Below are 55782 nucleotides of genomic sequence, written 5' to 3' on the forward strand. Positions count from 1 at the left end.
CTTGAGACCACGGTCCGCCAGTTGCGCGATCAGGAATTCCAGCAGCGTGGTCTTGCCGCTGCCCGACGTGCCGATCACGCCCAGCACCTGGCGCAGCTGTGCGGAACTTGCTTGATGCATGAATTACTCTCCCCGCAACGTCATTGCTATTGCCGCACATTATACGCAGCAACATTCAACGCGGCAGGTACCGTAAGACCTATTGCTCTTCGTCCAGATGGCGGAAGCGGTCGTTGTGCGAGCGGCCATTCGCCAGCAGGATCAGCAGCAGGCACACCAGCGCCGTGATGTAGGTGCTCGGTTCGCTGTCGATGGCGGTGTACACCGTGTGGACCGCCGCATGGGCACGCGGCATGGTCATGGCGGCAGCGATCAGGAAAGGCAGCAGCGTCAGGTATTTCATGGTCACCCCCTGCAATGTTTGCAATGGGGATCAAGTTATCACCGCACCGTGACGCTTTGATGACAATTTAGAATCTATTCCGGTAGGGAGGAGGCGCTGCTTGCGCGCCTCATTCCCTGCCGGGATAGATTCTTCAATACGGGACGCGGTACCTGTAGCCCTTGTAATTGAACACGGCTTCTTTCGGGTTCAGCTTTTCCAGCAACAGGCCCGGCGCCACTTCCTCGCCCTCGCGGCGCAGGATCTTGTCCACCAGCAGCAGCCGGTCGGCGGCATTCCTGGAGTATATGTAGCCGCCCACCGTCACCGGAGGAATCGCGCGCTGTATCGGTTCCGGCAGTTCTCGCAGATTGAGCACCGGCTCCTCCCCCCTGGCGGCGGTTGCTGGCGCAGGCATGGCAGCCGGCGCCGGGGATGCCATCGATGCAGCCGCCGGCGTCGATGGCCGCGCCAGCGGGGTTGACTGTTGCGCCAGCGCGGTCGCCGATTTTTCCGGCGACGTCGACGGTTGCGCGAGCGGCGTCGTCACCGTGGCGACCGGTGGCGGCAGCGCGGTAACTGGCTCCGGCAGCGCCGCTGGCAGTTGTGGCGCTGGCACCGGTTGCTGCGGCGTGGAGGCAACAGCGTCCACAGAACCAGCCGGCATAGCCGGTGCAGCCGGTGCGCTGGAGACAGCAGGCGCTACCAGCGAAGCCGGCCGTAGCATCAAGACCAGCAGCACCACGATGACAACCGCCATCGCCACCAGCGCCAGCATTACCGGCCTCTTGAGGCGGCCGGAGGCAGCGGTATGCGCGCCGGCCTGCAAGGTGGGCGCGTGGATGGTGGGAGAGCTGCCGAGTTGACGTTCGGCTTGCGCTTTTTTCAGCGCTTCCAGGATGTAAGACATATTATTTCCCCGCTCCGGCCGCAGACTGCGCCAGCAGGCGCGGCTCTTGCACGCGGCCCAGTTGGTACAGCCGGATAAATGTTTTCGGACCGGCCACGCCGTCCGCCTTGAGCTGCTGCGCGGCCTGGAACTGGCGCAGGCGCTGGACCAGCGCAGTGTCGAGCGGCTGGTTTTCCCTGGGCGCGGCCAGTTCGTACAGTTGCGCCAGGCGCTGGGCCAGCCAATCGACGTCGGGGCCGCGATCGCCCGCCACCACCTGGTCGCGCCAGTTGACAGGCGCGCGCCAGTAGGTCGTGAACTCGCCGTCGAGCCGGGCGGCCAGCGCGGCCACGGTCACGCGCTCGGGCTGGCCGCCGGGCGCAGTGATGGTGGCGTTCTTCGCATCGAGCGAAGTCAGCAGCACGTAGCCGGGAATCACCGGGTTGTCGCGCAGGGTCAGCACGGCAGGCCGGTCAAGCTGGCGCAATTCATCGATGCCGCCGCGGGTTTGCAGGCAGCGCAGGTTCAGGCGCGCTGCGGCGCTGCACGGATCGCTGTCGGTCAGCGTGAGTCCCCACAGGCCGGCCAGTTGACGTAAGGCGGCAGCCTTGTCGGTCGCTACACCGGACTCGGCAGGAGAAGTCGCCGTCGCGGACCCAGCCGCAGACAAGGATGCCGACGCCGGCGCGCTCGTGGCGCCGCCACCGGTTGTCGCCGCCCGCGCGGCGCCCGCCCCGGTTTCCTGCCCATTATCGCTGGCCTTGCCGCGACCGGCTGCTGGCTTGCTCGGCGCCGCCACGGCCGCCACCTCGGCCGGCACGCTGGTTTTCTGCCGCTCGGCAAACTGCAATAACAACACGCTGAGCACGACACCACCGGCCACGCCGGCAGCCACCAGCGGCCAGCGCGCACCGGACGCGAACGCGCCACCCTGCCCGCCCGACCCGGCACTGTCGGCACCCGCGAACACTTCTGCCGCCGCGCGCCGCAAGATGATGCGCGACACTTGCGGCTGGTTTTCCACGTAGGCACCGAGCAACGCGCGGTCGCACAGCAAGTTGATGCGGCGCGGCACGCCCTTGGTCAGGCTATGCACCAGGCCCATCAAGCGGCGCGGAAACGGCGCAATGGCCGCCGCGCCGGCCACTGCCAGGCGGTGCTCGATATAGGCAGAGGTCTCCGCCTCCGATAGCGAACCCAGGTGGTAACGCGCGATCACGCGTTGCGCCAGTTGCTCCAGCTCGGGCCGGGCCAGCATGGTGCGCAGCTCGGGCTGGCCGATCAGGATGATTTGCAGCAGCTTGCGTTCGCTGGTTTCCAGGTTGGTCAGCAGGCGCAGTTGCTCGAGCACCTCGGCTGACAGGTTTTGCGCCTCGTCGATGATCAGCACATTGTTCTTGGCCTGCGCGTGGCTGGCCAGCAAATAGGCGTTGATGGCATCGACATAGCCCTTGACGCTGACCGCACCAGCACCCTGCGGCGGCAAATCGATGCCGAACTCGTCGCAGATGGTCAGTAGCAGTTCCTCGACCGTGAGCTTGGGGTTGAAGATATAGCCCAGCTTGCAATTCTCGGGAATCTGCTCCATGAAACAGCGGCAGACCGTGGTCTTGCCGGCGCCGATTTCCCCGGTAAGCAGCACGAAACCGCCGCCGCTACCGATGCCATACAGCAGATGCGCCAGCGCTTCGCGATGGCGTTCGCTCATGAACAGGTAGCGCGGGTCGGGCGCGATGGAGAACGGCGATTGTTTCAGGTTGAAGTATTGCGTGTACATGAAAACCTTGAGAGTGCGCGTGCCGGTATTCTAGCCCCTAAGCTTTGTTTCATGGGGGCCGTCAAAAACCGTAGCGAGCGGCTCGATATCGCCTTGAGTAGCGCAAGCGTACGGATGTACGCTGAGCAGCGGAGAGGCGATAGCGCGCCGCGCAGTAGGTTTTTGGCGGCCCTCACTGATTAGCGCGAGCGCACTGGGGGAGGCTGCACCGGGGGTAACGGCTTGTATTTGGCGCAGTAGATCTTCGACTTGGTATCGAAATAAACGATGCGGCTGGCCGGCTTGGCCTCGCGCACCGGGTAGGCGGACGTGTCGATGCGGATATGGTGCACGCCTACCTGGGTGATGATGGCTTGCTGCAGTTCCTCGGGCGTGGCCTCGGCCACCGCGCCCACGAAAATATAGGTGCTGGTATCGTCGCTGACCATCACTTCGGAAATCTCGCGGCCCCACAGGCTGGCGCCGTCGGTGCGGAACCAGAAGGCGCCGCCCTCGTGCTTGTAGGCCGGGCCGAAATGCTTGACCAGGTAATCGTAGTAATAAAAATTGGCGGTTTGGTCACGGCACAGCAAACCGTTGCCGATGATGGTGCCGAACGTGGTGGGAACGTTTTGGGCCAGCGCCGAACCGCCGGCCAGGCTCAGTGTTGCAACGAACGCCAGCGCGCCGCGCCGCAGCAGGAAGGATGGAACTATCACCGGCTCAAGTCTTCGACAGCCAGGCACGGTTGGCGCTGATGCGGGCCTTGGCCGTGGCCGGCAAGGCATCGTAGCAACCGGGATACTGCTTGAGCGCGGCTTCGCGGATTTCTTTTTGCAAGCCGTTAATCAGGAAAATATACAGCACCCCGCCGTCCTTGGTATTTTTGGTTCCCAGGTATTTGATCATCTGTGGTCCTCCGTCCTTGGCCCATGGCTATGCGGTTTCATTATGACATTATCGGCGCCGCGCACGAGAAATTGAATCGCTTACCGTTCAAACCCGGCCAAACACCTTTTGACAGCGCGCTTTGCCACACTCTATAGTGCCGCATGATCGAATTTCTCATCGGCGTGGACGGCGGCGGCAGCGGCACCCGCGCCTGCCTGGCCCATTCCCCCCACCAAGCTTCCGGCATACCGGTCCACCTCGGCGCCGGCACGGCCGGCCCTTCCGGCCTGTCGCTCGGCATTGCCAACGCCTGGACCGCCGTCGAACAGGCTATCGCTGCCGCCTTTGCAAGCGCTGGCCTGCCAGTGGCGCCGCGCACGGCGATCGGGCTGGGCCTGGGGCTGGCCGGCGTGCATAACCGGCAATGGGCGGCGCAGTTCACCGCCGCCAATCCCGGCTACGCCAGCCTGGCGCTGGCATCGGACGGCCACACCACCGTGCTGGGCGCGCATGACGGCGCGGCCGGCGCCATCATCGCGCTGGGCACGGGCAGCGTGGGCGAAGTCAGGCTGGCCGATGGCCGTCACCTGGAAGTAGGCGGCTGGGGTTTCCCGTCCGGCGACGAAGCGGGCGGCGCCTGGATCGGGCTGCACGCCATCAATCACATGCAGCAAAGTTTCGACGGCCGGCGGCCAGCAGACGCGTTTGCCGACGCCGTGGCGCAAGCGTGCGGCGTGGCGCCAGGCGGGCCCCGCGATCCGGCCGCACGGGAAATCCTCCAGCAATGGCTGGCCGCCGCCTCGCAAACCAGGTATGCGCAACTGGCGCCGGTGGTGCTGCAACATGCCGCCTCGAACGACGCCGCCCGCGCCATCCTGCAGGCAGCGGGAACCCAGGTGGCGCGCCTGGCCCACGCCATGGATGCCGACGGCACGCTGCCGATCGCCCTGTGCGGCGGGCTGGCCGCGCCGCTGCGCCCGTATTTGCCGCCGGCGCTGCTGGCGCGCGTGGTGCCCGCGCGCGGCGATTCGGCCGCTGGCGCGCTGCGCTTGATCCACCAGCATCTGAACCAATAACCGGAGTGCCTCCCATGCGTGCTGCAATCACAGGCAATATCCTCACTCCCCAGGGCTGGGTCTACGGGGACATCGGTTTCGATACGCATATCGCCGTCGTCAAAGGCGGCGCGGTCGATCCGGCGTCGAACACCGACGACTATATCCTGCCCGGTTTCATCGACCTGCACGTGCACGGCGGCGGCGGCAAGGACGTGATGGAAGCCGGCGACGCCGTGCGCACCATCGCCGCCCTGCACGCCGGCCACGGCACCACCAGCCTGCTGGCCACCACCATGACCGCCCCGCCCGACGACATCGAGCAGGCGCTGGGCGCCATCGGCCGTGCCGCTGCCCGGCGCGGCGCCGGCGAGGCGCGGGTACTGGGCGCCCACCTGGAAGGGCCGTACATCAACCCCGGCAAGCTCGGTGCGCAGCCCGACTACGCGCGCGCGGCCACGCTGGACGATGTACGCGCACTGGCAGCGCTGGCGCCGTTGAAACTGATCACGGTAGCGCCCGAAATCCCCGGCCACCTGGACCTGGTCAAAGCGCTGGCGAACGCCGGCATGCGGGTACAGCTCGGCCACACCGCAGGATCGTACGAAGACGGCAAGGCGGCGCTGGAACACGGCGCCCACGGCTTCACCCACCTGTTCAACGCCATGACCGGCCTGCACCACCGTGAGCCCGGCATGGTGGGGGCGGCGCTGGCCCACGCGCAGTACGCGGAACTGATCCCCGATCTGCTGCACGTGCACCCGGGCGCGATCCGCACCGCACTGCGCTGCATCCCGAAGCTCTATTGCGTGACCGATTCCACCGCCGCCACCGGCATGCCCGACGGCGAATACATGCTGGGCCGGCAGGTGGTCATGAAATGCCTGGGCGGCGTGCGCCTGCCCGACGGCACGCTGGCCGGCAGCGCGCTCACCATGGACCAGGCGCTGCGCAACCTGGTCAAGATCGGGCTCGACCTGGCGGACGCCTCGGCGCGCGTGTCCACCTACGCCGCCGACTACCTCGACCTGCCCGACCGGGGCCGCCTGGCCACCGGCGCCTGGGCCGACCTGGTGGTGCTGGACCGCGACCTGCAACTCAAAGCCGTGTACATAGAAGGCGAACGACTGTGACCGATAAAAACGATTTAAACCCGAACGATGTACGCCAACTGGCCGGCCAGCTGATCATGATCCGCTTCCCCGGCACCGAGCTCGATGCCGCCACCGCCGGCTTCATCAAGGCCAACGGCATCCGCGCCGTGTGCCTGTTTCGCGGCAATATGACCGACGCCACCCAGTTGTCCAAACTGACGGCCGACCTGCGCGCCGTGATGGGGCCGGAGTCGCTGATCGCCATCGACCAGGAAGGCGGCGCCGTGGTGCGCGCCACCTGGGTGCCGGCGCCGCCGTCGGCCATGGGCCTGGGCGCGGCCGACGATGCCGGCCTGGCGCAGCGCACCGGGGCGGCAGTGGCGCGCGCCATCAAATCGCTCGGTTTCAACTGGAACTTCGCGCCGGTACTGGACCTCAACAACAACCCGTACAACCCGGTGATCGCCGAGCGCTCGTTTGGGGCCGATCCACAGCGCGCCGCCGAACTGGCGCTGGCCTGGATGGCCGGCAGCCATGCAGAAGGCGTGGCCTGCTGCGTCAAGCACTTCCCCGGCCATGGCGACACCAACGTCGATTCGCACCGCGACCTGCCCACGGTGGACAAGCCGGTGCTTGAGCTGGAGCGGATGGAACTGGCGCCGTTCCGCACCGCCGCTGCACATGCGCCGGCCATGATGACCGCGCATATCGTCTATCCCACGCTCGACGCCGACAACCCCGCCACCATGTCGCGCGCCATCCTGCACGACCTGCTGCGCGACCAGTGGCAGTATCGCGGCATCATCATCACCGACGGCATGGACATGCATGCGATTGCGCACCGCTACGGCGTGGGCAACGCGGCCGTGCGCGCGCTCACGGCCGGCGCCGACATGGTGATGGCGCTGGGCACACCGCAAACGCAGGAAGAAACCCTGGCGGCGATTGCCGCCGCCATCGCCTCGGGCGAACTGCCGATCGATGAAGTACAGCAGCGGCTCGCGCGGCTGGCGGCGCTGGCGCGCGACTACCCGTGCAGCCAGCCGCCTTACCTGATTGATGCCGCCGACCGCGTGGTAATGGCCGAAGGCTGGCGCCGCGCACTCACCGCGCATGGCGATCCGCAGCGCCCCGCTCCGGGCGCCAAGCTGCGCCTGGTGGTACGCCAGGACGTGGTCAGCGACGGCGTATCGGAAGCGGGCGTGCCGGCAGCACGGGTGGCCGACTCGCTGCGCCGCCTGTACGACGTCGAACTGCTGACGTATGCCGATGCCGACGCCTTCGACTGGACCGCGCTGCCGCAGGACGGCCGTTTTACCATCCTGGCGTCCACCTCGCGCCTGCGCTACGGCGAACATGCGCGCCGCACCTGGCGTCCCGATTTGCACCTGGCGCTGTGGAACCCGTACCAGGCGCTCGACATCGCCGCGCCGGCCCTGCTCACCTACGGCTTCGCGGCGCCCGCGCTCGACGCCGTCAACGACTGGTTCGCGGGCGAACTGCCAGCGTCCGGCCGCACACCGGTGCCGGGCTTCGGCGCGCCCCCGCCGACGCACACTTGAATTCGGCGCGGAAGGCGTTTTTTATGTAACAATACGCGCGTTTGGCCGCTGTGCCTGCGCCAGCGCCCCTGAGAAAACCAAAGTCTATGATCGAAGGATTACACATGTCCCACATTCGTCTTGCTCGTATCAGCCTGATCCTGGCCGCCATCGGCCTCAACGCCGCTCCCGCCATGCTGGGCATGAACATGGTCCACGCCCAGGACAAGGAAAAGGCCGCTGCACCAGCGCAGGCCGACACCGTCCGTCCCGAGATCTTCAAACTGATCGAAACCAAGCAGATCAAGGAATTGCTGGACGCCAAGAACTACGCCGAAGTCAAAACCCGCATCGATACCGCGGCGGCAGCGCCCAACCTGACACCGTACGAATCGTTCGTGCTCAACCAGTTGCGCGCGCAGCTGGGCCAGACCAGCGGCGACCAGCAAATGACCGTGCAAGGTCTCGAAGGCATGATCGACTCCGGTCGCCTGACGCCGGAGCAAAAGCTCAAATTCATCGATGCCGTGGGCAGCATTTACTACAGCAATATCAAGGACTACGACAAGGCCATCGTCTGGTTCAACCGCTATGGCGCCGAGTCGGGCGACACTGCCAAGCAGCGCCAGTTCATCATCCGCTCGTACTTCCTCAAGGACGATTTCGCCAGCGCCAAGACCGAAGTGCAGAAGGACATCGCTGCCGCCAAGCAGGCCGGTACCGCGCCGTCGAAAGACACGCTGAACCTGCTCGGCAACATCGGCATCAAGACCAAGGACACGCCGCTGTACCTGACCGCCGTGGAAGAGCTGGTGCGCTACTACCCGAGCGAAGACTACTGGTTCGACCTGCTGAACCGCACGCGCGGCAAGAAGACCTACGCCCAGCGCCTGGACCTGGACATGGCCCGCCTGAAAGCGGTAGCCGCCCCGTCGAAAATGGAAACCGAAGACTACCTGGAGCAAGCCGAGCTGGCCTCGCTGGGCGGCTTTTTCACCGAAGCGAAAATCGCCATCGACAAGGCCTACCCGAACGGCACCATCCCGGCCGGCAAGGACAAGGCAGCGATCACCAAGATCCGCGACACCGCCACCCGTGGCGCCGCCGACGATGCCAAGAACATCGATGCAGGCATCGCTTCCGCTCAAAAATCGAAAGAAGGCGTCGGCCTGGTCAACCTCGGCTACAACTACATCACCCTGGGCCAGTTCGACAAGGGTATCGACCTGATGAAGCAGGGTATCGCCAAGGGCGTGTCGAAAAATCCTGACGACGCCAAGCTGCGCCTGGGCTACGCCCTGGCCATGGCCGGCAAGAAGGACGAATCGATCAAGCTGCTCGAAACCATCCAGGGCGATGACGGCCGCGCCGACCTGGCCCGCTTCTGGATCATGTACCAGAACAAGCCAGCCGCTGCACCAGCTGCCAAGTAAGCAGCCGCAACAAAAAAAGCCGGCTAACCGCCGGCTTTTTTACGCCAGTTACTTCGGGGTCAGCGTTACTTCGGGGTCAGTGCCGACATTTAGACACGAGCTCAACAGCCGCAAGGCTTAGTTCGTGTCCGAATGTCGGCACTGACCCCGAAGTTAGGCGGCTTGGGCGCCGAAGATGGTGAGGCGGTGGGCAGCGACGCCGGCCATGGCGCCGTCGGCCACCGCCATGGCGACATTGCCGGCGGCGCGGGCGGAGTCGCCGCAGGCGAAGACGCCCGCCACGCTGGTGGCCTTGGTCGCGTCGGTGCGCACGAACAGGCCGGTCGGGCCCTCTTCCATCTCGCAGCCCAGTTGTTCTGCCAGCGGGCTGCCGCTGTGGGTGCGGCTCACCACGAACAGGCCCGCCATGTCGATTGCCCGGCCGTCTGCCAGTTCCACCGTGGCGTGGCCCGCGATACGCCGCACCGCCGTGCGCTCGATGGTCACGCCGCGCCTGGCCATCGACGCCAGTTGTTCTACGTCTGGCTCGAACGTCTCGTTGAGGAACAGCGTGACCTGGCCCCAGTCGGGCAGCATCAGCGCGTGGTGCATCGACAGCGGACCGACCGCCATCACGCCGATGCGTCCCTCCATCAATTCGTAGCCGTGGCAGTAAGGACAGTGAAACACGCTCATGCCCCAGCGCTCGGCCAGGCCGGGCAGCGCCGGCAGTTCATCGACCACGCCGGTGGCCAGCACCAGCGCCTGCGCGTCGAAGCCACGGCCATCGGTTAGGGTGATACGAAAGCCCCGGGCCAGCCGCGTGGCCTGGGCGGCGGCGCCCTCCAGCCACTGCACCGTCGGATACTTCAAAAGCTGCGCCCTGCCCTCGGCGGCAATCGCGGCCGCCTCGCGGCCGTCCTGGCCGAGGAAGCCGTGCGAGTGCTGCGCGTAGCGGTTGCGGCGCTGGCCGGCGTCGATCACCAGCACGCGGCGGCGCGCACGGGCCAGCTGGGTGGCGGCCGACAGGCCGGCATAGCTGCCGCCGACGACGATGACGTCGAACTCAGTCGACATTTTTTGGGTGGTCATGGAGTGCTCCCTGGTGATGGGCATATTCGCGATTGAAGCGGGCCGACAGGTCGGCCAGCGTGACATCCTTGAAACGCTCGATCAGCAATGCTTCCGCCTCATCGAAGGCGCTGGCCAGGGCGTCGTTGATGGCCCGCTCGACCAGGCATCCCGGTTCCTCGGTGCGGTTGCCCATGGCGAACACGGTGGGTGAACCCACGGCTTCGTAGATGTCGCGCAGGGTCACCGTCCCGAGGTCGCAAGTGATGACCCAGCCGCCGCCATGGCCCTTGCCGGAACTGACATAGCCACGCTCGCGCAGGCCGGCCAGCACGCGCCGCACCAGCACCGGGTTGGTATCGAGGAAGCCGGACAGCTCCTCGGAAGTGAACGGGCGGTTGGCCTGCGCCATGTGCAGCAGCACGTGCAGGATGGAAGATAGCTTGCTGTCTCGTCTCATGTAACTAATGATAGTACATAAAACCAGATCGCGCACGCCAACCGCTAAAAACGCTTTAAATGACGCTATCCCATGGCGCGGACAGCCGCATGGCGCAGTTGATCAGCCCCACCATCGAATACGTCTGCGGGAAATTGCCCCACATTTCGCCGGTGACCGGGTGCGTGTCTTCCGACAGCAAACCGAGGTGGTTGCGGGCCTTGAGCATGGTCTCGAAAATTTCGCGCGCTTCTTCCTTGCGGCCGATGCGCGCCAGTGCATCGATGCGCCAGAAGGTGCAGATGTTGAACGCGGTTTCCGGCTTGCCGAAATCGTCGGGCGCTTCGTAGCGGCGCATGTACGGGCCGTCGCACAGGGTTTTTTCCAGCGCTTCCACGGTCTTGATGAAGCGCGGGTCCATCGGGTCGATGAAGTTCACTTCGGCCATCAACAGCACGCTGGCATCGAGATCGCGGCCGCCCAGGCTTTCGACGAATGCCTGGCGTTCCTCGCTCCATGAGTCGCGCAGCAGCGGTTCGCGGATCTGGTCGGCGCGGCCCTGCCAGTAGGCGGCGCGGTCCGGCAGTTCCAGCACGTGAGCGATTTTCGACAGGCGGTCGCACGCGGCCCAGCTCATCAACATCGACGACGTGTGCACGCGCGCACGGGTACGCAGCTCCCACATGCCGGCGTCGGGCTGGTCGTGCACTCGGAAGGCCTGCTCGCCCACCGCTTCGAGCAGCGCGAATTCGGCCACGCCGGCGCGATTGAGCAAGCGGTGGTCGAGGAAGGCTTGCGCCGCGCCGAGCACCACGTTGCCGTACACGTCGTGCTGGAAGTGTTCCTGCGCCTGGTTACCCACGCGCACGGGCTTGTGGCCGCGATAGCCGGGCAGATGGTCGAGCGTCGATTCGGGCAGGTGTTCTTCCAGGCCGATGCCGTACAGGGGCTGGATATGGCCGCCCTTGGAACTGGCGACGATATTGGAGAGCCAGCGCAGGTACTCTTCCATCGTGCCCACTTCGGACAGGCTGTTCAACGCCCGCACCACGAAGAACGCGTCGCGCAGCCAGCAGAAGCGGTAATCCCAGTTACGCTCGCTGCCCGGCGCCTCGGGTATGCTGGTGGTCATGGCGGCGATGATGGCGCCAGTGTCTTCGTACAGCGACATCTTGAGCGTGATCGCTGCACGGATCACCACGTCCTGGTACTCGTACGGCAGGGCCAGGCGGCGGCTCCAGTTGCGCCAGTAGTTGACGGTCTCTTTCTCGAAACGGCGGCAGATATCCTCGATGCCTTCGTTGAGCGTCTCGTCCGGGCCCAGCGTGAAGTTCAGCGATTTATTCACCAGGAACCACGATTCGGACAGCAGGTGGCTCAGCGACGCGTCGGTGTTGAGGCGCAGCGTCTGTTCCGGTCCCACATAGCGGATATGGTGGCTGCCGCGCGTGATCTGCGGCGTCACGCGGCCCCAGTCGAAGCGCGGGCGCACGCGCACGCGGATGCGCACCGCGCTGTTGAGGATACGGATGCGGCGGATCAGCATCAGCGGCCGGAACATGCGGTCGCGGCTCAGAAAGCGCGGCGCGAAGTCGGTGATCTCGATGCCGTGGTTGTCGGCGTCAGTCAGGCGCGTGCGCAGTACGGCGGTGTTGGGATCGTAGAACTGCTCGGTCTTGACGCAGTTTTCCAGCTCGATGCTCCACACGCTGCCATTGTCGGAGTTGTCGAGCAAGGCGTTGAACACCGGATCGCCGTCAAAGCGCGGCAGGCAGCACCAGACGATGTTGCCGCTTTTATCGACCATGGCGTTGTACGAGCAGTTGCCGATCACGCCGCAGTTGAGCGATGCTTCGGGGGTGACTGGAGCGTTGACGGGACCGAGCGCGGTCGGTGCGACGGGGATGCCGGGTGTGCCGGTCGTACCGTGTATTGAAGTCATGGCGTGTCTCCTGGGCTGATGCTACTGGTAGATGGGGCTGCCTGCGCAGCATGGACCAGCTGCGCGTGCAGCGCCTGGGGCGAGTCCAGGCGGCAGCGGGCCGCACTCGGTCCCGCGCCGACTTTCACGCCGATGCCGCCCAATTGCTGGGCGTAGGCGATACCTGCTTCGTCGGTGGTATCGTCGCCGACGAACACCGGCAGGCAATCCTTGAACGGCTCTTCCTGCAAAAATTCGGCCACGGCACTGCCCTTGTTGACAGTGGCCGGCTTCAGCTCGAGCACCATTTTGCCATGCAAAAGCACGGTGCCGGGCGATGCGATCAGCGCCGCTTCCATGGCCTGCTCGCACTGCACGCGCAGGCCAGGCGCCAGGCGATAGTGCAGCGCCAGCGCGCCGCGCTTTTCTTCGAGCAGCAGGCCGTCGTGCGCGAGCACGAGCGCGCGCAGGATCAGTTGCGCGGCATCGAGCGACGGCGCCTTGGCGACGTGCAACTGGCCGTTGTAGTCGCGGCGTTCGGCGCCATGGACGCCGGCCACCGGCAGCTTCAACGGCGCCAGCATGGCGTCGATCTGCGCGATGGGCCGGCCGCTGACAATCGCCAGCCGGCCTTGCAGCCGTTCCGCCAGCGATGCAAGTACCTGCACCAGCCCCGGCGCCACCACCACCGTATCGGGCGTTTCCGCCAGGTCCACCAGAGTGCCGTCGAAGTCGAGGAATACCGCGCCATCGAGCCATTCTGCGAGGGCAAATTTTTCCACTTCAGTAGCCATCATCAGCCCACCCGGCGCAGGTTGGTGCGGCTATGCGCGCGGATCTTCTGCATCACTTTTTCGCGCTTGCGCAGGCGTGCCGCGTCAAGCAGCATGTGGCCCGCCCAGCGGTACACATTGAAGCGGCGCACGCGGTCGCGCATGCTGCGCATCCGCTCGACCTGCTCCACCGACGGCATGGTCAGGCCGCGATACAGCGCTTCGGCACCCTGTTCGATATGGTACGGGTTGATGATCAGCGCCTCGTGCAGCTCGCGCGCGGCGCCAGTGAACTGCGACAGCACCAGCGCGCCGTGTTCGTCGTCGCGGGCGGCGATGAATTCTTTCGCCACCAGGTTCATGCCGTCGTGCAGGCTGGTCACCATGCATACTTCGCTGGCGCGGAAGTAGCGCTGCAATTCGTTCTGGTCGTGGTGCTCGATTTTCAGGATGATCGGCAGGTAGCCGTCCTTGCCATAGCGGTCGTTGATCTTGTCGGCCAGCTTGCGCACGCGCTGCTCGAAGTTCATGTATTCCTCGAGGTCGGAGCGGCTTGGCGCGGCGATCTGCACGAAGCTGAATTTGCCCACCATGGCCGGATGCATTTCCAGCATGCGGTCCACGGCCTGGAAGCGCTCCAGGATGCCCTTGGTGTAGTCGAGGCGATCGACGCCGAACGCCAGCAGGTGGTCTTGCGGCACGCCGAGGATCTGGCGGATCTCGGTGCGGCACACGTCCACCGGCACGGTGTCCGGGTAATCGGGCCAGGCGATCGAGATCGGGTAGTCTTCCACCTGCGTGAGCTCATTGCCGTACGAGATGGTAGAGGCTTCCGGCTCGATCCGGGTTTCCAGGTAGCGGTCCACGGTGTCGAGGAAGTTCTTGCGATGGAACGGCGTGTGGAAGCCCAGGATGGTGCTGCCCAACATGCCTTCCAAGATCTCTTCGCGCCACGGGCAAATGCCGAACGACTCCGAGTTGGGCCACGGGATGTGCCAGAACGTGATAATCGTCGCTTTCGGCAGCGCCTCGCGCACCATGCGCGGCAGCAGGGCGAAGTGGTAATCCTGTACCAGCACCACCGGGTTGTCGGTGCGCGCTTCCTTGATCACGGCGTCGGCAAAGCGGCGGTTGACCTTGACGTATTCTTCCCAGTCCGACGAGCGGAATACCGGGCGCACGTGGGCGATATGGCACAGGGGCCACAGGCCTTCGTTGGCGAAGCCGTAGTAGTAGCCCTTCTCTTCTTCTTCGGTCAGCCATACGCGGCGCAGCGTGTAGCTCGGATTTTTTGGCGGCACGGGGACGTGGTCATTCTTGTCCACGGTTTCGCGGTCGGCGCTGCCGGCGCCGTGGGCGATCCAGGTGCCGGAGCAGGCGCGCATGACCGCCTCCACCGCCGTCACCAGGCCGGACGCCGGCCGGCGCACCTTGACGGTGCCATCGGCGGCCTTTTCGTGGATATACGGTTCGCGGTTTGAGACGACCAGCACCTGGTCGCCGGCGAGATCCTGCTGCAGCAGGGCCTTGAGTTTTTCAGGCGCCCAGTCGGAGCCGTTGGCGGTGTAGCTGCCGCCGTCGCTGTGCTGGCGCTCCTGGTGGTATTCCTCGAGCAGGCTGCGCAACTCGCCGATCAGCGGTTCCATCTCCGGTGGCGGCGGTGGCGCGTCCGGGTCGGGCTTGGCGGTGGCGCGCGGGATCAGCTGGCCGCGCAGCACATCGTTCAAGCTGGCCAGCCAGCCGCGCCAGCTCAGGTGCGAGACCAGCAGGGTGAGGAAGGCGATCGCCACGGCCAGCAATGCGAAGAAGCCCAGCACGTACTTGGTGGTCTCGGCGCTGCGGCGCTCGATGAAGCTCATGTCGTGCACCAGGATCAGGCGGCCAAGCTCGGAACCGGCATCCATGATCGGGGTTTCAGCCACGTGCACGGGGCCGCGCGGCAGCTGCACCAGCGACTTGCGCGCGGTGCCGTCGGCCGGCGCATTCCAGCAGCCGAGCGATTGCGGATACGTGTAGGTCTTGTACAGCAGCTTGCCCGACGCATCGCAAAAGCCCAGCGCGAACAGGCGCTCGTCTTCGATGGCGCCGTCGAACAGCCGCTTGATGTGGGCGCTGTCGTTGAGCAGCACATCTTCGCGCAGCGGCACCTGCAAGGTGGTGGCCAGCAGCTGGGAGCGGTTGTCGAGGTCGCGCAGCGACCAGCGCAGCGTGAGCTTGTCCATCAATGGCACGACGATGTAGGCAAACAGGCAAAGCAGTATCGCCAGCGGCAATATGAAGCGTAAAGATAGTTTTACAGAGCGTGACAACATGAAGAATTCCTCTCAGGAGATTGCAGAGTGGCAGTGAATCGCGACATCTTCGGGTGGATGCGTACAATCGACCTCAGCCCGCCTATTGTTTCATTATTGACGGGAAAGCATTTGTTCGTTAGCGCACGCATAGGTTACATTGTGCGACGCAATATCTTTCCTTTGCCTAAAATGCTCACTCATGGAACTAGAATATTTTACTGATTTACAGCAGGGTCCGTGGCGCGCCGCAGCAGTGGTCGCCATTACCGCCGTTATCTTCGTCGCTATCGCGCTGGTGCTGCACCGCGCCGGCATCGAGCTGCTCAAGCGCATCGCCCGCCACCGGCCCTACACCACCAACGCCGTCAAATATGCGTTCCGTCCCAGCCAGCTGGCGGCGGTGCTGTTCGCACTGCGCCTGGTGCTGACCGGCGCGCCGGAAACCACGCCGTTCCTGGCGTCGCTCTCGCGCATCGTCAGCGTGCTGCTGATCGTCTGCCTGACCTGGCTGGCCATCGCCTGCGTCAATTCGATCAAAAAGACCATCTCCGACCTCAACCCGGTCGATGTGCTCGACAACATGCGCGCGCGCCGCGTGCTCACCCAGACCTCGGTGCTCACCCGCAGCGCCAATGCCATCATCGTCTTGCTGGGGCTCGGCTTCATGCTGCTGACCTTACCTGGCGCGCGCCAGTTCGGCGCCAGCTTGCTCGCGTCGGCCGGCGTGGCGGGCCTGGTGGCCGGTATCGCCGCCAAGCCGGTGCTGGGCAACTTCATCGCCGGTCTGCAGATCGCGTTCTCGCAACCGATCCGCATCGACGACGTGTTGATCGTCAAGGGCGAATGGGGGCGCGTCGAGCGCATCACGGGCACCTACGTGGTGGTGCGCATCTGGGACGAGCGGCGCATGATCGTGCCGCTGCAGTGGTTTATCGAAAACCCGTTCGAGAACTGGACCCACACGTCGGCCAGCATCCTCGGCACGGTGTTCCTGTGGCTGGACTTCAGCGTGCCGGTGCAAAAAGTGCGCGCCGAATTCGAACGCATCACCCACGCATCAACGCGCTGGGACAAACGGGTGTGCGTGCTGCACGTGACCGACGCCAACGAGAAGGGCATGCAATTGCGCCTGCTGGTGAGCGCCGTCGATTCAGGCACGGCGTTCGATTTAAGGTGCGAAATCCGCGAGGCGATGATCGCGTTCGTGGCAGCCAACTACCCCGATTCGCTGCCGCGCTTGCGTCCTGTGCTCGATTCGCCGGGGCCGCAGGATGATACCTTGGGCATGCGGCCGGTGAAGGTGGCTGATAGTCCGCCCCCTTGACAAGGTTCAGCTATTGAGGCGCTCCAAGGATCCCCGCCTGCGTGGGGATGACGGATTTCAAGCCAGCGGCCATGGGTTCGTCATCCTCGCGAATGCGGGGATCCATAGCACAGTTGAGCAGTGTCGGCGTCTACTTCCCTCCCGCCTTTTTCTCATCCCCGACCACCACCACCGTCAACTTGGCCGGATCGACCGCCTGGCGGAATGCCGCATTGACCTGCTCCAGCGTCGCCGCCTGCAATTTGGCCTCGTAGTCCTTGCTCCAGCTATAGGTCTGGTTCAGGTACAGGTTACGGGTCCAGCCGCCGGCCACCACCTTGTCCTGCGAACGGTTTTGCACGCGCTGCTGCAGCAGTCCCGACTTGGCCTGCGCCAGCTCCTGCGCCGTGAAGCCCTGCTTGACTGCGCGATCGAGCTCCTCGCGGATAGCCGCTTCCAGTTTTTTCAGGTTCTGCGGCGCGGCGATGGCGTTGACGGTGAAGCTGCCGGCGCGGTCGATATCGCCCGCGTGCACGGACGCCCCGCCGCCGTACGACAGGCCGTCCTTCTGGCGGATGCGGTCCATCAGGCGCGACTTCAGGCTGCCGCCACCGAAAATGTAGTTGGCCAGGTCCAGCGCCGGATACACCGGATCGTTCACATTGAGGTCCAGGTTCAGGCGCGCGGCAAACATGCCGTTTTCCTTTTCCGGCGCGTCGATCGCGCGGTGCACGGCCGGCTTGTCCACCGCCGTGTCCTTCAACGGAGAATACGTCACCTTGCTGTTCCAGTCGGTGAAGCTGTCGTCGATAGTTTTCGCGATGGCTGCCTTGTCGAAGTCACCGACGATGGCCAGTTCGCCGTGACCTGCGCCATAGTAATCGCGGTGGAACGCCACCACATCGTCGCGCTTGAGGGCCTTGACCGCCGCCAGCTGTTCATCGACCGTCATGGCGGCACGGAAGTCGCCTTTCGGATGGGTGTCGAAATATTCTTCGATGGCGTTATGGGCCAAGGACTCCGGCTCGTTACGCGACGATTCTATCCCGACCAGCCATTGCTGGCGCAGCTGCTCGAATTCGTCCTGCGGGAAGCTGGCCTCGCGCAGCACGTGGGCGACCAGGCGCAGCGCGGCATCGAGGTTCGGGCCAGTGGTCTGGAAGCCGTACACGCCGCCCGACATCTTCAATTTGGCAAAGGCATCGGCCAATTGCTCACGCGTGTACTTGCTGGTGCCGCGCATCAGCATCTCGTCGGCAAAGGCGGCCACCATCTGCTGGTTGAACAGGTTTTTTTCGTCGCCCCAGTGCAGCTGCAAGTCCACCGATACCGCCTCGCCGCGGTTCTTCTTGGGCAGCAGCGCCACTTTCAGGCCGCCGATGGTCTTGATCTCGGTACGGGCGTTGATATTGTCCTGGCTCGGGTCGAATACTTCCGACGTCAGCACGCTTTGTTTGGCCTTGAAGTCTTTCATCACTTCCGCCACCGGCGGCGCGGCGGTGATGTCGGCGCGCTGCGGCTGGTCGTCGGGGATAAAGGTGCCCACCACGCGGTTGTCGCGCTTGAGGTAGCGGGCAGCGGCGGCGCTGACCTGTTCGGCAGTCACCTCGGGCAGCTTGTCGCGGTTCTGGAACAGCAGGCGCCAGTCGCCCAGCGCGATTTCCTCCGACAGCGCCACGCCCACCTGCTGCGGATCGTTGAGCGATTTTTCCACGCTGTTGCTGTAGCTGCGGCGCACGCGCTCCATTTCTTCCACCGTGGGCGGGGTGGCCGCAAAGCTTTCCACCGCCTGCGTCAACGCGTCGCGCACCGGGTCGAGCGGCTCGCCCGCCTTGACCACGGCGCCGATGATTTCCAGGCCCGGCGCATAGCCGGTCTGGCCAAACGCGAACACTTCGGCGGCCTTGCCGGTGGCCACCAGCGCCTTGTGCAGGCGGCCGGATGGCGTATCGCCGAGGATCTCGCTCATGATGCCCAGCGCATTGGCGTCCGGGTGCAGCGCCGACGGGATTTTGTAGCCGAGCATGACGATCTGCATATCGCCCTTGCGGCGCACGACGAAACTGCGCTCGCCGTCCTGCTGCGGCTCCACCGTCCAGAACGGCGGCAGCACGCGCTTCGGTTTCGGGATGGCGCCAAACGACCTGGTGATCCACGCCAGCGTTTGCGCCGGGTCGAATTTGCCCGCGACGAGCAGCACCGCGTTGTCGGGCTGGTAGTAGGTGCGGTAGAACGCCTGCAGATTCTCGATGCGCACGTTCTCGATGTCGCTGCGGTTGCCGATGGTGGAGCGGCCGTAGCTGTGCCAGTCGTAGGCCACGCTGTCCATCCGCTTGAGCATGACCGAGACCGGGCTGTTCTCGCCGCTCTCGTACTCGTTGCGTACCACTGTCATTTCGGAATCGAGATCCTTGCGGGCGATGAAGGAATGGACCATGCGGTCGGCCTCCATGTCGAGCGCCCACTTCAGGTTCTCGGGGCTGGCCTGGAACACTTCGTAGTAGTTGGTGCGGTCGTACGACGTGGTGCCATTGAAGTCCATGCCCCGGCTGGCGAATTGCTGCGGGATGCTGCGGTTCTTCGGTGAGCCCTTGAACATCATGTGCTCGAGCAGGTGGGCCATGCCGGTCTCGCCGTAGTTTTCATGGCGCGAGCCCACCAGGTACGTGACGTTGACGGTGACCGTGGGCTTGGATGCGTCGGGGAACAGCAGCACTTTCAGGCCGTTGGGCAGGCGGTATTCGGTGATGCCTTCGACGGCGGGGCCCTGGACCACGCCAGTTGGCAACGCGATGGTGGCAGGGGCGGCCCAGGCGGTGCCGGTTGCAACAAAAGAGAGGCCGCACAGCAGCATGCTGGCAGCGGCAAGGTGTTTCAGACGGCTGGCGTTCATGGTGTCTCGCGAGAATACGGAAGAACACAGCATACGCCCTGGCCTGCCCTGCCGGGGAGAGCCCTCAGGGAATTTTACTGAGGACGAACTTAAATTTATTTTTTCTCGGGGACCAGGCAGGCATCGACCACTTGCAGATCATTGTCCTTGGCGAACGAGATCACGAAGTGATAGGCCATCGGTTCGAGGTCACGCAGCTTGCCGTTGACCACCACCGACTTGACGCCATTGACCACGGTAGGCGTGACGTAAGGCGAAAACTGCAGGTGGGAATCGCGGCCGCCACCGATGCCAGGCGGCTTGAAGCAGGCCATCACGCCGCACAGACGCTCGGCCCAATCGCTGGGACGGAACGCCCGGCCATTGCTGGTTTGGCCAAGGATGAAGAACGAATCCTGCTGTTCTACCGGTTTTTGAACTGACTCTGCCATGGGCGGCTGCTCTGCGATGAGACGTGTGGGTGAGGAACATACGTATTATATCTTATAGAAGACCTGAATACGTAAGCCCTTGATTTGACGTGGAGTTTTATTTAAAACATCCACAATGGTGCAGAAAATGCGCGCCCTGCACCACCGAACACCGCTATTGTACCGCGCTATCGCCCGCTCAAGCGATCCTCAAGGCGTGGCGCCGAGCCATACCGCGCCGGAGAGCAGCAGCAACAACATCATCCACAGCAGCAGCGCGCGCCATACCAGGCCGACCGTGCTTTGCAGCGACCGCACGCTCGGCTCTTCGCCCGGCAGGGTGTCGGCCTCGACGTCGGAGATATCCACCGTGGCCGAGTCGATCAGCGTCACGCGCACCGCGTGTTCGGCCGGGGAACCGAGGCGCACGCCCATGGCGCCGCCGCCGGCCGACAGGATAATGCCGATCGCCTCGTCGGCCCAGCGGCGCGAGAAATTGCGCCAGGCGTAGATGGCGTCCTCGAAATTGCCCACCACGGCAAACGCCACGGCGGTCAGGCGCACCGGCAGCCAGTCGATCCAGTAATAGGCGCGGCCCGCAAACAGGCCGAAGGCTTCGTTGCGCATGTGTTCCGGCTCGTTCCAGGCCCGCGCCACGTATTCCGACACGCGGTACAGGATGGCGCCCACCGGACCGAGTATCAGGAACCAGAAGAACACGCCGAACACGTTGCGGTGGGTGGTGATCAGCGCCTTTTCCACGGCCACGCGCGAGATTTCGTTGGCGTCCATGCCGATGGTGTCCTGGCGCGTCCATTCGGCCAGCAGCGCGCGCGCGGCGGTTTCGTCGCCGGCGTTCAGGGCCAGCTGGATCGACGTGAAATAGTGGCTGTAATGGCGAAAGCCCAGCGTGAGGTACACGATCAGCACGTTCCAGGCGAACGACGCCAGGAACCAGTCGTAGTAGTGCAGCACCCACGAGATGGTGGCGACCGGCACCAGCAGGATCGCCATCATCAGGAACCAGCCGATGCGCCCGTGCGTGGCCTGGCCGGCATTGAACCAGGTCTCCATTCGCAATGCCAGGGCCTTGATCTCCGCGTAAATAAAATTATCCGCCCGCAGCGGTTTCATTTGCTCGATCAGCAGCGCGCACAGAATGGAAAGAAATGTCATCAATAATCCTTTTGGTCGGTACTACGTGCAGCCATACCTCGATGCCCGTTACGATAACCTAGACGTGTAACAGAATCAAACATTAAGAAGGCGTCAGGCGCGCAGGAAGTGGAATAAATTCCTGAGCATGCCGGCAGTCGCGCCCCAGATGTAATAGGTGCCATACGGCATGGCGTAGAAGCTGCGCCGGCCGGACGGCAGTTCGACCGACAAGCGCTGGTGGTGCAAGCCGTCCATCAGGAACGCCAGCGGCACCTCGAAAATCTCTTCCACCTCGCCGGGATCGGCTTGCAGGGTGAACGGCGGCGTCACCAGCGCCACCACCGGCGTGACGCGATAACCGGTGCCGGTGTAATAGTCGGGCAAGCTGCCGATCACTTCAACGTGGGGGCGATCAAGGCCAATTTCTTCTTCCGCCTCGCGCAGCGCGGTCTCGACCGGGCTGGCGTCGTACGCTTCGGCGCGGCCGCCGGGAAAGCTGATCTGGCCCGGGTGGTCGGTGAGGTCGGCGTTGCGCTGGGTGAGCACCAGGCTCAAACCCTCGGGACGCTGTACCAACGCGATCAGGACCGACGCGGCAGTGGCAGGCGAACCGTCCGCCCGCACCGCATAGTTGGTTTCAGCCGCTTCGGGCGCCCACTCGGGCTGCTCGGCAAAGCGCTGGCGCAGCCAGTCGGCGTTGAGACGTTCGATCGCCAGCGCCGGTTCGCCGGCGATCGCGTCGATCGGTAATATGCGGGGGTCGAACAGCAGCTTGGCCAAGTGGGCTCCGGAATGAAGTAACCGACTAAAAAGAGGGGCACCAACTTGGCGCCCCTCTCTCCAAACACAATCGCTGCTATTAAGCGGCGACTGCTTTTTTCGCCGCTGGGCGACGGTTTGGCAGTTTTTCCTTGATACGTGCCGATTTACCGGAACGATCACGCAGGTAGTACAGTTTAGCGCGACGTACGTCACCGCGGCGTTTCACTTCGATCGAAGCGATCAGCGGGGAGTACAGTTGGAAGGTACGCTCAACGCCTTCGCCGGACGAGATCTTGCGAACGATGAAGTTCGAGTTCAGGCCACGGTTACGACGGGAGATCACGACGCCTTCGTATGCCTGGGCGCGCTTGCGGGTGCCTTCGACGACGTTGACGTTCACGACCACGGTATCGCCAGGTGCAAAATCAGGGATGGTTTTGCCCAGGCGAGCGATTTCTTCTTGCTCGAGTTGTTGAATCACGTTCATTTTATAAACTCCAAAAGCCATCATGCCGGCGCGCTGTGGGGTTGAGCCCGATGCCCGGTAGAGGATGGTGCACTACAATAAAAATAGACAGGTATACCTGCCCGGGGACTACAACAGGTTTTTATAAACCTGCCAAAAACTTTTCATCGACCTTGCTCAGCTGCCCCGCCGCGCGGGCCTTGACCAGCAGGTCGGGCCGCTTGCGCGCGGTCGCTTCCAGCATGCGCTGGCGCCGCCACTTGCCAATCTCGGCATGGTTGCCGCCCATTAAAACCGGCGGTACCGCCACGCCTTCGTACGACTCGGGGCGCGTGTAATGCGGCGAATCGAGCAGGCCGTTCACGAAACTGTCTTCAACGGCCGAGGCATCCGTGTTCAACACGCCGGGAATCAGGCGGATCACGGCATCCATCAAGGCCATTGCCGGCAACTCGCCGCCGGACAGCACGAAATCGCCGAGGCTGATTTCTTCGTCGATGCAGCGGTCCAACAGGCGCTGATCGACTGCTTCGTAGCGGCCGCACAGGATCACCAGGCCGGGTTCCTGCTTGAGCTGGACCACGCGCTCGTGCGTCAACTGCTTGCCCTGGGGCGACATGAACACCACGCGCGGCGCCGGCAAACCGGCTTCAACTTGCCGCGCTTTCGCTGCGTTGATGGTCGCTTCCAGGGGTTTGGCCAGCATCACCATGCCGGGGCCGCCACCGTACGGGCGGTCATCCACGGTGCGGTGATTGTCGGTGGTGAAATCACGCGGATTCCACAACGACAAGCCACATTTATTTTGTTCGAACGCGCGCCGGGTGACACCCGACTGCGTCAGTGCGGCGAACATTTCGGGGAACAGGGTCACGACATCAAATTGCATGGCGGGCCGCCCTTATGTTCACTAGTAATCAAGGCCCCAATCGACAGTAATTTTTTTCGCCTCTTTGTCCACCTTGATGATGAACGCTTCGACAAATGGAATCAGGCGCTCTTGCGCCGCGTCGTCGGGTGCTGCCTCTGCGGAAGTTGCCGGCTTGATGCGCAAGATCGACTGTGGACCGTTGCTCATCATGTCAGTCACCGTACCGAGGGACTCACCTTGCAGATTTTCTACTTCCAGACCAATCAACTCGGTCCAGTAAAACTCGTCTTCCGACAATACCGGGAAGCGGCTGCGCGGAATGGAAACAGCGGCGCCCTTGAGCGCTTCTGCGACATTCCGGTCAGTGACGCCGACCAGCTGTGCGACCACGTCGCCGCCATGCAGTTTGCACTGCTTGACATCGACATCGTGCAAGATGGGCTTGTCGATCCACCAGGTTTTCACCGAGAGCAGCGCATCCGCATCTTCCGAGAAAGGACGGATCCTCACCCAGCCAGCGACGCCATAGGCACCGAAGACAAAGCCTACCTGTGCCAGATCGTCGGGGACTTGCACCCCGGATGCTTGCTTATCGGTCAAACCAGCAACCTATTACGCTGCTTTGTTCGAAGCTACCAGGCGAGCCACGGTTGGCGACAGTTGCGCGCCGACCGATTGCCAGTGAGCCAGACGGTCAGCGGTGATGCGCAGTGGCACTTCGCCGCCTTGCGCCATCGGGTTGTAGAAACCGATGCGTTCGATGAAACGGCCATCGCGACGATTGCGCGAATCGGTTGCAACGATGTTGAAGAACGGACGCTTCTTGGCGCCTCCACGAGCTAAACGAATAACGACCATAATATTTCCAAAAAGTGTGCTAGGACGGAAAAAGCCGCAAATTATAGCGCGCCTGACCGCAAAGCAGCAAGCGTTAATGAAATAATCGGGCAGATTGGGGTAATCGAAGATTATCCCCCGTTCCGGCCAACGGGGCAATACCTGGAGAGGCTTCTTGCCAAAAAAGTAGGCCGGGGGCGACATTATGACCGATACTGGCCGCCTCCGAACTTTTTTGCCGCATTCCAATGACCGCACGCCACAAAAGCAAGACCACCGCTACCCTGCTCGCCTTCCTGTTCGGCGGCCTCGGCCTGCAACGCCTGTACCTGCGCGGCTGGCGCGATCCGTGGCTGTGGCTGCACCTGGCGGCCCTGCCCGCCGCCTGGCTGGTGGCCACGCTGGCGCCGCAAGCGGACGGCTTCTACCAGCTGTTACCGATTATGCTGTCGGGACTGGCAGGCTTCCTGGAAGCGCTGGTGCTGGGCCTGATGCCTGACGACAAGTGGGATGCGCGCTTCAATCCGCACTCCGCAAAGCAGTCGGACACGCGCTGGCCCATCGCCATCGTCCTGGTTGCCACCATGACCATCGGCGCCGCGAGCTTGATTGCCACAATCTCACGCCTTTTCGATCTGCTCTACACAGGCGGCGCCTACGGCTAACTTTACAATTAACGAGGAGAACAATATGAACAAGCACTCCATCCTGCTGGCAGTGGCGCTCACTACCCTGACATCGACGTCCTATGCGCAGATGAGCAAGTCGGAATACAACGCCGAGACCAAGCGCATCGCCACCCGCTACGCGGCAGACAAGAAACTGTGCGCGGAAGAAGGCAGTTCGAGCGCGCGCATGCAGTGCCTGCGCGACGCCCAGAGCGAATACACGCAGCACAATGCCGACGCCAAGGCGCGCTACAACACCAAGGCGCCCAAAGCGACGGCTTGCCACGACTGCGGCCGCGTCACCTCGGTCGTTGTCGGTGAAAAAGCCGGTGAAGGCGGCGCCGTGGGCCTGATCGCCGGCGGCGTGGCCGGCGCCCTGCTGGGCAACCAGGTCGGCAGCGGCGGCGGCAAGAAGCTCGCCACCCTGGCCGGTGCCGCCGGTGGCGCCTACGCGGGCAAGCAAGTGGAAGGCCATGCACGGACCACCAAGCAGTGGACCGTGCACGTGCGCTACGACGACGGCAAGCAGGACAGTTTTGTGTACGACAACGACCCGCAGATGGCCAACGGCGACCGGGTGCAGAAGCAGAACGGCACGTTAATTCGCCGCTAAGAGCACGCGATAAACGCCTTCGCGGCGTTGCAGCGCTTCGCTCCGAAGGTGTTCTCGGGCACCCCATATCGTAAAAAAAGCAGCCGAGGCTGCTTTTTTTACGTCCGGGGGAGCTTAGAACTGCGCCTCATCCAGCGCCAGCACGCCGGCGCTGCCATCGACAATCGCCGTGCGCAGGCTGCTCGACTGCGACAGGATGTGGTCGGCAAAGAAGCGTGCCGTGCCAATCTTGGCCCGGTAGAAGCCGGCATCACCCTCGCCCGCTTCGAGCTTGCCTTGCGCAATCGCCGCTGCGCGCGCCATTTGCCAGCCGCCCAGCACCACGCCAGCCAGTTTCAGGTACAGCACGCTGCCGGCAAACACGGCTTTGACGTCGCTCTTGACGTTGGCCACCACGAAGTCCACCGCTGCCGCCAGGTCGTCGGCGCCGGCCGCCAGTTGCTGGGCAATCGCTTGCAGGTTGGCGTCGCCCGATGCGGCCAGCTGCGCCTGGGTGGCGCGCACTTGCTCGACCAGGCCCCTGGCCACGGCGCCGCCGTCGCGCACGGTCTTGCGGCCCACCAGGTCGTTGGCCTGGATCGCGGTCGTGCCTTCGTAAATCGTGAGGATCTTGGCGTCGCGGTAATGCTGGGCCGCGCCCGTCTCTTCGATGAAGCCCATGCCGCCGTGCACCTGCACGCCATCGCGCGCCACGTCCTGCGACATTTCGGTGGACCAGCCCTTGATGATCGGCACCAGGTATTCGTACACGGCCAGGTTCTGCTTGCGCACCGCCTCGTCGGCGTGGCTGTGGGCGATGTCGGACAAGCCCGCCCCCACGTAGGCCAGCGCTCGCGCTGCCTCGGTTTGCGAGCGCATATTCATCAGCATGCGGCGCACGTCCGGGTGGTGGATGATGGCGACCGGACCGGCGGAGCCAGCCACATCGCGCGACTGCACGCGGTCGCGCGCAAACGCCACCGCTTTTTGATACGCGCGCTCGGCCAGCCCAATGCCTTGCAGACCGACGCCGAAGCGCGCCGCGTTCATCATGATGAACATGTATTCGAGGCCGCGATTTTCTTCGCCGACCAGGGTGCCGATGGCGCCGCCGTGGTCGCCGAATTGCAGCACGGCCGTGGGGCTGGCCTTGATGCCGAGCTTGTGTTCGAGCGAGACGCAGTGGGCGTCGTTGCGCGCGCCCAGCGTGCCGTCGGCATTGACCAGGAACTTCGGGACGATGAACAGCGAAATACCTTTGACACCGGCCGGCGCATCGGGCGTGCGCGCCAGCACCAGGTGCACGATGTTGTCGGAGAAATCATGCTCGCCGTACGTAATAAAGATCTTGGTGCCGAACACTTTATAGGTGCCGTCACCCTGCGGCTCGGCGCGGGTGCGCACGGCGGCCAGGTCGGAGCCCGCTTGCGGCTCGGTCAGGTTCATGGTGCCGGTCCATTCGCCCGAGACCAGCTTTTCCAGGTAAATCGCTTTTTGCTCGTCGCTGCCGGCCGTCAGCAGCGCTTCGATGGCGCCGTCCGACAGCAGCGGGCACAGCGCGAACGAAATGCTGCCCGAGTTCAGCATCTCGATGCACGGCGTGGCCAGCAACTTGGGCAAGCCCTGGCCGCCAAACTCGACCGGATGCTGCACACCCTGCCAGCCCGCCTCGCCGAAGGCCTTGAACGCGGCTTTAAAGCCTTTCGAGGTGGTGACCTGGCCGTCGTGCCAATAACTTGGCTCCTTGTCGCTGGCGTGGTTCAGTGGCGCGATCACGCCGCTGACGAACTTGCCGTTTTCTTCGAGGATGGCTTCGGCCGTGTCGAGGGTGGCGTCTTCATTGCCGGGCAGCGCGGTGACGGTGGCCAGGTCGGCCAGTTCGTTGATGACGAACAGCATGTCTTTGAGGGGGGCTTGGTAGGGCATGATGTCTCCGGATTCTGATGTCGTGTAGGGAAATTCGGGTAAAAAAAAGCCACGATGGTCAGGCGTCTAGCGCGCGACCAGCGTGGCTCCTTGCAGCAGGGAGGATTAGCCCAGCTCGGCCACCAGCTGCGGCACCACTTCAAACAGGTCGCCCACGATGCCGTAGTCAGCCACCGAGAAGATCGGCGCTTCCGGATCCTTGTTGATCGCCACGATGACTTTCGAGTCTTTCATGCCGGCCAAGTGCTGGATCGCGCCCGAGATACCGACGGCGATGTACAGGTTGGGCGCGACGATCTTGCCGGTCTGGCCCACTTGCCAGTCGTTCGGCACATAGCCGGCATCGACTGCTGCACGCGAGGCGCCCATGGCGGCGTTCAGCTTGTCGGCCAGCGGTTCCAGCACTTTGAAGGCTTCGCCCGAACCCATGCCACGGCCACCGGACACGATCACCTTGGCGGCGGTCAGTTCCGGACGGTCGGACTTGGCCAGCTCGCGGCCCACAAAACTCGACTTGCCCGAATCGGCCACAGCGGCAACGGTTTCGGTGGCAGCCGAACCACCGGTGGCAGCGGCAGCATCGAAGCCGGTAGCGCGCACGGTGATGACCTTGATCTTGTCGGACGATTGCACGTAGGCAATCGCGTTACCGGCGTAGATCGGACGCTCGAAGGTATCGGGCGAATCGACCTTGGTGATTTCGGAAATCTGCGCCACGTCCAGCTTGGCGGCCACGCGTGGCAGGATGTTCTTGCCGTAGGCGGTGGCTGGCGCCAGGATGTGGCTGTAGGCATCGCCCTGCGCCAGGGTCAGGATTTGCTCGGCGACGTTTTCGGCCAGGCCGTCGGCAAAGTGCGGCGCGTCGGCCACGATGACTTTCGACACACCGGCGATTTGCGCGGCAGCCGCAGCGGCAGCGCCGGCGTTGGAACCGGCCACCAGCACGTGCACGTCGCCGCCGCACTGGGCAGCTGCGGTCACGGTGTGGAGGGTGCTGCCTTTCAGGCTGGCGTTGTCGTGTTCTGCGATAACTAATGCGACCATGATGATTCCTTTAGATGACTTTGGCTTCGGTGCGCAGCTTGGCGACCAGGATGGCGGCGTCCGGCACGATGATGCCGGCCGAGCGCTTGGCAGGCTCGACAACCTTCAGCGTTTTCAGGCGCGGGGTCACATCGACGCCCAGGTCTTCCGGCTTGGTCACGTCCAGCGGTTTTTTCTTGGCCTTCATAATGTTCGGCAGCGTCACGTAGCGCGGCTCGTTCAGGCGCAGGTCGGTGGTGATGATCGCTGGCAGGGTGAGCGCCAGGGTTTCCAGGCCGCCGTCCACTTCGCGGGTAACGGTGACTTTACCGTCTTCCAGTTCCACTTTCGACGCGAACGTCGCTTGTGGCCAACCGAGCAAGGCAGCCAGCATCTGGCCGGTCTGGTTGGAGTCGTCGTCGATGGCCTGTTTGCCCAGGATGATCAGTTGCGGCTGCTCCTTGTCGGCCAGCGCCTTGATCAGCTTGGCCACTGCCAGCGGTTCCAGTTCCACGTCGGTCTGCACCAGGATGCCGCGATCGGCGCCGATTGCCATGCCGGTGCGCAGGGTTTCCTGGCACTTGTCGACGCCGCACGATATCGCCACCACCTCGGTGACCTTGCCCGATTCCTTGAGGCGCGTGGCTTCTTCCAGCGCGATCTCGTCGAACGGGTTCATCGACATTTTGACATTGGCGATATCGACGCCGGTGCCGTCCGATTTGACGCGGACCTTGACGTTGTAGTCGACCACGCGTTTGACGGGTACCAAGACTTTCATAGCTGTGCCTTTGGGAAAATAGTGAATAACGGACTAAATTAGTGGGCTAGATTATATGAGAAATCCGCCGGACACAATAAATTAAAGCACGATCGTGCGATTTTTAGTTAGTGGAAGTCGTCTAAAAAGCTTCTTAGACGATCATTCCATTTGCAATGCTGAGTGAGGGCTTGGTGAGAAAGAAAACGCCAAAGGCTTATTTGCGGCGCATCAAAAAGACGAATTCGCGGCCCGTTTGCACGTGCGAGAGCAGTGCGTTGCCGGTTTGTTTGGCGAAAGCCTGGAAGTCGCGAACGGAGCCAGGGTCGGTTGCCATGATGCGCAGCACTTCGCCGCTTTGCAGTTCTGCCAGGGCTTTTTTCGCCTTGAGGATCGGCAGCGGGCAATGCAGTTCGCGCGCATCGAGTTCCATGTGGAATTCCATGATTTCGTTGTCTAGTATCGTGTCGGTCATCTTGAACCCGCTAGTTAGCTAGGAAGTAGTGCAGCATTTTCGCAATACTACTCCTTTTCAGTGCTCTTGACGCGCTGCACCAAAATAGTTCGTAGCCCGTTGCAATTCTGCAACGGGAACTTGCAAGTATACAATCAAGTCGTTCAAACAATAACGGCCCGCGCTTGACACGCGGGCCGTCGATACCCCTGATTTTACAGGGTTACTTGCAATGCAGGACTATATTTTGCCCTCAGGCTTTAGCGCCCACCCAGTCCACCACGCCTGCCAGGGCAGCTGGCAAACCGCTTGGATCGGTACCGCCGGCCTGCGCCATATCGGGGCGTCCGCCGCCTTTTCCGCCCACTTGTTGTGCAACGAAGTTCACCAGTTCGCCGGCTTTGACCTTGGACGTGGCGTCGGCGGTCACGCCTGCAATCAGGCTCACCTTGCCGTCGTTGACGGCGGCCAGCACGATGGCGGCGGTTTTCAGCTTGTCCTTGAGCTTGTCCATGGTCTCGCGCAGGGTGGCCACATCGGCGCCTTCCAGCACAGCTGCCAGCACCTTGATGCCATTCACATCGACTGCCTTGGTGGCCAGTTCGTCGCCCTGGCCCGAAGCCAGTTTGGATTTGAGTGCCGCCAGTTCTTTTTCCAGCGATTTCACCTGGTCCTGCACGGCGCCGATCTTGACCAGCAGCTCGTCCGGGTTGGATTTGAACGCGGCTGCAGCATCGCCGAGCTTGCGTGCCAGGCCTTGCACCAGTGCCAGCGCGCCCTCGCCCGTCACCGCTTCCACGCGGCGGATGCCAGCAGCAACGCCGCCTTCGCCGATGATCTTGAACAGGCCGATGTCGCCGGTACGCTGCACGTGCACACCGCCGCACAGCTCTTTCGAGGTGCCGATGTCGAGCACGCGCACTTCGTCGCCGTACTTCTCGCCGAACAGCGCCATGGCGCCATGCTTGACAGCGTCGTCGAACGACATGTGTTGCGCTTTGGTGGCGTGGTTTTCCAGGATCTCTTTATTGACCTTGGCTTCCACTTCGGCGATTTGCTCGGCCGTCAGCGGTGCGTTGTGGCTGAAGTCAAAACGGGTTTTGTCCGGATCGACCAGCGAGCCTTTTTGCGCCACGTGGCCGCCCAGCACTTCGCGCAGGGCTTTGTGCATCAGGTGGGTAGCCGAGTGGTTGCGGATGGTGCGGCCGCGCTTGTGCAAGTCCACTTCCGCCGAGACGGCGTCGCCCACTTTCAGGCTGCCCTGGGTCAGCACGCCGTGCTGGCCAAACACGTCGGCCTGGATCTTCAGCGTATCTTCCACCTCGAACAGGCTGCCAGCGGCCTTGATCGCGCCCTGGTCGCCCACCTGGCCGCCGGATTCGGCGTAGAACGGGGTGGTATCAAGCACCACGATGCCCGCTTCGCCCTGCTTGAGTTCCGGCACCGACGCGCCATTGGCATACAGCGCGATGACTTTGGCGTTGACGCTCAGGTCGTCGTAACCGACGAATTTTGTCTTCTCGCCCGTGTATTCGACATTGGCGGCCATCTTGAACTTGCCGGCGGCGCGCGCGGTTTTCTTTTGCTGCTCCATGGCGGCGTTGAAACCTGCTTCGTCGAGCGTGATGTTGCGCTCGCGGCAGATGTCGGCGGTCAGGTCCAGCGGGAAGCCGTAGGTGTCGTACAGGGTGAACGCGGTACCGCCGTCGAGCTTGGTCGGATCCTTGGCCAGCTGCGCTTCGAGGATCTTCATGCCGTTTTCCAGCGTTTCGCCGAAACGCTCTTCCTCGGCTTTCAAAGTGGCGGCAACGCGGTCCTTGGCTTCGGCCAGTTCCGGATAGGCCACGCCCATCTCGATGTTCAGGTCTGTCACCAGCTTGTAGAAGAACGGTTTCGTTTGGCCCAGCTTGTGGCCGTGACGCAGTGCGCGGCGGATGATGCGGCGCAGCACGTAACCGTGGCCTTCAGGACCGGGGATGATGCCGTCGACGATCAGGAACGACGCGGCGCGGATGTGGTCGGCAATCACGCGCAGCGATTTCGACTCCAGGTCGGTGGCGCCGGTTTCGCGCGCGGCAGCCTTGATCAGGTTCTGGAACAGGTCGATTTCGTAGTTGCTGTGCACGTGTTGCAGCACGGCGGCCAGGCGCTCCATGCCCATGCCGGTATCGACGCACGGCTTGGGCAGCTTGTTCATATTGCCCGCTTCGTCGCGGTTGAACTGCATGAACACCAGGTTCCAGATTTCGATGAAGCGGTCGCCGTCTTCCTCGGCCGAACCCGGAGGGCCGCCCCAGATGTCGGCGCCGTGATCGTAGAAGATCTCGGTGCACGGGCCGCAGGGACCGACGTCAGCCATCTGCCAGAAGTTGTCGGACGCGTAGCGCGAACCCTTGTTGTCGCCGATGCGGATGATGCGCTCTGTGGGCACACCGATTTCGTTGGCCCAGATGTCGTACGCCTCGTCATCCTCGAAATACACGGTAACGGTGAGTTTTTCGGCCGGCAGGCCATAGACCTTGGTCAGCAGTTCCCAGGCGTACTGGATAGCGTCACGCTTGAAATAGTCACCGAAGCTGAAATTGCCCAGCATTTCGAAGAACGTGTGGTGACGCGCGGTGTAGCCGACGTTTTCCAGGTCATTGTGCTTGCCGCCGGCGCGCACGCAGCGCTGCACGGTGGTTGCGCGCGAGTACGGGCGCGTGTCGAGGCCAAGGAAAACGTCCTTGAATTGCACCATACCGCTGTTGGTCAGCAGCATGGTCGGATCATTGCCAGGTACCAGCGGGCTGGAACGGACAATCGTGTGACCCTTGGATTCAAAAAACTTGAGGAACTTCTCGCGGATTTCAGATGATTTCATGTCGTATGCAGGGAGGGTAGCTGGCAAATGCAAAGGGTTGATTATATATGACGTCCAGTACGGCAGGGCTTCAGGCGAATGCCGGGCCGATCAAATCCACCCGATCCGTGCAAAAGCCGTCCACGCCCCACAACAGGATTTCGCGGGCCCGGGCCGGATCGTTGACGGTATAGCAAAACAGGCCAAAGCCGGCTTGCTTGATGGTCGCGGCCAGTTCCGGGGTCAAATGCTTGTGGTTGGTGTTGATGGACACGGCTTGCAGCGCCCTGGCTTGCTCTTGCCAGTCGGCCGGAATGCGGTCGAGCAAATACGCGCGCGGCACCTCGGGCGCGCCATCGCGGGCGGCAGCCAGCGCCTCGAAGCTGAACGAGGACAGCAATGGCACATGGGCCATGCCGCCTGCTGCGATCTCGTCGGCATAGGCGTCGCGCGTCACCCGCGCCACCCAGGCGCCGGTAGCAGCTTCAAAACCGTCGGCGGGCTTGATTTCCACGTTCATCCAGATGCCCTGCTCCTTGCAGTAATCGATGAACTGGGTGTAGTACGGCACCGGTTCGCCCTTGAACTGGACGCTGTGCCAGCTGCCGGCATCCATCGCCGCCAGGTCGCGCGCCAGCGTTTGCGCGACCGCGCCGGGCCCGGCCACGGTGCGGCCGAAATCGGGGTCGTGCATGACCATGCCGATGCCGTCTTTCGACAGCATCACGTCGAACTCGACGGCGCGGAAGCCGTAAGCAAGACCGGCGCGCAAGCCGGCCACCGTGTTTTCCGGCGCCAGGATGCCGCCGCCGCGATGCGCAACAATTTTAGGATATGGCCACATGATGCCGAATTAGTGATGGAATTGGGAGGGACGGAACCACGACACTATCACGATCCCGGCACAGACACTACACTGGCGGGCGAGACTTCCCAAGAGAGAGATAAAGATGACTTTACCGAAAGCGCTGGGCCATATCCGCGTGCTGGACCTGAGCCGCGTGCTGGCTGGCCCCTGGTGCTCGCAAAACCTGGCCGACCTGGGCGCCGACGTGATCAAGATCGAGCGCCCCGGCAACGGCGACGACACCCGCGCCTGGGGCCCGCCCTACGCCAAAGATGCCGCCGGCAACGACACCACCGAAGCAGCGTATTACCTGGCCGCCAATCGCGGCAAGCGCTCGGTGACGATCGACATTGCCAGTCCCGAAGGCCAGGCCCTGCTGCGCGAACTGGTGCAGCACTGCGACGTAGTCCTGGAAAACTACAAGGTGGGCCAGCTGAAACGCTACGGCCTCGATTACGATTCGCTCAAGGCCATCAAGCCCGATCTCGTCTACTGCTCGGTGACCGGTTTCGGCCAGGACGGCCCGTATGCGCACCGCGCCGGCTACGACTTTCTGATCCAGGGCATGGGCGGCCTGATGTCGGTCACCGGCGAACGCGACGACCTGCCCGGCGGCGGCCCGCAAAAGGCCGGCGTGGCGCTGACCGACCTGATGACGGGCATGTACGCCACCATCGCCATCCTGGCGGCACTGACCCACCGCGACCGCAGCGGCGCAGGCCAGTACATCGACATGGCGCTGCTCGACGTGCAGGTGGCCATGCTGGCCAATATGGGCAGCAACTACCTCAACAGCGGCAAGCCGCCCAAGCGCTGGGGCAATGCCCATCCGAACATCGTGCCGTACCAGACCTTCGCGTGTGCCGACGGCTACATCATCGTCGCCACCGGCAACGATGGCCAGTACCAGAAATTCGTGGAGGTGGGCGGCCGCGCCGACCTGGCCTTCCACGAGCGCTACGCCACCAATCCGCTGCGCGTGAAACACCGCGAAGAACTGGTGCCGCTGCTGGCCGGGATGGTGTTGCGCCAGACCCGCGACTTCTGGATCGAGCAACTGGAGGCAGTAGGCGTACCGTGCGGCCCGATCAACAACCTCGACGACGTGTACAGCAACCCGCAAGTGCTGGCGCGCGGCATCGTCACCGAAGTGCCGCACCCCACCGCCGGCACCGTCAAACTGGTACGCAACCCGATGCGCCTGTCGGCCTCGCCGGCGGACAATGCCGTCGCTCCGCCATTGCTGGGCCAGCACACCGACGACATCGTGCGCGATTTACTGGGCCATAGCGACGACGAGATTGCCGCGCTGCGGGCCAAGGGAGTGCTGTGAGCGACGGCTCAAGCCTGGAACGCCCCCAACCCCTGCCGCCTCAGCGCAGCATTCAACGACCGGACCCGCTCGGCCAGTTCCGCTGGCAAGGCAACCAGCCGCTGGCCGAGTTGGGGACGTGAAGGCGCGGGCACTTGCCGGTGGTCTTCGAAATAAAAATCGAGTGCGGTGACCAGCGCGTCCTCGGCCATGCAGATGGCTTCGGCCTCGGTATCGCCCTGGGTGATCGCCTCCGGGATATCGGGAAAAGTAACAACGTAACCGCCCGAGGGATCGGGGGAAAAGACAGCAGGATATTGCATGGCAACCTCCTTGGTGGAACATTGACTGAGCTTCAGTTTTTTCTTGACCGCGTCGACCAGTGCCTGCTTGAGTTCTTTGGACGGATGGCGCGGCAGTATGGTTTGTTCGCCGTTGGCGTATAGCTTCATGTGTTTCGAGCCTTGCCTGACTTGCACGCCGCGCTGTATCAGCCAGCGCAGGAATTCGCTTTGCTTCATGATCTCTCCGAATATAGTCGGTTTTTCTCGTCCGCTCAAGCAAGCAGAGCGGTCCCTGGACTGGGGCGTCCAGCCGACTATTGCAAATCCCGTTTCAGTTCCTGGATCTGGCTGGCCATATGACTGACCGCGCCGCGGATCTGGGCCGACAGTTGCGGGATGTTGGTGCACACGCGGCGGGCGCGTTCGGCGGAGGCGGTCATGTCGGTGACCAGCTTGCGGATGCGGGCCTGGTCGCCCGATTGCAGTACTTCGCGCGCGGTGTCGCCCAGGCGGTCCACGCGCTGGATGCTGTCGCGCAGTTCGCTGGGCAGGTGTTGTTCGGCCGAACTGGCCTCGGACGCCTGGCCGATCGCTTGTTCGACCAGGTGGAAACGGCGTTGAATATTGTCGCTGCGATCGCTGGTACGGTCGTTGGTGGGCTGCATGGTGTCACCTCCAGAAAGTGCGGAATGAAGAGGGAACGAACAACGTTCCCAGCTTGATTCGACACTGGCTGCGGCCGACAGATTCCGTGCTGTTTATTGATGTGGATCAGGGCGCTTGTCGCGGCTTCTTACTTCTCGGCCGCGCCCAGCGGCGCCAGGCTGCGCAGGCGTAACGCCACCAGCAAGCCCAGGCCCAGCGCGGCTCCCAGCACCATCACCACGCCCGGCCAGCCGCTGCGCTCCCACATCACACCGGTGGCCGAACCGACCACGCTCGAGCCGAGGTAGTAGAAAAACAGGTACAGCGCGGAAGCGAGCGCCTTGTTCGAGAGCGCGCGCCGCCCCACCCAGCTGCTGGCCACCGAGTGCGTGGCGAAAAAGCCGTAGGTGAACAGCGCCACGCCGGCGATGATCAGCGGCAGCCAATTCGACAGCGTGAGCAGCAGCCCGATGAGCATCATCGCCATCACCGCCCACAGCACGTGGCGGCGGCCATAGCGGTCGGCCAGCTTGCCCGCCCACACCGAGCTGTAGATGCCGAGCAAATACAGGAACGACACCGTGCCCACCAGGCTCTGGCTCAGGCCAAACGGCGCCCCCAGCAGGCGATAGGCGATGTAGTTGTACAGGCTGACAAACGCGCCCATCAGCAGGAAGGCCAGCGCGAACATCCAGGGCAAACCGGCATCGCTCAGGTGCAGCCTGAAACCGGCCGGCAAGGTGCGCCAGCCGCCGTGCGATGGCGTAAAGTGGCGCGACGGCGGCAGGCTGCGCCAGAATTCCCACGCCGCCATGATGCCGGCCACACCGACGATGCCGACCGCCAGGCGCCACGAAAAATGGTCGCTGAGCACTGATGTAATCACCCGGCCCGCCATGCCACCAAACGCGCTGCCGCTGATGTACAAGCCCATCGACAAGCCCAGCGAGGTCGGTTCGATCTCCTCGCCAAGATAGGCCATGGCAATCGCCGGCATGCCGCCCAGGGCCACGCCCAGCAAGGCGCGCATGGCTAGCAGCTGATGGTAGTTGTGGGCAAACGCACACAGCACCGTCATCACGGCGGCAATCGCCATGGCGGCCACCATCAGCGGTTTGCGGCCCAGCCGCTCGGAAATCGCGCTGGACACCACCAGCGACACGGCCAATGCAGCGGTCGAGATCGACAATGCGAGACTGCTTTGCGCCGCGCTCAGCGCGAACTCGTGCGACAACAACGGCATCAGCGGCTGCACGCAGTACAGCAGCGCGAAGCACGAAAAGCCGCCGAAGAACATGGCGCGGTTGCTGCGCTTGAAGTCGGCGGTGCCGGCGGCAATGCGCGGCGCCGACTTGGGCGACATGGGCAAAACAGGCGTGGCGGCAGCTGCGGTGGACATGGCGAGCAATCTGAAGCAAAGGTGATAAGCCATCTTAGGATTGCACGATACGACTGTCCAATATATATTTAAGTCGTTAGTCATACTTTAAAACGATAACAGCCATGGAACTTCGTCACCTCCGTTACTTCGTCGCCGTTGCCGAGGAACTCAGTTTTACGCGCGCGGCCGAGCGCTTGCACATCGGCCAGCCACCGCTCAGCCACCAGATCCAGATGCTGGAAGCGGAGGTGGGTGCGCAACTGCTCGAACGCAGCAAGCGCTGGGTGCGGCTGACGGAAGCAGGCAAACTTTTTCTCGACGATGCGCGGCGCATCCTGGCGCTGTCGCACCAGGCGGTACAAACGGCGCAGCGGGCCGAGCGTGGCGAAGCCGGCGAATTGCGCGTGGGTTTTACATTTTCCACGCCGCTCACGCCCTTGTTTGCCACCGTGATCAACCGTTACCGCCAGCGCTATCCGGGCGTGACGCTGACCCTGCACGAAATGTCCACGTTCGAGCAACTTGACGCCATCGGCGACCGCCGGCTGGACCTGGGCCTGGTGCGCCCGCCCGAGCAGGTACTGCCCGACAACGTGGACTTGACCGTGCTGCGGCGCGATCCGCTGGTGCTGGTGCTGCCGGTCGAGCATCCGCTGGCGCACAAGCAGGCGATTGCCATCAGCGACCTCAAGGGGTTGCCGCTGGTGATGTTCCCGAAGACGGCCGGCACCGGCATCCATCCGCAGATTTTCCGGCTGTGCAAGGAGGCGGGGTTTGTGCCGAATATCGCGGTGGAGGCGGCCGAGGGTTCGACCATCATCGGCCTGGTGGCGGCCGGCAGCGGGATTTCGGTGTTGCCGAGTTCGTTCGAGATTATCCGCATGGGCGGCGTGTGCTACCGGCCGCTGGCCGATCCGGAAGCGAATACGGCGCTGCTGCTGGCGCGGCGCAAGGATGAGATTTCGCCGCTGGTGGCGGGGTTTGTGGCGGTGGCGGAGGATGTTGCAGAAGAAGCTGCGGGCTGAGCCGCAGCTTCAAGATGAATACTTACGAGTAATCGGCATCGAGCTCGGAACCGGCATAGTTCTCCAGCTCCGCAAACAAGGTTTTCATGGCCGTGCGGCCACGGATGTGCTGCAGCACCGTGCAGGTCGCGCGGTAACTGGCGATGCGGTCGAGCAGCACCGGGTGGTGTTGCACCGGCACGGCAGCCACCAGCGCGGCCCAGCCTTCTTCGAAATCGGGCTTGTTCTTGCGCACCGATTTGACGAAGCGTTCGAACTCCTTCTGGCCGGTACGCGCCATCACCCTGCCCCCGCCTTCCACCGCGAAAATGATCGCCAGCGCGATCACGCCTTCGGCGTTGAGGTCGGTGTCGGACACCGGGCCTTCGCTGTGGTGGCGGCGCAGCCAGTTGGCCAGGCGCACAATCGCCTGCACTTCCTTGCGCTGCTTGAGCATGACCACGTAACGGTCGCTGCCGTTCCAGTTCTGGTTCGGGTCGGTCTGGCACAGGTCGACGAACAGGTCGCGCAGGCGCCTTGCCGCGTACACCGGGTCGGTATCGTACTCGCCGACCAGGGCATCCTCCGGCAAGGCCGACAGTTCCTTGATCAGGCGGAAACCGATCTGGAACGCGTGCTCGGCGCCCTCCTCGATCAACAGGTCGAGGGCATCGAGGTCCGGGTCGTCGCTGTCGAGTTCAGCCTCCGGCAGCGCATGATCGAGGCCCAGCGATACCGCGCCCACCGTCAGTTGCAACGCCTTCTGGATGCCGTCGGCGGTGCGGTCGTTGGTGAACTTTTCGGCCACCATGGCGGTGATGCCGGTCAGTTCATCGGCCAGCGTGTAGGCGGCGTCATCATCGGGCTCGGCAGCCAGTTTCTGGATCGCGCGCGTCAGGCGCGGCAGGTTTTCTTTGACGATTGCTGGCAGCATGGGTCAGCGTTCCATCACGAGAAAATGCCGGTGCCGACACTGCGGCGCGACGCCTTGACCACGCGCGTGGACGGCACTTGCTTGCGCAGGCGGTACAGCAGTTCCTTGGTCGAGCGCTGCAGGAAGTTCTGCTCTTCGTCCGGGTCGTCGTTGAACTCGGCGTCGGCCAGGTCGGCGCTGTGGCGGAACTCGGGGAACAGCTCGAACAAGGCGCGGTCCCAGCCGTCTTCCGACGCCTGCGCCAGCGCGATCGCCAGCGGGACCATGTCGTTGTCGGACGAGGTCTGGCCGGTCAGGTACGGGCCCTTGGCAATGATCTCGCCGGCCACTTCGAGGATTTCCTTGGGCGCCATCGAGAACAGAATCGCGAACATGGTCGCACCATGGTCAGGGGCCGAAGCGGCCGCCAGCAGCTCGTTGCGGCGCTCTTCGTCGTCGGTGGCAAACACCACGCCGTGGACGTGGGCGAACAGCGACTCGGCGATGCGCTCGGGATCGTCCTCGATCTGGTCGTCGGGCCAGGTGGCGGCAATAAAGGCCAGGCTGTCGGCCCAGGCCTTGGGCGGCACCAGCAAGGTGGCCAGCGACATCTTGCCGCCGTCAAAGCCGGCCATGTGCAGCGCGGTCACTTGCGGCGGAATATTGGACAGCACTTCCACCACGGCCAGGTCGCCGTACTGGTCGGCGGCATCGGCAAACGCCTGCTCGGCATGGCCCAGGGAGCCGGCCAGCACCAACTCGGTCACTTGCTTGCTCAGCGCTGGCAGATTGCGGGTTTGGTCGTCGGACATGGTTTAATCTCCATCCTTGTCGAACATTTGGGCAAAATCGTCGGTCGCGTTGTCTTCGTCTTCGATATCGTCGCCATCGTCGTTGGCCGACAATTGCTCGAGCGACTGGTCGTCGTCGTCCCACTTGCGCGGGTTTTTAAACAGGAAGGCGGTGATGATGGCCTGGCGCGCCAGGTCGGGCAGGTTTTCCTGCAGCGCCGCGTACATGCGGCCGGCTGCCTCGCCCTTGCACGACGCCATGGCGAACACGCGCGCGGCATCGCCGAACTCGTAGTCGCCCGCTTCGGCCAGCAGGCCTTTCGGGTCGGAAAACTCCAGGTGGTCGACCAGCGCGAAGGCCAGCATGTTGACGTCCTCGATGCCGCCGCCGGTGGCGTACTCGTCCACCAGTGCGTCGATCATGCGCTGGTAGTTCTTGCGGTCGGGCGGGTCGCCCAGGATGCCGTCGATCTGGCCTTCGAGTTCGCGCGACTGGTAGGCGAACTCCGGGTGTACTTTTCTCATGTTCCTGCTTTCGTGATGGTGTGGAGGGCGTTTCAGGCAGCGGGCAGCGTGGTGCCATGCAGGCTGAACAGGGAACGCCACAGCTGGTAAGCCTCGGCCTCGGCATCGATGATGATGCGGTGGTTCACGCTCTGGTTGTATTCCTCGCGCTTGACCGGATCCGACAGGATCTCGTACGCCTTGGTGATGGCCTTGAAGCGCGCTTCGGCGCCGGGCGCCTGGTTGCGGTCCGGGTGAAAACGCATCGCCAGCGAGCGGTAGATCTTCTTGATCTCGTCGTCGGTGGCGTTCGGCGCGATTCCCAGCGTGTTGTAGTGATTTTCCATTTGGGAAACTCCGAAACAAAATAGATGAACCAAAGGCGAATTATACCTGTCGCGCCACACCCGCCCCCGGGTTCGGCATTGACAGCGACAACGGCGGGTCGCCGCAATGCAGCATTTCCCCTGATCGCACCCGAGGGATACGGTAAAATGGTCCTTACACGAACTTCTCCAAGTCAATCTTTCAGATGAGCAACGATAAAAAAAGCGCGGCGCCAGAACTCCCTTCGAACTTCCTGCGGGCCATCATCGACCACGACCAGGCGGCCGGCACCTATGTGCGCGACGATCTGCCCACCGTGATCACCCGCTTCCCGCCGGAACCCAACGGCTACCTGCACGTGGGTCACGCCAAATCGATCTGCCTGAACTTCGGCCTGGCGCGCGACTACCAGGGCCGCTGCAATCTGCGTTTCGACGACACCAACCCGGCCAAGGAAGAGCAGGAATACGTCGATACCATCATCGACAGCGTCAAGTGGCTGGGCTTTAACTACGACTACCCGGCAGCCGATGGCGGCGTGGAACACCACCTGCACTACGCTTCCGACTACTTCGACCAGCTGTACGAAATGGCCGAGTACCTGATCGAAGAAGGCCACGCGTACGTGGACAGCCAGTCGGCAGACGATATGGCGGCCAATCGCGGCAATTTCAATACGCCGGGCGTCAATTCGCCGTTCCGCAACCGTCCTGTGGACGAATCGCTGCAAATCTTCCGCGACATGAAAGCGGGCAAGTACGCCGACGGCGAGCACATCCTGCGCGCGAAGATCAGCGAAGATGCGATGTCGTCGCCCAACATGAATATGCGCGATCCGGCCATCTACCGCATTCGCCATGCGCACCACGTGCGTACCGGCGACGCCTGGTGTATCTACCCGATGTACGATTACACGCACCCGATCTCGGACGCGCTGGAAAACATCACCCATTCGATCTGCACGCTGGAATTCCAGGACCACCGCCCGTTCTACGACTGGCTGCTGGAAACCTTGTCCAGGGGCGGCTTCTTCAAGCTGCCGGTGCCGCGCCAGTACGAGTTCTCGCGCCTGAACCTCACCTACGTGGTGACATCCAAGCGCAAGCTGCGCCAGCTGGTGGACGAACACATCGTCGACGGCTGGGACGATCCGCGCATGCCTACCATCGTCGGCCTGCGCCGCCGTGGCTACACGCCCGAAGCGATCCACCTGTTCTGCGAACGCATCGGCGTCACCAAGTCCGACGGCTGGATCGACATGAGCACGCTGGAAGGCTGCCTGCGCGAGGATCTCGATCCGAAAGCGCCGCGCGCCACTGCCGTGCTGCGTCCGTTGAAACTGATCATCGACAACTACCCGGAAGGCCAGAGCGAGGAATGCACGTCGCCGGTCCATCCGCACCACCCGGAAATGGGCGTGCGCACCTTCCCGATCACGCGCGAACTGTGGATCGAGGCAGAAGACTTCATGGAAGTGCCGAGCAAGGGTTATTTCCGCTACTACCCGCCGATCGACGACAAGCCGGGCAGCCGCGTACGCCTGCGCCATGGTTACGTGACCGAGTGCACCGGGTACGACAAGGACGAACACGGCAACGTGGTGGCCGTGCACGTGAATTACTTCCCGGATTCGAAATCGGGCACGCCCGGCTCCGATAACTACAAGGTCAAGGGCAACATCCACTGGGTGTCCGCCGCAACCGCGTTGCCGGCCGAAGTGCGGCTGTTCGAACGCCTGTTCACCGATCCGCATCCCGATGCCGGCGGCAAGGACTTCAAGGAAGTGCTCAATCCGAACGCCAAGGAAGTGATCACCGCCTACCTCGAGCCAGGCATGAGCGCAGCGCTGCCCGACCAGCGCTACCAGTTCGAGCGCCACGGCTACTTCGTGGCCGACCGTGTCGATGCGCAACCGGGCAAACCGGTGTTCAACCGGATTGTCACGCTCAAGGACAGCTTCGTGGCCAAGTAAGCGATGCCCACGACAAGCCGGCGCCCTCCTGCAGGAGGCGCCGGCTTTTTTTACATCCATAAATTCACTTGACTTGCAGATCGAATATTTTTTATAGTCAATAATCTATGGACTGGCGGGGCGTCTGAAAGGCAGTGGCAATGGGGCGATTACTCGCGCAACGGCAGTGGTTCTCACCGTCGAAGCCGGTGTGGTGGGCGGGCATCCTGCTCTCGCTGGGCGTGGGTGCGCTATTCTACGTGGCAGCCGACCGCGCGGTCGAATACGACGGCAACGCCCGCTTTATGCACCAGGCGCGCAATGCCCAATATCACATCAGCTCGTACATCGATTCCTACACCAATGTCCTGCGCGCCACCGCCAGTTTTTTTGATGCCAGCGACAACGTCACGCCCGCCGATTTCCACCGCTTCGTGAGCGGACTGCGGCTGCCATCGCACTACCCTGCCCTTGACGGCATCAACTACTCCCCCTACCTCACCGACGATGCCCGCGACGCCTTCGAGCGCGCCGCACGCCACAGCGGCGATGGCACGGCCAACGGCTACCCCGATTTCGACATCCGCCCACGCGAACGCCGGCCCGATTACTCGGTCATCACGATGATCGAGCCAATTGCCACGTTCCGCGACCGGGTGGGCCTGAACATCGCCGCCCGTCCCGCCGTGGCCGAGTCGCTGGCGCGCGCGCGCGATACGGGCGAAGTGAGCACGTCGGGCCAGTTGATTGAAATGAACAGCCTGGGCAAGGGCGGCGGCGGCATGGCAATCCGGCTGGCCTTGTACCGGCGCGGCATGCCACGCGCGACGGTCGAACAGCGCCGCGCCAATTTTATCGGCTCGGTGGGCATCGGCTTCAGCGTGCCGCGCCTGGTCCAACTGGCGATGGAACAGATGCAGGTGCGCGACGTACGGCTGCGCCTGTACGACGGCGGCAGCGCCAGCGCCCCGGTGCCGCGCGCGACCCTGCTGTTCGACAGCCAGCCGCACGGCAAGGATGAGCGCACCGCGCAACTGTACTCGGTGGTGCTGCCGCTCGACTTCCACGGCCGCCAGTGGCAAACCCTGTTCAGCGCACCCAAGCGCGCATGGTCGAGCCGCTTCGACCTGTTCCTGCCGTGGCTGGCATTGGGCACCGGTTTTATCGGCACCCTGATGTTTTACCTGCTGTTCCACACGCTGTCCTCGTCGCGCCTGCGCGCCATCAAGATGGCCAAGGAAATGACCAGGGAATTGCGAGACAGCCAGGCCAGGCTGCAGCAGTCGCACCACAAGCTGCGTCGCCTGGCCGCCCATGCCGACCAGATCAAGGAACAGGAACGCAAGCGCATCGCGCGCGAAATCCACGACGACCTGGGACAAAACCTGCTGGTGCTGCGCATCGAGGCCGACCTGCTGGCCACCCGCACCCGCCATCGCCACCCGCGCCTGCACGCGCGCGCCATGGGCACGCTGCACCAGATCGACAGCACCATCAAGAGCGTGCGCCACATCATCAACGACTTGCGGCCTACCGTGCTGGACCTGGGACTGAACGCGGCGGTCGAATGGCAAATCGCCCAGTTCCGCACGCGCTCGGGCATGGTCTGCGAGTTCATCGAGCATCAACAGGATATCCGCGTGGACGACCGCTGCGCAACCGCATTTTTCCGCATCCTGCAAGAGTCGCTCAGCAATATCGCCCAGCATGCCCGCGCCAGCGTGGTGCGGGTGGAATTGGCCGAGGTGGACAATATGCTGACCATGACCATTACCGACAACGGCGTGGGGCTGCGCGCCAACAGCCGCAACAAGGTGGGATCGTTCGGCCTGGTCGGCATCGAGGAACGCATCATCCTGCTGGGCGGCACCTGCACCATCGAGGGCGGGGCCAACGGCGGCACCGTGGTATCGATCGCGGTCCCGCTGGGACGCGAGTCGCCTGCAGGCACTCGCGCTACGGAGAAATCTCACCGCGTTAGGAGTTTCCTTACGGCCGTTGATAAAAATCAATAGGCATTGCTTCGGCATGGGCAAAATCGACTTGTTGCCATTTTCCTCAACCCAAGCAAAGGAACGTCATGAATGCCATCGCCGCGCTGGACCTGGAGCCGATCAAAGTCAAACTGATGCATAACAAGTCCGGCGAAGGCTGGACGCTCGAACGCGCCAACGCGGTCGAGCTTGAATATCGCCGGTTTCTGACCCTGATGAAAAAATTCCCCGACGAGCAAACCTCGCCGCTGGTCGATGTCGATACCTTTTGGCATTACCACATTCTCGACACGATGAAATACGCCGCCGATTGCCAGGCCGTGTTCGGCTACTTCCTGCACCACTTCCCGTACATCGGCATGCGCGGTGAAGAAGATGCCGCCACCCTGGAGCGCATCGGCAATCGCATGAAAGAGTTGTACGAGGAGGAATTCGGCATCGCCTATGGCAGTGTCGCCGCCAATCCTGGCACCGCCTATTGCGGCGCCACGACGATACAGGCTGGGCAGTACGCTTATTGCGGCTGGACGCCGGGGGCATATCGCGGCAGCGCGACCGCGTCGCTGGCCTCGCCGCTGTACACCGAAAGGCCACGCCTGAGCTGACATCTGCCAAATAAAGTGGCATACTCTGGATTCAATCGATGTTGGGAGCCCACCATGGCCGTCAATTCCGTCGCATCCAGTAACGTTAATATCCAGACCACGCCACCGCCGCGCCAGGCGGAACCGGTCGCGCGCCAGGCTGAGCCTGTGGCCCCGCCACCGCAACAACAGCAGCAACCGCCACCGCAGCCGATGGTCAACACCAGCGGCCAGCGGCTCGGCAGCATGATCAATACAACTGCCTAGCAACTGCCCCGCCAAAACAAAACGGCGCGTCCCCGCAAGGGTGACGCGCCGTTTTATTGAGCGGTGGGCAAATTAATTTGCCATCATCTCGCGCAGTTCGCGAATGCTGAAATCGCTGATTTCATGCATGCGGATCAGGATGGTCGCACCGATCGGCAGCGTATTGTGGCGGATCTTGCTGATCACCGGCGGCGCCACTTCCAGCGCGCGCGACAGGGCTGCATCGTTTTTCAGTTGCAGTTTTTCAATGATCGCATCGAGGACGCGGTTAGGGTTGTAGGTTGGGGAGGAGGTGATTTCTTTAATGGACATGATATTTAGCAGGTTCGGGGTCGCCCGTTGGAAGAAAGCGACACATTGACTAATAAAATTATCGGTGCAGTTAGAGAAACCATGCGCTCACGATAGCCGCCGATCCCGCTACTACACATCTTTGTTATTTAACGGATAAGCGGAAATACACTCTCCGTGACAATGTGTGAGATTCTAACCCGATTTCTTATGCTAGATCAAAAAAGAATTGTAAAAAAAGGTATAGAAGCCTGTAATGTTAACCTGAGGCTGCTTAAATTGCATAAATGCAAGGCGTCTTTACAAAATTTACAAGGTTGCCAACAAAGATGCCACCGTGGCATGCCTTAGCCGCACACCCAACTCCTGCTTGACACGGCCATTGGCCAGCCGGCGCGACTCGGACATGAACGACAGCAGCGCCGGCGTGACCACCTGCTGCAATTGTGCTCGCGGCAACCGTGGCGGCCGCGCCAGGCCCAGCGCATCGGCCACGGCGTCGAAGTAATCGGCCATTTTCATATTGCTGTCATCGACCGCATGGTAGAGCCGATTGGGCTTGCCGTGCCGCAGCGCGCCGACGATGATGGCAGCCAGGTCGTCGGCATGGATGTGGTTGGTATACACGTCGTGCTCGGCGATCAGCGCTGGCGTGCCCTGCTCCAGGCGCTTGCGCGGCAGCCGTTCGGCGCCATAGATGCCGGGCACGCGTAGGATGGACAGCGTCGAATCGCTGCGCACGGCCCAGCGCCGCAACACACCTTCGGCATCCACCCGCCGCGTGGCGCGCGGATTGCGCGGCGCCACCGGCCGGGTCTCGTCGAACAGGGCGCCGCCACAATCGCCATAGACGCCCGTGGTGCTCACATAAACCAGTCGGGCGTGCTCAGGTAAAATGGCGGTGAGATTGCGCGTGCGGCGGTCCAGCGGCCCCTCGCCCTGCGGCGGCGCCAGGTGCACGATGGTCGATGCCAGGCCAGCCAGGCGGCGCAGGCTGGCCGGCTGGTCGAGATCGGCAACCATGGGCACGGCGCCCAGCGCCCGCAGTTCGGCGCAGCGCTCAGGACTGCTGGTGGTGGCAAACACGCGATAGTGGCCGCGCAACAGCGGCAGCAGGCGCTTGCCGACGTCGCCGCAGCCCACGATCAGCAGGCGCGGCAGGTTGAATGTAGAACGATTAGGGTTTTTCATCTGAAGGATTGTATGACGTTTCAAATTACTGTACAGCCTAGCGGCCACCAATTCCACTGCGACGAGGATGAAACCATCCTCGCGGCTGCCATCCGCGCCGGCGTGGGACTGCCCTATGGGTGCAAAAACGGCGCTTGCAGCTCCTGCAAGGGCAAGATAGTCTCGGGCGCCGTCACCCACAAGGCGCACCAGGAACGGGCGCTGAGCCTGGACGAGGAAGCGGCCGGCTTCGCGCTGTTCTGTTGCGCCACCACTGCCGGTGACCTGGTGATCGAGGCCCGCGAAGTGGCCGGCAGCGCCGAATATCCGATCCGCAAGATGCCGTCGCGCGTCTCCACGCTCGAGAAAGTCGCGCCGGACGTGATCGTGATGACATTGCAACTGCCAGCCAACGAAACGCTCAAGTTCCGCGCCGGCCAGTACATCGAATTCCTGCTGCGCGACGGCAAGCGCCGCAGCTACAGCATCGCCACCGCGCCGGGTGTGGACCAGCCGCTCACGCTGCACATCCGCCACCTGCCCGGCGGCCTGTTTACCGACCAGGTATTTACCACCATGAAGGAGCGCGACATCCTGCGCTTCGAGGGCCCGATGGGCACCTTCTTCGTGCGCGACGACAGCGACAAGCCGATGGTGCTGCTGGCGTCCGGCACCGGCTTCGCGCCGATCAAGGCCATCGTCGAACACCTGCGCGCCGAGGGTTCCACCCGCCCCATGACCCTGTACTGGGGCGGCCGCCGGCCGCAAGACCTGTACATGGACGCGCTGTGCCGCCAGTGGGAAGCGATCCTGCCCAACTTCACTTATGTGCCGGTGGTATCGAATGCGCTGCCGGAAGACAGCTGGACCGGACGCACGGGCTTCGTGCACCAGGCCGTAGTAAACGACCTGCCCGACCTGTCGGGCCACCAGGTGTACGCGTGCGGTGCGCCATTGATGGTCGAGGCGGCGCTGCGCGACTTCGTGGCCCGGTGCGGCTTGCCCGAGGACGAGTTCTACGCGGACGCCTTCACCACCGAGGCCGATCTGCACCAACCAGGTTTGATCCAGCAACCGTAATCGCATCCACCAGCAGGGCCCGGGATGCAGAGTCCCGAGGCTCTGCTCCCTGAAAGCCTTCATGTCCGACAGTCCCGCCATTTCCAACGGTTTCAGCGTCCTGCGCCACCGTAACTTTACCTTCTACCTGTTTGCCCGCACGCTCGGCACCCTGGCGGTGCAAATGCAGAACGTTGCCATCGGTTGGCAAGTCTATTCGATGACCGGCAACCTCTTCGACCTGGGCCTGATCGGCCTGGCGCAGTTTGCGCCGTTCCTGCTGCTGATCCTGATCGCCGGCCACGCCGCCGACCGCTACAACCGCCGCAACCTGATCGCCCTCGCGCTGGCTGCGCAACTGCTGTGCGGCCTGTCGCTGCTGGCCTTTACCTATGCGGGCCTGACGCAGGTGTGGCCGGTGTTCGCGGTACTGGTGCTGTTCGGCAGCGCGCGCGCCTTCATGGGGCCGGCCACGCAAGCGATCCTGGTCAACCTGGTGCCGCCCGAGAGTTTCGCCAAGGCGGTGGCGCTCAGTTCTTCCAGCATGCACGTGGCCGTGATCCTCGGCCCCACCCTGGGCGGCCTGTTCTATCTGGCCGGCCCGAAAACCGTTTATATGGTTTCCTCGAGCATGCTGGTGATCTCGGTGATCCTGATGTGCCTGGTCAAGTCGGTCAAGCAGCCGAGCAACCGGGCGCCGGCCACCTGGCACACGGTGCTCGAAGGCTTGCGCTTCGTGCGCTCGCGGCCGGTGGTGCTGGGCGCCATTTCGCTCGACCTGTTCGCGGTGCTGTTCGGCGGCGCCACTGCGCTGCTGCCGGCGCTGGCGCACGACGTGCTGCACGTGGGGCCGCAGGGACTGGGCATGCTGCGTACCGCGCCCGGCATCGGTGCGGCGCTGTGCTCGATCGCGCTGGCCTTCTTCCCGATCACGCGCCGCGTGGGCGCCTGGATGTTCGGCGGCGTGGCCATCTTCGGCGTGGGCACGCTGGTGCTGGGCGCCACATCCACTTTCGTGGTGGCGCTGGTGGCCCTGTTCCTGATGGGCATGGGCGACATGGTGAGCGTGTACGTGCGCCACCTGCTGGTACAGTACGAAACCCCGGACGAAATCCGGGGCCGGGTCAGCGCCGTCAACTCGGTATTCATCGGCGCCTCCAACGAACTCGGTGAATTCGAATCGGGCGTGACCGCGGGCTGGATGGGCCTCACGCGCGCGGTGCTGTTCGGCGGCGCGGCCACCCTGGTGGTGACCGGCCTGTGGGCCTACCTCTTCCCCGTGCTCTCGCGCATGGACCGCTTCCCCCACGACCAGAAGAAGGTAAGCAAATGAAGGTAAACAAATGAAGGTAAACAAATGAGCTGGCGCCCCACGCTGCCGCGCATCATCCACAGCCGGCCGCACCTGAGCCTGGCGGTAGCGGTCGGTGCGCTGGTGTGGCCGTTCCTGCCGGACGACTGGCACTGGCTCACGCGCGTCCTGACGGCATGGGACGTGGCGGTGTGGCTGTACCTGGTGACGATGGTGTCGATGATGCTGCGCGCCGACCATCACGACATCCGCCGCGCCGCCAGCCGCCAGGACGAAAAAGGCCCGGTGATCCTGGCCACGCTGTCGGTGGCGATCCTGATCTCGCTGGCCGCCATCGTGCTGCAACTGGCGTCGCTGAAAAACCATCCCGACGACCTGCCGCTGCAATACACCTTCGTGGCGCTGACCGTGATCGGCTCGTGGCTGATGACGGGCGTGATGTTCTGCTCGCACTATGCCCACCTGTATTACACCAACAAGGAGACCGAGCCGCTGCTGGGCTTCCCGGACCAGCACCTGCAGCCGAACTACTGGGACTTCCTGTACTTCTCGTTCACGATCTCGGTGGCGGTGCAGACGTCGGACGTGACCGTGCGCAGCCGGCGCATGCGCAAGGTGGTGCTGGGCCAGTCGGTGCTGTGCTTCTTCTACAACCTGGCCATCCTCGGTCTGTCGATCAACATCGCAGCGTCGCTGATCAACTGAGCTTATCAACTGCCGCGTATGGTTGTTATCGAAGGTGGGGTATTTAACGCGAACCTAAGCATAAAAGGAGTAATATGATTTTGCAGACAAACAAAAAGACAGGAGCAATCGTATGCAAATCAATGTTAATTCCGATAAGACCGTCGCCGTTCATGCAGGCCTCCACGACCATGTACGCACCGTCGTCAGCGATTCACTCCACCGTTTCGGCGAACAGATCACCAGCGTCGAAGTTCACCTCAGCGACAACCTGGGCCAGAAATCGGCAGACGGCGACAACCGCTGCCTGATGGAAGCGCGCATTACCGGCTACAAGCCGATTGCCGTCAGCGACCACAGCGCCACTCTGCACCAGGCGATCGGCGGCGCCTCCGCCAAGCTCAAGCGCGCCATCGACAGCGCCCTGGGCCGTCTGCAAGACAAGGACAAGCACGCATCGGCCAAGGATGCCGTGCCGGCCGAAGACGACGTCGAAGAAGACATCAAGTAATACCACTGCGCAGGCAGCGGCCCGGCATCACTCCCGGGCCAGTTGCCGCAAGTAGCGCAACCCCGCCAGCGCGCGGCTGCCATACCACGACAACATTTCCCCATCGACCAGCAGCACCGGCTTGCCGATCTGCTGTTCGAGCGCATGCACATGCGCCTCGGTGAACCGGTACGGTTCGCTCGACAACAACACCCCATCGATCCCGTCCACCAGGTCCGCCGACCAGCGGAACTGCGGATAGCGCACGTCGCCCAGGTCCGGCACCTGCCAGCCGATTTCGGCCAGCATGCGGGCGATATAGGTGTCGGGCGAAATCGTCATCCACGGGTCTTGCCAGATCACGTACAACATGGTTTGCGGCGGGCCTTTGGGGCTGGCCTGCAGCGCCGCGTATTCGGCCTCGAAGTCGGCGCACCAGCGCGCGGCCGCTTCCTCGCGGCAGAACACGCCGCCCAGCAGGCGCGCCAGCGCCAGGTTGTCCTGCGGTCCCAGCGGATGCGTGACGATGATGTTGGGGATGAACTCGGCCAGCAGGTCGGCCGTCTCTTCCTCGTTCTCGTCGATATTGACCACCAGGTGGGTGGGTGCGAGCTGGCGGATCTTCTCGATATTGACGTCCTTGGTGCCGCCCACCTTGGGAATGTCGCGCACCAGTTCGGCCGGATGGATGCAGAAGCCGGTGCGCCCCACCAGTTGCGGCGCCAGGCCCAGGTCGCACAGCAACTCGGAAATCGACGGCACCAGCGAGACGATGCGGGCATTCGGATCGGCCTGGTGCTGGGTGCCGATGGCATCGGTGTAAACCATGCAAACTCCTCAATGTTTCAGTGTTGGATAGACTACATCATGCAACAACTACCTGTGTAAAATTTACACCAGTTTCAGGCCCCGGCGTGACCGCCCGCCTGCCTTTGGGCTATCATGAGAAATGCTTGCCAGCACTCATCGCTGCGCCATTGAAAGAACCACCTTGAAACAGATTAGTACCTTCGGCAAGTCTGGCTACCGGCCCGGCAACTTGCAGCTCCTGCGCGACGCCAATGACGATGCTGCCGTCGCCAGGTTGCTGGCCAACTGTCCCGTCATGCGCCTGGAAGCAGGCAAGGCCATCCCCGAATCTAACCAGGCGCAGCTTTACATTGTATTGCGGGGCGTGCTCGCGGTGGAAACCGACAGCAACACCGGCGTGGCCGACGGCAATGGCAGTGTCAGCAAGGTGCTGCCCGGCGAGAGCCTCGGTGAGCAGTCGGTGCTGGACGAGGAGGCCAACCTGTCGCGCATCACGGCGCTCGAAGACAGCGATATCCTGGTGATCGAAGCGGACCTGGTGTGGAAACTGATCGACCAGTCGAACGTGGTGGCGCGTAACCTGCTGCGCCTGCTGTCATTCCGTATCCGCGCCGCCAACGCCCAGCTGCGCACGCGTCAGAAACTGGGCGAGTTCTACCGCCGGTTGTCGATGAACGATGGCCTCACAGGGCTGTACAACCGGGCCTGGCTCAACGACCTGCTCCCGAAGCTGGCGGCGACAGCGCAGAGTTCGGGGGCGCCGCTGGCGCTGATCATGATCGACCTCGACCACTTCAAACGCTTCAACGACACCCACGGCCACCTGGCCGGCGACCAGGCGCTGCGCACCGCCGCGCAAGTATTGAGCGGCGCCCTGCGGCCGACCGATTTCGCCGTGCGCTACGGCGGCGAGGAGATGATGGTGCTGCTGCCCGACACCAACGGCAAGATGGCGGTGGCGGTGGCCGAACGGCTGTGCGAACGCATGCAGCAGGCGGTTGTGTTTGCCGACATGCGCCAGCCGATGCCGCACATCACCGCCTCGTTCGGCGTGGCCACGCTGCGGCCGCAGCAAAGCGAGCAGGACCTGATTGCCAGCGCGGACGCTGCGCTCTACCGTGCCAAGGAACTGGGCCGTAACCAGGTGGTGCAGGAAGCGCTTGCCGATTAAACCTTGGGCGGGTCGATCTGGAAGCCGCTGTCTTTATCGTTGTCGGCGGCCTTGGGCGTAATGGTAATGGCCGCGCTGGCGTTGCCGGTGGCCGTGGCGCTGGCAGCGTTCTCGGCTGGCGGCGGCGCCTTCTGGGCGGCGACAAAGTCGGCAAAACCTTGCTGGATCAAATCGTAGGTCTTGTCGATATTGGACGACAGTTCGCCGCTCAATACCTTGAAGCCGTCGAGGATGCTGCGCGCTTCCTTGAAGCCCTGCTCCACGCCCTTCTTGATGGTATCCATGAAGTTGTTCAGAGAAGTCTCGTCGTCCTGGCCCGGGTTTTGCCGCTTGTACGCTTCGTAAAAACCGGTGGACAGCGATACAATGCGGTTCGCGGTAGCCTCGGGCGAGTTGTCCTGCGACGACGCGTTTTGGATCGCATCTTTGCCGAAGTCGGCTTCGAGCGCCTCGTTGATGCCGGTCAGTGCGGTCTTGAACACCACCGACATCGGATCGTTCCCCGATTTGAGCGACACCGTGAGCGACGCTTCCACGATCGATGCATTAAGCTGTGCTTTTGCCTTGGCCGCTGGCGACATGTCCGCCGCTTTATCAGTGGATGCGGTCGCTGCGGTGGCAGCCGTATTGGCCTTGAGCGCACTGGTGCTGCCGGCGCTGCCGGTGCTGCTGCTGCCTGGAGTAATAGAGACTGGAGTAGCCATGATAGTGCTCCCTGTAGGTGCCTGAGTACCGATTATCGGCAGATTTACCAATAACTGTAGCCCCCCTGAATACGCCTCCATGACCACACAGACTTTCCTTTGGCACGACTATGAAACCTTCGGCGCCATGGCGCGGCGCGATCGCCCGGCGCAATTCGCCGCGATCCGCACCGATGCCGAGCTCAACGAGATTGGCGATCCGATCATGCTGTATTGCCAGCCCGCCAATGATTTCTTGCCTGATCCGCAATCATGCCTGATCACCGGCATCACGCCGCAGCAGTGCCTTGAATGGGGCGTGCCCGAGCACCAGTTCGCCCGCACCATCGAGCAGGCGTTTTCGGAACCCGGCACCATCGGCGTCGGCTACAACACCATTCGCTTCGATGACGAGATCACCCGCTTCATGTTCTGGCGCAACCTGATCGACCCGTATGCGCGCGAATGGCAAAACGGCTGCGGCCGCTGGGACTTGCTTGACGTGGTGCGCATGACCTATGCGCTGCGCCCGGAAGGCATCGAGTGGCCGGTCAAGGAAGACGGCAAACCCAGCTTCAAGCTCGAACACCTGGCCAAGGCCAACGGCCTGCTGCACGAAGCGGCGCACGATGCGCTGTCCGACGTGCGCGCCACCATCGCGCTGGCGCGCCTGATCCGCCAGCACCAGCCCAAGCTGTTCGATTTCTGCTTCGCGCTGCACAAGAAAGACCGCGTGGCCGACGAGATCGGCATGCACCTGGCGCCGCAACTGCGCGCGCCGTTCCTGCACGTGTCCGGCATGTTCCCGGCCGAGCGCGGCTGCCTGGCGCTGGTCTGGCCGCTGGCCACGCACCCGACCAACAAGAACGAAGTGATCGTCTGGGATTGCACCTACGATCCGACCGAATTGTTCACGCTCGACGCCGACACCATCCGCACCCGCATCTTCAGCCGCGCCGACGCCCTGCCCGAAGGCATGACGCGGCTGCCGGTCAAGAGCATCCATTTGAACAAGTCACCGATGCTGGTAGCGAATTTAAAGACCTTGTCGCCGGCCATGGCCGCGCGCTGGGGCATCGATCTCGAGCAGAGCAAGGCCCACGCCGCAATTGCCGCCGCCGGCCGCAACCTTGATGCCGAATGGGCGCAAGTGTTCCACCGCCCGCCGGGCGAACCGCTCGACGTGGACGAAGATTTGTACAACGGTTTTGTCAGCCGCGACGACCGCCGCTTGCTCGATACCCTGCGCAAGGAAAGCCCGGCGCGGCTGGCCGTGGCGTCACCGTCGTTCGGCGACGCGCGCCTGGCCGAACTGGTGTTCCGCTACCGCGCGCGCAACTACCCGGAGACCTTGTCGGAAACCGAAATGGAGCACTGGGAACAGCACCGTGCAGCGAAGTTTTACGAAGGCACAGGCGGCGCCCGCACCATCGACCAGTTCTTCGGCGAGATCGATCACCTGCAGCAAGATGCCGATGAGCGGGCCGAGCAGATCCTGGCGGATTTGTACGAATACGCGGAAATGGTGGCGCCGGCGCATTGAGCACCAGCGTCACCGTTACCGAAAAAATCAGCGATACAGGTTGATGGCGTCGCGCGTCTCCAGCGCCACGCGGCGGGCGGCGCTGGCAAAGTCTTCGCCCGCCTGCGGCGCCGCGTACAGGATCGCCCGCGACGAATTGATCATCATGCCAGCGCCAGCAGCTGTCTTGCCCGACTGCACGGTCGCGGCGATATCGCCGCCTTGGGCGCCGATGCCCGGCACCAGCAGCGGCATGTCGCCCACGATGGCGCGCACCTGCGCCAGCTCTTCCGGATACGTCGCGCCCACCACCAGCGCGCACTGGCCGTTGCTGTTCCACTTTTCCGCCACCAGGCGCGCCACGTGCTGGTACAGCGGCTGGCCGCCAACGTCGAGGAATTGCAGGTCCGAGCCGCCTGCGTTCGAGGTGCGGCACAGGATGATCACGCCCCGGTCGCGCCATTCCATGTACGGCTCGACCGAATCGGAACCCATGTACGGATTGACGGTCACCGCGTCGGCGCCGTAGCGGTCGTAGGCCTCCCGTGCGTACTGGCGCGCGGTGGCGCCGATGTCGCCGCGCTTGGCGTCGAGGATCAGCGGAATGTGCGGATACTGTTCGCGCACGTAAGCGCAGATTTTTTCGAGCTGGTCTTCCGCCGACAGCGCGGCAAAATAGGCGATCTGCGGCTTGAACGAGCACGCCAGCTCGGCGGTGGCGTCGATGATCTCGCGGCAAAAGTGATAGATGCCTTGCGGGTCGTTCTGGAACTGCGCCGGCAGCTTGGCCATGTCAGGATCGAGGCCCACGCACAGCAGCGAGTCGTTGCTGGTCCACGCGGCGGACAGTTTGTTGATGAAATTCACGGCGCATCCTTGTAGTCTGTTGCAAACCCTCTATTGTAACGCGGCCGCAGTTACCTCCTTGAGCTCCGCTGTTAAAATTTGCCCCGTCATCCCCTATTGAAAGCTCTGCCATGAAATTATCCGGAAAAGTCGCCATCGTCACCGGCGCCACCCAGGGCATCGGCCTGGCCTGCGCCCAGCGCCTGGTCGCCGAAGGCGCCAAGGTCATGCTGGTGGACATCAAGCCCGACGGCGAGCAAGCCGCTGCCGCGCTCGGCGCCGCCGCCCGCTTCTTCGCTGCCGACGTCAGCCAGAAGGTGGACGTGGACGCCATGGTGGCCGACACCCTGGCCGCGTTCGGCCGCATCGACATCCTGATCAACAATGCCGGCGTGACGCACGCGGCCGACTTCCTCGACGTCACCGAGGACGACTTCGACCGCGTGCTGCGCATCAA

General features: G+C 63.3%; 57 protein-coding genes (2 of these 57 cut by a window edge). 20 read left to right on the top strand and 37 right to left on the bottom strand.

Annotation, left to right across the window (positions count from 1 at the left end; genetic code table 11):
• From mobB to SR858_RS20305, 6 genes are all read right to left on the bottom strand, one after another.
• Window positions 1-120, bottom strand: partial view of a molybdopterin-guanine dinucleotide biosynthesis protein B gene (gene mobB, locus SR858_RS20280; protein ID WP_019921730.1) — the start only. It extends 420 nt beyond the left edge of the window; 120 of the gene's 540 nt are visible here — the first part of the coding sequence; it begins with the start codon at window positions 118-120; its stop codon lies beyond the left edge, outside the window.
• 79 nt (window positions 121-199) lie between these two features.
• Complete coding sequence (locus tag SR858_RS20285) at window positions 200-403, bottom strand: hypothetical protein (protein ID WP_019921729.1); 204 nt, start codon at window positions 401-403, stop codon at window positions 200-202.
• Between the two features lie 133 nt (window positions 404-536).
• Window positions 537-1292 (bottom strand): general secretion pathway protein GspB, encoded by a 756-nt coding sequence (locus tag SR858_RS20290; RefSeq protein WP_019921728.1) that lies wholly within the window; start codon window positions 1290-1292, stop codon window positions 537-539.
• A gap of 1 nt (window position 1293) precedes the next feature.
• The gene (locus SR858_RS20295) at window positions 1294-3048 is read right to left on the bottom strand and encodes an ExeA family protein (RefSeq protein ID WP_019921727.1); all 1755 of its coding nucleotides are present in this window, start codon (window positions 3046-3048) and stop codon (window positions 1294-1296) included.
• 179 nt (window positions 3049-3227) lie between these two features.
• Complete coding sequence (locus SR858_RS20300; protein WP_019921726.1) at window positions 3228-3746, bottom strand: hypothetical protein; 519 nt, start codon at window positions 3744-3746, stop codon at window positions 3228-3230.
• A 4-nt stretch (window positions 3747-3750) separates the two neighbouring features.
• A complete protein-coding gene (locus SR858_RS20305; RefSeq protein ID WP_019921725.1) occupies window positions 3751-3936 on the bottom strand; it encodes a hypothetical protein in 186 nt (61 codons plus the stop codon).
• A 143-nt stretch (window positions 3937-4079) separates the two neighbouring features.
• Here SR858_RS20305 and SR858_RS20310 point away from each other — a divergent pair, with 143 nt between their 5' ends.
• The 4 genes from SR858_RS20310 to SR858_RS20325 all read left to right on the top strand — a co-directional run bounded on the left by SR858_RS20310 (window position 4080) and on the right by SR858_RS20325 (window position 9041).
• Entirely contained in the window at window positions 4080-4994 is a 915-nt protein-coding gene (locus tag SR858_RS20310) for a BadF/BadG/BcrA/BcrD ATPase family protein (protein WP_019921724.1), read from the top strand.
• A 14-nt stretch (window positions 4995-5008) separates the two neighbouring features.
• Entirely contained in the window at window positions 5009-6106 is a 1098-nt protein-coding gene (nagA, locus tag SR858_RS20315) for an N-acetylglucosamine-6-phosphate deacetylase (RefSeq protein WP_019921723.1), read from the top strand.
• Window positions 6103-7629, top strand: a complete 1527-nt coding sequence (gene nagZ, locus SR858_RS20320) for a beta-N-acetylhexosaminidase (RefSeq protein WP_019921722.1) — start codon at window positions 6103-6105, stop codon at window positions 7627-7629. Before nagA ends, nagZ begins: the two co-directional genes overlap by 4 nt.
• 104 nt (window positions 7630-7733) lie before the next feature.
• The gene (locus tag SR858_RS20325; RefSeq protein WP_019921721.1) at window positions 7734-9041 is read left to right on the top strand and encodes a tetratricopeptide repeat protein; all 1308 of its coding nucleotides are present in this window, start codon (window positions 7734-7736) and stop codon (window positions 9039-9041) included.
• A gap of 153 nt (window positions 9042-9194) precedes the next feature.
• On the opposite strand, the gene SR858_RS20330 is transcribed toward SR858_RS20325, so the two are convergent.
• From SR858_RS20330 to SR858_RS20350, 5 genes are read right to left on the bottom strand one after another with little or no spacing between them, the layout of a single operon-like run.
• On the bottom strand, window positions 9195-10112 hold the full coding sequence (locus SR858_RS20330) for an NAD(P)/FAD-dependent oxidoreductase (RefSeq protein WP_019921720.1): 918 nt from the start codon (window positions 10110-10112) through the stop codon (window positions 9195-9197).
• Entirely contained in the window at window positions 10087-10551 is a 465-nt protein-coding gene (locus SR858_RS20335; RefSeq protein ID WP_026637263.1) for an Rrf2 family transcriptional regulator, read from the bottom strand. The genes SR858_RS20330 and SR858_RS20335 overlap by 26 nt, the downstream gene beginning before the upstream one ends.
• 55 nt (window positions 10552-10606) lie before the next feature.
• Window positions 10607-12472, bottom strand: a complete 1866-nt coding sequence (locus SR858_RS20340) for a glycoside hydrolase family 15 protein (protein ID WP_019921718.1) — start codon at window positions 12470-12472, stop codon at window positions 10607-10609.
• Window positions 12469-13248 carry a trehalose-phosphatase gene (gene otsB / locus SR858_RS20345; RefSeq protein WP_019921717.1) on the bottom strand — a complete coding sequence of 260 codons (780 nt, stop codon included), beginning with the start codon at window positions 13246-13248 and terminating at the stop codon, window positions 12469-12471. The genes SR858_RS20340 and otsB overlap by 4 nt, the downstream gene beginning before the upstream one ends.
• Window positions 13248-15536 (bottom strand): alpha,alpha-trehalose-phosphate synthase (UDP-forming), encoded by a 2289-nt coding sequence (locus tag SR858_RS20350; protein ID WP_026637262.1) that lies wholly within the window; start codon window positions 15534-15536, stop codon window positions 13248-13250. The genes otsB and SR858_RS20350 overlap by 1 nt, the downstream gene beginning before the upstream one ends.
• 181 nt (window positions 15537-15717) lie before the next feature.
• On the opposite strand from SR858_RS20350, the gene SR858_RS20355 reads away from it, so the two are divergent.
• Window positions 15718-16842 carry a mechanosensitive ion channel family protein gene (locus SR858_RS20355; protein WP_019921715.1) on the top strand — a complete coding sequence of 375 codons (1125 nt, stop codon included), beginning with the start codon at window positions 15718-15720 and terminating at the stop codon, window positions 16840-16842.
• 130 nt (window positions 16843-16972) lie between these two features.
• Here the strand turns inward: SR858_RS20355 and SR858_RS20360 are convergent, their stop codons facing one another.
• The 8 genes from SR858_RS20360 to rpsP all read right to left on the bottom strand — a co-directional run bounded on the left by SR858_RS20360 (window position 16973) and on the right by rpsP (window position 24239).
• Window positions 16973-19714, bottom strand: coding sequence for a M16 family metallopeptidase (locus SR858_RS20360; RefSeq protein ID WP_019921714.1), 2742 nt, complete (start codon window positions 19712-19714; stop codon window positions 16973-16975).
• Between the two features lie 95 nt (window positions 19715-19809).
• Complete coding sequence (locus SR858_RS20365) at window positions 19810-20145, bottom strand: DUF3579 domain-containing protein (RefSeq protein ID WP_019921713.1); 336 nt, start codon at window positions 20143-20145, stop codon at window positions 19810-19812.
• A 189-nt stretch (window positions 20146-20334) separates the two neighbouring features.
• Window positions 20335-21300: a CobD/CbiB family protein gene (locus SR858_RS20370; RefSeq protein WP_019921712.1), complete on the bottom strand. Its 966-nt coding sequence runs from the start codon at window positions 21298-21300 to the stop codon at window positions 20335-20337.
• Window positions 21301-21393: 93 nt separating this feature from the next.
• Window positions 21394-22062: a CoA pyrophosphatase gene (locus SR858_RS20375; RefSeq protein ID WP_019921711.1), complete on the bottom strand. Its 669-nt coding sequence runs from the start codon at window positions 22060-22062 to the stop codon at window positions 21394-21396.
• Between the two features lie 79 nt (window positions 22063-22141).
• Entirely contained in the window at window positions 22142-22531 is a 390-nt protein-coding gene (gene rplS, locus SR858_RS20380) for a 50S ribosomal protein L19 (RefSeq protein ID WP_019921710.1), read from the bottom strand.
• A gap of 121 nt (window positions 22532-22652) precedes the next feature.
• A complete protein-coding gene (gene trmD / locus SR858_RS20385) occupies window positions 22653-23399 on the bottom strand; it encodes a tRNA (guanosine(37)-N1)-methyltransferase TrmD (RefSeq protein WP_019921709.1) in 747 nt (248 codons plus the stop codon).
• Window positions 23400-23420: 21 nt separating this feature from the next.
• Window positions 23421-23981, bottom strand: coding sequence for a ribosome maturation factor RimM (rimM, locus tag SR858_RS20390; protein WP_019921708.1), 561 nt, complete (start codon window positions 23979-23981; stop codon window positions 23421-23423).
• Window positions 23982-23993: 12 nt separating this feature from the next.
• Window positions 23994-24239, bottom strand: a complete 246-nt coding sequence (gene rpsP / locus SR858_RS20395; protein ID WP_019921707.1) for a 30S ribosomal protein S16 — start codon at window positions 24237-24239, stop codon at window positions 23994-23996.
• A 227-nt stretch (window positions 24240-24466) separates the two neighbouring features.
• On the opposite strand from rpsP, the gene SR858_RS20400 reads away from it, so the two are divergent.
• Window positions 24467-24883, top strand: a complete 417-nt coding sequence (locus tag SR858_RS20400) for an NINE protein (RefSeq protein WP_019921706.1) — start codon at window positions 24467-24469, stop codon at window positions 24881-24883.
• Window positions 24884-24908: 25 nt separating this feature from the next.
• On the top strand, window positions 24909-25499 hold the full coding sequence (locus SR858_RS20405) for a glycine zipper 2TM domain-containing protein (RefSeq protein ID WP_019921705.1): 591 nt from the start codon (window positions 24909-24911) through the stop codon (window positions 25497-25499).
• 114 nt (window positions 25500-25613) lie between these two features.
• Here SR858_RS20405 and SR858_RS20410 read toward each other — a convergent pair whose 3' ends face one another.
• From SR858_RS20410 to ugpQ, 6 genes are all read right to left on the bottom strand, one after another.
• Complete coding sequence (locus SR858_RS20410) at window positions 25614-27404, bottom strand: acyl-CoA dehydrogenase (RefSeq protein ID WP_019921704.1); 1791 nt, start codon at window positions 27402-27404, stop codon at window positions 25614-25616.
• A 105-nt stretch (window positions 27405-27509) separates the two neighbouring features.
• Window positions 27510-28448: an electron transfer flavoprotein subunit alpha/FixB family protein gene (locus SR858_RS20415; protein ID WP_019921703.1), complete on the bottom strand. Its 939-nt coding sequence runs from the start codon at window positions 28446-28448 to the stop codon at window positions 27510-27512.
• 10 nt (window positions 28449-28458) lie between these two features.
• Complete coding sequence (locus tag SR858_RS20420; protein ID WP_019921702.1) at window positions 28459-29208, bottom strand: electron transfer flavoprotein subunit beta/FixA family protein; 750 nt, start codon at window positions 29206-29208, stop codon at window positions 28459-28461.
• Window positions 29209-29404: 196 nt separating this feature from the next.
• Window positions 29405-29632: a sulfurtransferase TusA family protein gene (locus SR858_RS20425; protein WP_026637260.1), complete on the bottom strand. Its 228-nt coding sequence runs from the start codon at window positions 29630-29632 to the stop codon at window positions 29405-29407.
• Window positions 29633-29894: 262 nt separating this feature from the next.
• Window positions 29895-32504, bottom strand: a complete 2610-nt coding sequence (gene alaS / locus SR858_RS20430) for an alanine--tRNA ligase (RefSeq protein WP_019921700.1) — start codon at window positions 32502-32504, stop codon at window positions 29895-29897.
• Window positions 32505-32574: 70 nt separating this feature from the next.
• The gene (ugpQ, locus tag SR858_RS20435) at window positions 32575-33327 is read right to left on the bottom strand and encodes a glycerophosphodiester phosphodiesterase (protein ID WP_019921699.1); all 753 of its coding nucleotides are present in this window, start codon (window positions 33325-33327) and stop codon (window positions 32575-32577) included.
• A 106-nt stretch (window positions 33328-33433) separates the two neighbouring features.
• Here ugpQ and SR858_RS20440 point away from each other — a divergent pair, with 106 nt between their 5' ends.
• The gene (locus tag SR858_RS20440; RefSeq protein ID WP_019921698.1) at window positions 33434-34663 is read left to right on the top strand and encodes a CaiB/BaiF CoA transferase family protein; all 1230 of its coding nucleotides are present in this window, start codon (window positions 33434-33436) and stop codon (window positions 34661-34663) included.
• A gap of 8 nt (window positions 34664-34671) precedes the next feature.
• On the opposite strand, the gene SR858_RS20445 is transcribed toward SR858_RS20440, so the two are convergent.
• From SR858_RS20445 to SR858_RS20455, 3 genes are all read right to left on the bottom strand, one after another.
• A complete protein-coding gene (locus SR858_RS20445) occupies window positions 34672-35163 on the bottom strand; it encodes a type II toxin-antitoxin system HicB family antitoxin (RefSeq protein ID WP_019921697.1) in 492 nt (163 codons plus the stop codon).
• A 77-nt stretch (window positions 35164-35240) separates the two neighbouring features.
• Window positions 35241-35591 carry a hypothetical protein gene (locus SR858_RS20450; RefSeq protein WP_019921696.1) on the bottom strand — a complete coding sequence of 117 codons (351 nt, stop codon included), beginning with the start codon at window positions 35589-35591 and terminating at the stop codon, window positions 35241-35243.
• Window positions 35592-35719: 128 nt separating this feature from the next.
• Window positions 35720-36970, bottom strand: coding sequence for an MFS transporter (locus SR858_RS20455; protein WP_019921695.1), 1251 nt, complete (start codon window positions 36968-36970; stop codon window positions 35720-35722).
• Window positions 36971-37074: 104 nt separating this feature from the next.
• Between SR858_RS20455 and SR858_RS20460 the strand changes: the two genes are divergently transcribed.
• Entirely contained in the window at window positions 37075-37977 is a 903-nt protein-coding gene (locus SR858_RS20460) for a LysR substrate-binding domain-containing protein (protein WP_019921694.1), read from the top strand.
• Window positions 37978-37999: 22 nt separating this feature from the next.
• On the opposite strand, the gene SR858_RS20465 is transcribed toward SR858_RS20460, so the two are convergent.
• From SR858_RS20465 to SR858_RS20480, 4 genes are read right to left on the bottom strand one after another with little or no spacing between them, the layout of a single operon-like run.
• Entirely contained in the window at window positions 38000-38890 is an 891-nt protein-coding gene (locus SR858_RS20465; RefSeq protein ID WP_019921693.1) for a hypothetical protein, read from the bottom strand.
• A gap of 14 nt (window positions 38891-38904) precedes the next feature.
• Window positions 38905-39681: a hypothetical protein gene (locus SR858_RS20470; RefSeq protein WP_026637258.1), complete on the bottom strand. Its 777-nt coding sequence runs from the start codon at window positions 39679-39681 to the stop codon at window positions 38905-38907.
• 3 nt (window positions 39682-39684) lie between these two features.
• Complete coding sequence (locus SR858_RS20475) at window positions 39685-40185, bottom strand: hypothetical protein (protein WP_019921692.1); 501 nt, start codon at window positions 40183-40185, stop codon at window positions 39685-39687.
• 32 nt (window positions 40186-40217) lie between these two features.
• Window positions 40218-40511 carry a DnaJ domain-containing protein gene (locus SR858_RS20480; protein WP_019921691.1) on the bottom strand — a complete coding sequence of 98 codons (294 nt, stop codon included), beginning with the start codon at window positions 40509-40511 and terminating at the stop codon, window positions 40218-40220.
• A 185-nt stretch (window positions 40512-40696) separates the two neighbouring features.
• Between SR858_RS20480 and SR858_RS20485 the strand changes: the two genes are divergently transcribed.
• From SR858_RS20485 to SR858_RS20500, 4 genes are all read left to right on the top strand, one after another.
• Window positions 40697-42463, top strand: a complete 1767-nt coding sequence (locus SR858_RS20485) for a glutamine--tRNA ligase/YqeY domain fusion protein (RefSeq protein WP_019921690.1) — start codon at window positions 40697-40699, stop codon at window positions 42461-42463.
• A 140-nt stretch (window positions 42464-42603) separates the two neighbouring features.
• Entirely contained in the window at window positions 42604-44457 is a 1854-nt protein-coding gene (locus SR858_RS20490; RefSeq protein ID WP_154819924.1) for a CHASE domain-containing protein, read from the top strand.
• Between the two features lie 65 nt (window positions 44458-44522).
• Entirely contained in the window at window positions 44523-45041 is a 519-nt protein-coding gene (locus tag SR858_RS20495; RefSeq protein WP_019921688.1) for a glycine-rich domain-containing protein, read from the top strand.
• 54 nt (window positions 45042-45095) lie between these two features.
• Entirely contained in the window at window positions 45096-45287 is a 192-nt protein-coding gene (locus SR858_RS20500; protein WP_019921687.1) for a hypothetical protein, read from the top strand.
• 72 nt (window positions 45288-45359) lie between these two features.
• Here SR858_RS20500 and SR858_RS20505 read toward each other — a convergent pair whose 3' ends face one another.
• Entirely contained in the window at window positions 45360-45599 is a 240-nt protein-coding gene (locus tag SR858_RS20505; protein WP_019921686.1) for a hypothetical protein, read from the bottom strand.
• Between the two features lie 288 nt (window positions 45600-45887).
• Window positions 45888-46769 (bottom strand): SDR family oxidoreductase, encoded by an 882-nt coding sequence (locus SR858_RS20510; protein WP_019921685.1) that lies wholly within the window; start codon window positions 46767-46769, stop codon window positions 45888-45890.
• 12 nt (window positions 46770-46781) lie between these two features.
• Here SR858_RS20510 and SR858_RS20515 point away from each other — a divergent pair, with 12 nt between their 5' ends.
• From SR858_RS20515 to SR858_RS20530, 4 genes are all read left to right on the top strand, one after another.
• Window positions 46782-47828: a CDP-6-deoxy-delta-3,4-glucoseen reductase gene (locus tag SR858_RS20515; protein WP_019921684.1), complete on the top strand. Its 1047-nt coding sequence runs from the start codon at window positions 46782-46784 to the stop codon at window positions 47826-47828.
• A gap of 61 nt (window positions 47829-47889) precedes the next feature.
• Window positions 47890-49140 (top strand): MFS transporter, encoded by a 1251-nt coding sequence (locus SR858_RS20520; protein WP_019921683.1) that lies wholly within the window; start codon window positions 47890-47892, stop codon window positions 49138-49140.
• 24 nt (window positions 49141-49164) lie between these two features.
• The gene (locus SR858_RS20525) at window positions 49165-49824 is read left to right on the top strand and encodes a DUF1345 domain-containing protein (protein WP_019921682.1); all 660 of its coding nucleotides are present in this window, start codon (window positions 49165-49167) and stop codon (window positions 49822-49824) included.
• Between the two features lie 112 nt (window positions 49825-49936).
• The gene (locus SR858_RS20530) at window positions 49937-50314 is read left to right on the top strand and encodes an HPF/RaiA family ribosome-associated protein (RefSeq protein WP_019921681.1); all 378 of its coding nucleotides are present in this window, start codon (window positions 49937-49939) and stop codon (window positions 50312-50314) included.
• A gap of 27 nt (window positions 50315-50341) precedes the next feature.
• On the opposite strand, the gene SR858_RS20535 is transcribed toward SR858_RS20530, so the two are convergent.
• Window positions 50342-51121, bottom strand: coding sequence for a helical backbone metal receptor (locus SR858_RS20535; RefSeq protein WP_019921680.1), 780 nt, complete (start codon window positions 51119-51121; stop codon window positions 50342-50344).
• A 163-nt stretch (window positions 51122-51284) separates the two neighbouring features.
• Here SR858_RS20535 and SR858_RS20540 point away from each other — a divergent pair, with 163 nt between their 5' ends.
• Window positions 51285-52274 carry a GGDEF domain-containing protein gene (locus SR858_RS20540; protein ID WP_019921679.1) on the top strand — a complete coding sequence of 330 codons (990 nt, stop codon included), beginning with the start codon at window positions 51285-51287 and terminating at the stop codon, window positions 52272-52274.
• Here SR858_RS20540 and SR858_RS20545 read toward each other — a convergent pair.
• Window positions 52271-52978, bottom strand: a complete 708-nt coding sequence (locus tag SR858_RS20545) for a DUF5610 domain-containing protein (RefSeq protein WP_019921678.1) — start codon at window positions 52976-52978, stop codon at window positions 52271-52273. The two genes, SR858_RS20540 and SR858_RS20545, sit on opposite strands and share 4 nt — an antisense overlap.
• Window positions 52979-53057: 79 nt before the next feature.
• On the opposite strand from SR858_RS20545, the gene sbcB reads away from it, so the two are divergent.
• Window positions 53058-54500, top strand: coding sequence for an exodeoxyribonuclease I (sbcB, locus tag SR858_RS20550; protein WP_019921677.1), 1443 nt, complete (start codon window positions 53058-53060; stop codon window positions 54498-54500).
• 27 nt (window positions 54501-54527) lie between these two features.
• Here the strand turns inward: sbcB and pyrF are convergent, their stop codons facing one another.
• Complete coding sequence (pyrF, locus tag SR858_RS20555) at window positions 54528-55346, bottom strand: orotidine-5'-phosphate decarboxylase (protein ID WP_019921676.1); 819 nt, start codon at window positions 55344-55346, stop codon at window positions 54528-54530.
• Between the two features lie 110 nt (window positions 55347-55456).
• On the opposite strand from pyrF, the gene SR858_RS20560 reads away from it, so the two are divergent.
• A protein-coding gene (locus SR858_RS20560) for an SDR family NAD(P)-dependent oxidoreductase (RefSeq protein WP_019921675.1) crosses the window boundary here: on the top strand, window positions 55457-55782 show its 5' end (the start). It continues 436 nt past the right edge of the window; the window shows 326 of its 762 coding nt (coding positions 1-326); its start codon is at window positions 55457-55459; the stop codon falls past the right edge of the window.

It is taken from the genome of Duganella zoogloeoides, assembly GCF_034479515.1.
Taxonomy (GTDB): domain Bacteria; phylum Pseudomonadota; class Gammaproteobacteria; order Burkholderiales; family Burkholderiaceae_D; genus Rugamonas; species Rugamonas zoogloeoides.

Excerpts from the sequence above, each read along its gene's own strand:
- SR858_RS20285 (WP_019921729.1), bottom strand. The coding sequence starts at position 403 with ATGAAATACCTGACGCTGCTGCCTTTCCTGATCGCTGCCGCCATGACC.
- SR858_RS20290 (WP_019921728.1), bottom strand. The coding sequence starts at position 1,292 with ATGTCTTACATCCTGGAAGCGCTGAAAAAAGCGCAAGCCGAACGTCAA.
- SR858_RS20295 (WP_019921727.1), bottom strand. The coding sequence starts at position 3,048 with ATGTACACGCAATACTTCAACCTGAAACAATCGCCGTTCTCCATCGCG.
- SR858_RS20305 (WP_019921725.1), bottom strand. The coding sequence starts at position 3,936 with ATGATCAAATACCTGGGAACCAAAAATACCAAGGACGGCGGGGTGCTG.
- SR858_RS20310 (WP_019921724.1), top strand. The coding sequence starts at position 4,080 with ATGATCGAATTTCTCATCGGCGTGGACGGCGGCGGCAGCGGCACCCGC.
- nagA (WP_019921723.1), top strand. The coding sequence starts at position 5,009 with ATGCGTGCTGCAATCACAGGCAATATCCTCACTCCCCAGGGCTGGGTC.
- SR858_RS20325 (WP_019921721.1), top strand. The coding sequence starts at position 7,734 with ATGTCCCACATTCGTCTTGCTCGTATCAGCCTGATCCTGGCCGCCATC.
- SR858_RS20330 (WP_019921720.1), bottom strand. The coding sequence starts at position 10,112 with ATGACCACCCAAAAAATGTCGACTGAGTTCGACGTCATCGTCGTCGGC.
- SR858_RS20335 (WP_026637263.1), bottom strand. The coding sequence starts at position 10,551 with ATGAGACGAGACAGCAAGCTATCTTCCATCCTGCACGTGCTGCTGCAC.
- SR858_RS20340 (WP_019921718.1), bottom strand. The coding sequence starts at position 12,472 with ATGACTTCAATACACGGTACGACCGGCACACCCGGCATCCCCGTCGCA.
- otsB (WP_019921717.1), bottom strand. The coding sequence starts at position 13,248 with ATGATGGCTACTGAAGTGGAAAAATTTGCCCTCGCAGAATGGCTCGAT.
- SR858_RS20350 (WP_026637262.1), bottom strand. The coding sequence starts at position 15,536 with ATGTTGTCACGCTCTGTAAAACTATCTTTACGCTTCATATTGCCGCTG.
- SR858_RS20355 (WP_019921715.1), top strand. The coding sequence starts at position 15,718 with ATGGAACTAGAATATTTTACTGATTTACAGCAGGGTCCGTGGCGCGCC.
- SR858_RS20360 (WP_019921714.1), bottom strand. The coding sequence starts at position 19,714 with ATGAACGCCAGCCGTCTGAAACACCTTGCCGCTGCCAGCATGCTGCTG.
- SR858_RS20365 (WP_019921713.1), bottom strand. The coding sequence starts at position 20,145 with ATGGCAGAGTCAGTTCAAAAACCGGTAGAACAGCAGGATTCGTTCTTC.
- SR858_RS20370 (WP_019921712.1), bottom strand. The coding sequence starts at position 21,300 with ATGACATTTCTTTCCATTCTGTGCGCGCTGCTGATCGAGCAAATGAAA.
- rplS (WP_019921710.1), bottom strand. The coding sequence starts at position 22,531 with ATGAACGTGATTCAACAACTCGAGCAAGAAGAAATCGCTCGCCTGGGC.
- trmD (WP_019921709.1), bottom strand. The coding sequence starts at position 23,399 with ATGCAATTTGATGTCGTGACCCTGTTCCCCGAAATGTTCGCCGCACTG.
- rpsP (WP_019921707.1), bottom strand. The coding sequence starts at position 24,239 with ATGGTCGTTATTCGTTTAGCTCGTGGAGGCGCCAAGAAGCGTCCGTTC.
- SR858_RS20400 (WP_019921706.1), top strand. The coding sequence starts at position 24,467 with ATGACCGCACGCCACAAAAGCAAGACCACCGCTACCCTGCTCGCCTTC.
- SR858_RS20405 (WP_019921705.1), top strand. The coding sequence starts at position 24,909 with ATGAACAAGCACTCCATCCTGCTGGCAGTGGCGCTCACTACCCTGACA.
- SR858_RS20410 (WP_019921704.1), bottom strand. The coding sequence starts at position 27,404 with ATGCCCTACCAAGCCCCCCTCAAAGACATGCTGTTCGTCATCAACGAA.
- SR858_RS20415 (WP_019921703.1), bottom strand. The coding sequence starts at position 28,448 with ATGGTCGCATTAGTTATCGCAGAACACGACAACGCCAGCCTGAAAGGC.
- SR858_RS20420 (WP_019921702.1), bottom strand. The coding sequence starts at position 29,208 with ATGAAAGTCTTGGTACCCGTCAAACGCGTGGTCGACTACAACGTCAAG.
- SR858_RS20425 (WP_026637260.1), bottom strand. The coding sequence starts at position 29,632 with ATGGAATTCCACATGGAACTCGATGCGCGCGAACTGCATTGCCCGCTG.
- alaS (WP_019921700.1), bottom strand. The coding sequence starts at position 32,504 with ATGAAATCATCTGAAATCCGCGAGAAGTTCCTCAAGTTTTTTGAATCC.
- ugpQ (WP_019921699.1), bottom strand. The coding sequence starts at position 33,327 with ATGTGGCCATATCCTAAAATTGTTGCGCATCGCGGCGGCGGCATCCTG.
- SR858_RS20440 (WP_019921698.1), top strand. The coding sequence starts at position 33,434 with ATGACTTTACCGAAAGCGCTGGGCCATATCCGCGTGCTGGACCTGAGC.
- SR858_RS20445 (WP_019921697.1), bottom strand. The coding sequence starts at position 35,163 with ATGAAGCAAAGCGAATTCCTGCGCTGGCTGATACAGCGCGGCGTGCAA.
- SR858_RS20450 (WP_019921696.1), bottom strand. The coding sequence starts at position 35,591 with ATGCAGCCCACCAACGACCGTACCAGCGATCGCAGCGACAATATTCAA.
- SR858_RS20455 (WP_019921695.1), bottom strand. The coding sequence starts at position 36,970 with ATGTCCACCGCAGCTGCCGCCACGCCTGTTTTGCCCATGTCGCCCAAG.
- SR858_RS20460 (WP_019921694.1), top strand. The coding sequence starts at position 37,075 with ATGGAACTTCGTCACCTCCGTTACTTCGTCGCCGTTGCCGAGGAACTC.
- SR858_RS20465 (WP_019921693.1), bottom strand. The coding sequence starts at position 38,890 with ATGCTGCCAGCAATCGTCAAAGAAAACCTGCCGCGCCTGACGCGCGCG.
- SR858_RS20470 (WP_026637258.1), bottom strand. The coding sequence starts at position 39,681 with ATGTCCGACGACCAAACCCGCAATCTGCCAGCGCTGAGCAAGCAAGTG.
- SR858_RS20475 (WP_019921692.1), bottom strand. The coding sequence starts at position 40,185 with ATGAGAAAAGTACACCCGGAGTTCGCCTACCAGTCGCGCGAACTCGAA.
- SR858_RS20480 (WP_019921691.1), bottom strand. The coding sequence starts at position 40,511 with ATGGAAAATCACTACAACACGCTGGGAATCGCGCCGAACGCCACCGAC.
- SR858_RS20485 (WP_019921690.1), top strand. The coding sequence starts at position 40,697 with ATGAGCAACGATAAAAAAAGCGCGGCGCCAGAACTCCCTTCGAACTTC.
- SR858_RS20490 (WP_154819924.1), top strand. The coding sequence starts at position 42,604 with ATGGGGCGATTACTCGCGCAACGGCAGTGGTTCTCACCGTCGAAGCCG.
- SR858_RS20495 (WP_019921688.1), top strand. The coding sequence starts at position 44,523 with ATGAATGCCATCGCCGCGCTGGACCTGGAGCCGATCAAAGTCAAACTG.
- SR858_RS20500 (WP_019921687.1), top strand. The coding sequence starts at position 45,096 with ATGGCCGTCAATTCCGTCGCATCCAGTAACGTTAATATCCAGACCACG.
- SR858_RS20505 (WP_019921686.1), bottom strand. The coding sequence starts at position 45,599 with ATGTCCATTAAAGAAATCACCTCCTCCCCAACCTACAACCCTAACCGC.
- SR858_RS20510 (WP_019921685.1), bottom strand. The coding sequence starts at position 46,769 with ATGAAAAACCCTAATCGTTCTACATTCAACCTGCCGCGCCTGCTGATC.
- SR858_RS20515 (WP_019921684.1), top strand. The coding sequence starts at position 46,782 with ATGACGTTTCAAATTACTGTACAGCCTAGCGGCCACCAATTCCACTGC.
- SR858_RS20520 (WP_019921683.1), top strand. The coding sequence starts at position 47,890 with ATGTCCGACAGTCCCGCCATTTCCAACGGTTTCAGCGTCCTGCGCCAC.
- SR858_RS20525 (WP_019921682.1), top strand. The coding sequence starts at position 49,165 with ATGAGCTGGCGCCCCACGCTGCCGCGCATCATCCACAGCCGGCCGCAC.
- SR858_RS20530 (WP_019921681.1), top strand. The coding sequence starts at position 49,937 with ATGCAAATCAATGTTAATTCCGATAAGACCGTCGCCGTTCATGCAGGC.
- SR858_RS20535 (WP_019921680.1), bottom strand. The coding sequence starts at position 51,121 with ATGGTTTACACCGATGCCATCGGCACCCAGCACCAGGCCGATCCGAAT.
- SR858_RS20545 (WP_019921678.1), bottom strand. The coding sequence starts at position 52,978 with ATGGCTACTCCAGTCTCTATTACTCCAGGCAGCAGCAGCACCGGCAGC.
- sbcB (WP_019921677.1), top strand. The coding sequence starts at position 53,058 with ATGACCACACAGACTTTCCTTTGGCACGACTATGAAACCTTCGGCGCC.